Consider the following 57671-nt stretch of genomic DNA (forward strand, 5'->3'; position numbering starts at 1 on the left):
CATTTCGGATAGGATTTTTATGTCGATTTTGTCGAGCTTCATAGCAAAACCACTCATGCTGTATTCTGAAATCAGATTATTATCTTTTTCGCTTCAAGCTGCAATCGCGCCAGATGCGGTTTTCCATATTCAGTGATCGAGCGAAGCAGACGGGCTTTCTGCGCAATAATCGCCTGTCGCAGCCGCAGCAAACCATATGAAATTCTGTGTAAAGGCAAACTCCGATGCACGTCTTGGCGCGGCGGGCAGTAGGATGTGCAAAACACTGGAGTTCCACACATGTCTGCACCGCTCTTGCACATTGAAACCAGCCCAACCTTGCCAGAGGCAGCGGGCGTGGTTGTGATTGGCGGCGGCGTTGTTGGCGTGTTTACAGCCTATTACCTCGCCCGCAGTGGCGTGAAGGTTGCGCTTGTTGAAAAGGGCCGCATTGCAGCCGAACAATCGAGCCGAAACTGGGGTTGGTGCCGCCAACAAAACCGCGATGCGCGCGAGCTTCCGATGGCGACCAGAAGCTTGGAGCTCTGGGATAAAATCGCCGAGGAAACGGGGGAAGATCCCGGTTTTCGCCGTTGCGGGCTTCTTTATCTGTCGCAGGATGAAGCGGAGATTGCAGGCTGGGCGCGTTGGCGTGATTTTGCACAGACTGTTGGTGTAACCACGCATATGTTGAGCGCAGCGGAAGCGGCAGAGCGTGGTAAAGCGACGGGGCGCAGCTGGAAAGGCGGCGTTTTCTCGCCGACCGATGGTATCGCCGATCCGTCACGTGCGGTGCCGGTTGTGGCACGCGGGATTATGGCGGCAGGTGGGAGCGTTCATCAAAACTGCGCTGCGCGCGGTCTTGAGCTGAGCGGCGGACGCGTCAGCGGTGTGGTGACCGAAGCAGGCACAATTGCGACGAAAACCGTGGTGATGGCGGGCGGTGCATGGGCATCTTCCTTCTGCAACCAGTTGGGCATTCGCTTTCCGCAGGCAGCCGTTCGCGCTTCGATCCTGTCGGTCGCGCCCGGTGCTGTCGGTTTGCCTGATGCATTGCATACATCTCAGGTATCGCTCACACGACGCTATGATGGCGGCTATACGCTGGCAATAAGCGGTCGCGCGCGGGTTGATACGACCCCGCAGCAATTGCGTTTTGGCCGTGAATTCATACCGATGTTCATGCGTCGCTGGCGCAGTCTTGCTCCGGGCGGTATTCAGGGCTGGTGTTCAGGCCACGAAACGTTGAGGAAATGGTCGCTCGACAAGATTACACCCATGGAAAGAAACCGTATCCTCGATCCGAAACCGGATGAGGGGCAGATCCGACTGACCTATCAAAGAGCGTGTGACCTCCTGCCGGAACTGGCAAAGACACCGATTGCGAACCGCTGGGCGGGCTATATTGACAGCACACCGGACGGCGTTCCGGCGATTGGTGAGATTGAAACTGTTCCGGGTTTCATTCTGGCGGCAGGGTTCAGCGGACATGGATTTGGCATCGGTCCCGGTGCGGGGCATATGATTGCGGATGTGGTTTTGGGACGTAAGCCGATTGTGGACCCTAAACCTTACAGGCCGGAACGCCTGAACCGCAGCGCATGGGGCAAGGTTGCTGACTTTTAAGCCAATTCAAGCCTAAGCGCGCATCTATCAACGATTTAATTTTTCGAACCGCTTAAGCAGCCGTTCACGCCGCAGACGTGAAAGCCGCTGCACCCAGAAAATGCCATTGAGCTGATCGATTTCATGCTGATGGCAAACGGCAAGCAATCCTTCGGATTCTTCCGTTTTTTCAGTGCCATCAAGGTTTTGATAACGAATTTTGATGCGTGCATGCCGTTCGACGTCTTCGACAATGCCGGGCATTGAGACGCTGCCTTCCTGATGCTTGATCGTCTCGTCGGAAGCCCAGATTATTTCCGGGTTTACATAAATATGTGTGCCGGTTTCTTTTGAAAGCTCAAGAACAACAACCCGTTTGGCGACACCAATATGCGGTGCCGTGATACCGATGCCGGGTGCTGCACGCATTGTATCGAGTAGGTCGTTTGCGAGATCGCGCAAGGCTTGATCAAATGCGGTGACAGGTTCTGCCACTTCGCGCAGGCGTTGATCGGGATATTGGACGATAGGGCGAACGGGCATAGAGCTACTCTGTTTTGTTGATCATAACGCTGTAGCCAAGCCTGTCAGATTCCGCAAAGTGTTTTGGAGCGATCAAGCGGGAATGACGAGCTTGAGAGCAATCAGCCACATGACGGCTGCAATGAGTAATTCCAGAATGCGCCATGAGGATGGTCTGGCGAAGACCGGACGAAGCCAGGACGCGCCATAGCCAAGTGTGAAGAAAAACAGGAAAGAGGCTGTCACAGCACCGGCCGCAAAAGAGAATTCCTCTCCGGGAAAGCGCGTCGAAATTGTTCCAAGCAGCATGACTGTATCGAGATAGACATGCGGATTGAGCCATGTGAGGGCAAGGCACGTGATCAATGTTTGCGTGTGGCTGGAAGCACGCATTTCCGCCGATATCAGCGCGCTGGACGATCTTAGCGCCGCGTAGAGGCTTTTTGCACCATACCAAAACAGGAAGGTCGCTCCGCCATAGCGCATCACTGGATCGAGCCATGGCATGAGCAAGGCAATTTTCTGAAAGCTGGTCACGCCCAGAACAATGAGAAAAGCATCAGAAATCGCGCAGGCAAGCACGACCGTGAGAACATGCTGATTGCGGAGTCCTTGCCGCAGAATGAAAGCATTTTGCGCTCCAATTGCAACAATCAGGCTCAGGCCCATCATCAGGCCGGTCACATAAACTGAACTATTCACCACTTTAAGAAGTCCCGAATTATCATTCAGGCTGTTGCTATCGTATCGGGAATGATTAGGCTAATTAATGTGACTTGTTCAGATTAAGAAAAACTAATCCATGCTTGATTATCCGGCACTGCGCGCGGTAACCACTGTTGTCCAGACTGGCAGCTTTGAAAAAGCAGCCATTGCACTCAACATCACGCCATCCGCTGTTTCACAACGCGTCAAGCATCTTGAAGAGCGGCTTGGTGTGGTCCTTATTGTGCGCGGCAATCCGTGCCTCGCGACTGAAAAAGGTGAATGGCTATGCCGCCATATGGAAAATGTGGGCATGCTGGAGAGCGAGTTGTTCAGACATTTGCCCTCACTGGTCCGCGAAGACGACACGCAGCAACGCGTGACGCTGCATATCGCAACCAATGCGGATAGTCTGGGCACATGGTTTGTTGAAGCCATGTCCAGCTTTTCCAAACAAACCCGCTATTTGCTCAACATAGCTGTCGATGATCAGGATCATACGGCGGAATGGCTGCAACGGGGACGGGTGCTTGCGGCCGTTACAAGTCTGGAAAAGCCGATACAGGGATGTCGACGCCTTTCACTGGGCGCGCTTCGCTATCGCGCGACTGCCAGCCCGGCGTTTGTTGCGCGTTATTTTTCGAAGGGCGTAACGCAGGTCACATTGGCCGATGCGCCTGCGTTGACCTTTAATCAGAAGGACAGATTGCAGTCGCAATGGATCGCTCAGGTGATGGGCCGCGATCTTGCGCATCCCACGCATTGGCTGCCATCCACGCAGGGCTTCATCGAGGCCAGCCTGTCTGACATGGGCTGGGGTATGAATCCTGAGCACCTGGTGAAAGAGCATTTACAGGCCGGGCGGCTTGTCGAGCTGATCCCAAACACGCCGCTGGATATCGCACTTTACTGGCAGATGAACCGGCTGGCTGCGGATCATTTAAGTGAGCTTACGCGCGAGGTTGTGCGTACAGCAAAGGCTGCTCTCGTCACAGCATAAGCATCATCAGGCCTTCTTTCGGAATGAAGACGCGTCGATATTGAGCTTTTGCAGGCGTGCATAGAGGCTGCGACGCGGAAGTTGCAGCATCTCTGCTGCTTCGCCCACATCGCCATTAAGACGCGTGAGCGTGTCCTGCAAAACTTTGGTTTCGAACTGATCGAGTTGCTGGGTAAGCGGCAGGGCGCTCGGCTCACGCGCCTGATCGACGTCCAGTCCCAGCACGACTTGTTTTGCAAAATTGCGCAGCTCGCGCACATTGCCCGGCCATTCATCGGCGTTGAGCCGCGTTTCTATTGCCCCATCTATGGTCGGTCGCGGCTGACCGAATTGTTTTGCGGCCTCATCAAGGAAATAAGCGAACAAAAGGCCGATATCCTTGCGACGTTCACGCAAGGGCGGAATACGCAGCCTTACGGTTTCGAGCCGGTAAAGCAGATCGGACCTGAAACGCCCTTCCTGTACCGCATCTTCAAGCTCGCCTTTTGCGGCAGCAATGATCCGCAGATTAACGGCTCGGGGCTCGCCTGAAACGCTTGGCAATTCGCGCTCTTCGACAACGCGCAAAAGTTTGCCTTGCAGGACGGGCGACATGCTGTCGACCTCATCAAGAAAAAGTGTGCCGCGCTCAGCGTCAACGATGCGGCCACGCTGGATGCGATTGCCAAACAGCACCTCATCAGCAATGGCATCGGGTAGCGCTGCGCAATCGATTGCAACAAAGCCACGGGCATGGCGCGCGCTCCAGCGGTGCAAAAGACGTGCGACCAGTTCTTTGCCGGTGCCGGTTTCGCCTTCAATCAGCACATCCACATCGACACTTGCAAGCTGGCGGATGGTTTCGCGCAGTCGCACCATGACGGGCGTCTCGCCCAGCAACGGGAAGCCCTGTTCAGCCTCTGCGGCCGCTTTGCGCAGGCGACGGTTTTCGAGAACCAGACGGCGCATTTCCAGCGCGCGCCGCACGCTTGAAATCATATGGTCCGCCGCAAAGGGTTTGGCTATAAAGTCGAAAGCCCCTTTTTTAAGCGCTGCCACTGCCATGCCAATATCACCATGTCCGGTCATCAGGATGACCGGCAGTTCGGGATCGCGCGTAAGCAGCGCTTCCATGACCGCATGTCCATCGATGCGCGGCATACGAATATCGGTGACGACAATTCCGGGAAAGTCTGCACTCAGATTGGCGAGTGCCGAATGGCCATCGCCGAAGGTCTCGATGTCCAGTCCGGCAATTTCGAAAGAATCCGCAAGAGCTGTGCGAAAGGCCACATCGTCATCGATGAGCATGACGCGCAGTGATTGTGTGTCCGTCATGATTGTTTTGCCTGTTTTAACATGGCTGAGAAGGCAGCGCCGCCTAAGGGGGAAGGCACGATGCGCAAACTGCCTTCGAGTTCTGACATGATGTCGCGTGCAATGCCCAGCCCCAGACCCAGCCCATCCGGTTTGCCGGTGACAAAAGGGCTGAACACATCATCGCCAACCGCAGGATCGATGCCCGGTCCGTTGTCGGCAACGATCAGCGATATATGTTCATTTGCTTGCAAGACATGCAAAGCAACGCGCGGTTTAGATTGGCCTGCCACGGCATCAAGTGCGTTCTGTAAAAGGTTGACCAGAACCTGTTCCAGTCGCACGCGGTTTGCCCGAACTGTGAAGTCGCAGCCATTTGGCATTTCAAGCTCAATACCGGCAGTACGAAAGCGATCGCCCATGATGAGAAGCGTGCCCTCCAGCAATTCATCAAGTCGGATCGGGCCGAGTTGGCCATGCCCACGGCGTGCAAAACGGCGCATTTCCTGTGTGATTGATCCGATGCGGGCGGTGAGTTCGATGGATGTGCTCAGGTTGGTTGCAACCTTGTCCAGTTTGCCTTTTGCCAGATGATGCTGTGCATTCTCTGAAAGCGTCTGAATGGTCGCGACAGGCTGGTTTATCTCATGCACGAGGCCTGCGGTAATGGATCCAAGCGATGCAAGCCTGTTTGCCTGCGCCAGTTCCTCGCGGGCTTTGCGAAAACGCTGATCGGCACGCTCGCGTTCTGTTATTTCAGAACGAAGCTCTGCTGTGCGCTCCATGACCGCTGTTTCAAGTGCCGCCCTGTCGGCTGCCAGACGAGCGGCCCGCGTCATGCGCCAGTAAACAGCGCCTGAGAGCATTGCAATAATGAGCAGTGCTGCCACTGTAATCAGCCGTGCCAGATCCTTTGCTGCGCGCATTGCGGGAGCGATGGCCTCAATATGCAGAAGCCTTAATTCCGTTCCGGCGATCTGTTCGCCAACCGTGCGAAATTCTGTGCCTGAGGCACCCCGCATCATGCTTTCAGGTTCGAATGCATAATGGCTGGGTTGCAGATCGGCGATGTTGAACTGCCCGCTTTGGGCTATTTTTTCGCGCTCGGCTGCGGAGATTGGTTGAAAGGACCGAAGGTCTTCCGCTTTGTCTGTGGATGCGAGAATGATGCCGCGCGGATCAACCACGAATGTCTGGCCGGGATCGTTCGCCCAGGTCTGAACAAGTCGGTGAAATTCGAATTTAACGACGACAACACCAGCGGGATTGGGCTTATCGCCTATTCGCTGCGCGAGAAACAGGCCGAAGCGCCCACTGACGTCCCCGATAGCGTAATATTCCGCTGCACCTGAATTCATGGCACCCTGAAAATAAGGGCGGAAGCTATAGTTGCGACCGACGAAACTTTCCGGCGTGTTGGCATTGGACGACGCAATCACGGTGCCATCGCGTGCGATCACATAAATGATAGGCGAGCCGATTTCGTCAGCAAGAAATTCGAGTTTTTTGTTTAATCGTGATGTTGCATTTTGCGGCCCGCCGGCAAGCACATCGTGAAGGTCGCCATATTCTTTCAACACGACGGGCAGAAGGCGAAACTTGGCAAGCTCACTGTCGATAAGCCGGGTCTGCTGCCGTGCAATAAGCGTCGCATCCTGACTGAGCCGTTCAAGCGCGCTTGCCTCTGTCCAGGAGCGCGCAGCCGTCCAGACGCCCGCAACAAGCAGGAAAGCCAGCAGGATCAGCAGGACTCTGCTGAGTTTTGACAGTGTCTTCATTTGTGCAGGATTATGCAATTATCTTTGAAAAGTCACGCAGAATTTTGCACAAAATACAAGTAAGAACTGTGGCGAAATTGTGAATAATTCAACCAATTCAAATGATTAAACTTTTTAATCTGTTGCACTGGCGATCAAAAACGATGTCACGCATTTTAGCGCCACTTCGAAATGGGAGTTTCGTAGGGAGGAGCTTATCCGCGTAACCACGAGAATATGATTATTTCTTGTTCGGCATTTACACCGGCAGCCAGGTTTTGTGTGCAACGCACCTGACCGAGGGCAATCAAAAATACCCGGAAGCCTGCGTACTTTGTGGCGTGCTTACAACGGGTGGAACCTCAAAGACTGAGAGATTTGAAGGAGTGACCGCATGGTCTCAATGACATCTGAACGGAGCGATGCGACAAGCACCAATAGTCGTCTTAAATCCATTATCGGTGGATCAACCGGCAATCTGGTCGAGTGGTTTGACTGGTATGTCTATGCCGCCTTCACGCTCTATTTCGCACCGCATTTTTTTCCATCGGAAAGCCAGACTGCGCAACTTCTCAGCGCTGCAGCGGTTTTTGCCGTGGGCTTCATCATGCGTCCGATCGGTGCCTGGATCATGGGGATTTATGCGGATCGCAAGGGCCGCAAGGCTGGTCTTGCCTTGTCCGTGACATTGATGTGTGCAGGCTCCCTGATCATTGCGCTCACACCCGGTTATGAAACGATTGGTATTGTTGCGCCCGCGCTGCTGGTTCTTGCGCGTTTGATGCAGGGTCTGTCTGTTGGTGGCGAATATGGTGCGAGTGCGACCTATCTTTCTGAAATGGCAGGAAAAAGCCGCCGTGGATTCTTTTCATCGTTCCAGTATGTGACGCTGATTTCCGGCCAGCTTCTGGCTATTCTTCTGCTGATTGTGCTGCAAAGAACGATGGAAACCTCAGCGCTTGAATCATGGGGCTGGCGTATTCCGTTCTTCGTTGGAGCATTGCTTGCAGTGGTTGTTTTCTGGCTGCGTCGTGGTCTTGCTGAAACCGAAAGTTTCAAGAATGCGAAGACGAAAGATGCACCAAAGTCCGGCTTCTGGACACTTATCAAGTATCATCCGAAAGAAACGGCTCTGGTCATGCTTCTGACCGCCGGTGGTACGCTCGCATTCTACGCATATTCGATTTATATGCAGAAATTCCTTGTCAACACATCCGGCTTCAGCCGTGAAGTTGCAAGCCAGATCAATGCGATTACGCTGTTTATCTTCATGTGTCTTCAGCCGCTGGCTGGTGCGCTGTCGGATAAGATTGGCCGTAAGCCGCTGATGATCGCCTTTGGTACTGCGGGCGTGCTGTTCACCTATCCAATCTTCTCGACACTTGAGCAGACGCGGGATCCATGGATCGCCGGTCTTCTGGTCATGGGTGCACTGGTCATCGTCACTGGTTATACATCGATCAACGCGGTCGTTAAGGCCGAGCTTTTCCCGGCACACATCCGCGCGCTTGGTGTGGCCTTGCCTTATGCTCTTGCAAATACATTGTTTGGCGGAACGGCCGAATATGTTGCGCTCAGCTTCAAGAACGGCGGTTGGGAGCGTGGTTTCTACTGGTATGTAACGTTTATGATCGGCATATCGCTGATTGTGTATTTGCGGATGCGTGACACCAGCAAGGACAGCTTGATTTCGGAAGATTAAAACAAGTATGCCGGGCCAAAAGCCCGGCATTTTTATAGAGCGTTACAACAAAGGATTAGAGTGCTGATCCGATCCAATCAGATCGAAACGCGCTCTTAAGATGTCGCTTTACGTTGCCGTGTGAGCATCGGCCCATATTCCAGAACATAGAGGCCAAAAGCCAGCATCCATAACAGCGCCGAACCTGCGAGCAATGAATGAAAGAAATTCGGCATCATTTCTGCAAAGGGCCGCAACAGAGCAGCAAGAATAATACATAGATAGGCAATCTGTGTGCTGGGTGTAGCGGTTAATGGCCGACCGGTATGCCCGCGAGTTGCACGTGTCATAACTGCAAGCATCATGGTGCCGATGACGCCAACTGTCATGACATGGAGCGCTGAATAAGGGTTGAGATGGCCAAGGGCTGCACATGCAATGGCAATGTAACCTAGCGGCACGAAAGCATAGGCCACGTGCAGAACCAGCAGTATCTTTTCACGTGCCACGCTCCAGCCGCGCCAGCGATAGAGCCTTATCGTGTGCAGGACTGCCGTAATGATTGCAAGAATGGCCGTAAGAGTTGATTCAGGTGCCACAACCCATGAGATGCACGCCAAAGCCGCAACCATAATGCACAGGACATCGTACCTGTTAAATGGAACCGGAGCCCGAGTTGATCCGGTTTTGTTAAGCCAGTTGCGGGTGAAGCTTGGAATGATACGTCCACCAATCAACATGACCAGCAGGACATAGGCGCTGACCCCGATGCGGTTTGCCATCGCAACATCGCCGTCCGTTATTGCCAGATAGTGAAATGTGAAATTGGCAATTGTAACCACGCTGACGGCAATCAGAACTTTTAGATTTTTCCACTGACGGCCCGCAATGATCTCGCGTGCGCTAATAAAAAGCAGCATTGGCAGAAACAGGCTTTCTATCGCAACTGCCAGATAAAGATTGGTGATGTCTGGATTGAGAAAGAGGACGCGTCCGATAAGCCATGTGCCGAAAAGTATCGCAAGCGGAGCGCCGGAAACCGGCAGCCTGCCTGTCCAGTTGGGTATGGCGGTCATTAGAAAACCAGCAAGAACTGCAGAAGAAAAGCCAAAGACCATTTCATGTGCATGCCAGTTCAGCGCGCCATAAGCGCCTCCGACTGAAACGCCGAAAGTCAGCGACAACATCCAAAGCAGCATGGCCAGAACGGCCCAGATGGCTCCGCCCAGAAAAAATGGGCGGAAGCCATAGCTGAAAATTGCCGGCCCGGTCTTTTTGAGGCCGCGCGCTATTGCGCCTCGGCGTTCGGAGGGCATCGCTGCGGAGGTGGCCAGCAGGCCTTCCTGTACTTTCATAGTATCCTCTCACTGACCGGCTTTAATGCAATCATCGGCAGTCTTTTATTGGGCGTCTGCAATCGCCTTTTCCAGCCGCTTCTGGACTGGCTTTGGCTTCTTGGCCGCGACAATAGCATCAAGATTTGCCGGGTTCTCGCCGACAACCAGCAGCGCAACCATACCCATTGCGTAATGTGGCGTGCATTTTACGAAATAGGCGCCGGGTTCGGTGACCGTGAGTGTGTAGTTTTCGTTGACCTTGCTCTTAAACGCTTCCACGCCTTCCGGGATCATGCCCTTGACCGACTCCACATTGTGGCCCTTGTCGGTAGGAATGAAGGTAATCGTGTCGCCGGGGTTGGCCTTGATATAGGCAGGCTCAAAAACCATCGCACCTTCTGCGCCTTTGTTGAGCATATGAACTTCGATGTTTTCCGCGAGAACGGGTGCTGCCATCATCAGGCTCAGCCCAGCAGCGGCAAGGGAAATAGCAAATTTGCGCATCTTTTTTGATCTCCATAGCTGGCTCAGGCGACATCACAGCGGTGCCTGATAATGACCAGTCTGATGCAGACTTAGAACGGCTTGGCGCTCACATCTTTGATTGGGATCAAATATATTCACATAGTTGAGAATAAAACTCAGATATCGCCTTCTGCCGTGTGCTTTGAGACGGTAGCCTTCTTATTTCTGTGAGGCCCTTGCTGGCTATCTCGCCATGAAGTGCGATCATTGGGTTAAGCTGCTCGGTCTCAGTTGTGATCGCGTCTACTATTGTGCGCGCCAACATTCATCCCTTGAACGACAAACTGCGGGTCAGGCTTACTTCACACGCTACGCCGATGACGAACGCCTGAAGCTGTCCAGACCAACCGAGCCAACTCTTTACGCATTCTCTGCGCGGTTTCCATTGCTATCGAAGAGATGAAGCTTGTGTGACGGGAAGCTCACCTGAATGGTGCCCTGCGCGTGAAGCGCATCGCGATCCAATGTAAAAACCTTGAAGGGTAAACCGTGAATGCTCAAATGCAGAATGATGCCGAAGCCGGTTGGCTCGACAAGATCGATGGCGGCGGCAATGCCGGCCTCTTTTTCGACCTGCACATGCTCTGGACGAATACCGAGCGTGGCGTTGGCTCCATCCTTGAGCATTAGGGGGTGCGGCAATGCAATGAGCGTGCCGTCTTTGAGTTTAAGACGCGGTCCACCATCCTGTTCGAGATAGGTCACATCAAGAAAGTTCATGGCGGGTGATCCGATGAACCCCGCCACAAAGAGATTGGCCGGGCGGTCATAAAGCTCCAACGGAGGGCCAACCTGCTGCACAACGCCACCATGCATGGCGACGATACGGTCGGCCAGAGTCATGGCTTCGATCTGGTCATGTGTCACATAGATGGATGTGGCCTTGAGTTCACCATGCAGTTTTTTGATTTCAGCACGCATCTGCTCGCGCAGGCGTGCATCAAGGTTGGACAGTGGTTCGTCAAAAAGGAAGGCCTTGGGCTGACGCACAATCGCACGCCCCATGGCAACACGCTGGCGCTGGCCACCGGAAAGCGCTTTTGGGCGTCGTTCCAGCAATGGTTCAAGGCCGAGCTTTGTGGCAGTCGATTTGATGGCGTTTGCGATCTTTTCTTTTGGCGTTTTGCGCAATCGCATACTGTAGCTCATATTGTCGGCAACGCTCATATGCGGATAGAGCGCATAGGACTGAAACACCATCGCAATATCGCGGTCTTTGGGGGCTAGCTCATTGACGCGCTTGCCAGCGATCTGAACCTGACCGGATGTGATGTCCTCAAGGCCTGCAATCATACGCAGCAACGTAGATTTACCACAGCCGGATGGGCCGACCAGCACGATGAATTCGCCATCTTTGATCTCTAGATCAACGCCGTGCAGAACCGCATGTTCGCCATAGCTTTTGCGGACTGACTGAATATCGATAGAAGCCATAGGGAAAAAACCTTTCAGCCTTTGACCGCGCCAGCCGTGAGGCCCTGCACGAGGTATCGTTGAATGAGGAAAAAGAAGAGACAGGCCGGGATCAGCGCGAGCACGCCCGCTGCCATCATCTGTCCGAAATCGACCGAGAATTTTGAGACAAAGCTCAAAAGACCGACCGGGAACGTGGCTGAATCATTACCGGAGATCAGCATCAGCGCGAATAAAAGCTCGCTCCATGCTGCGGTGAAAACAAAGCCGAGCGTTGCGGCAATGCCGGGAAGCGTCAGTGGCAGAATGATCTGCCGAAAAGCCATGAACTGCGTCGCACCGTCGATCTTGGCCGCTTCTTCGAGGTCTTTCGGAATGCCGTCGAAAAACGATTGCATCAGGAAAGTGGCAAAAGGCACATTGAACGCCGAATAAACGATGATGAGGCCGATCAGGCTGTTGGTGAGGCCGAGCGGTGCCATGATCTTGTAGATCGGCGCAATCAGCATCACGAGCGGAAACATCTGAGTCAGCAGCATCAACGCCACAATCCAGTATTTGGCCCGGAAGTTGAAACGTGACAACGCATAGCCGGAGAGTGATGCCAGCAGCGTCACGATGATGGCAGTCAACCCGGATACGATCAGGCTATTACGGAAGAACAGCGGAAACGAGCTGTGATTCAACACATGGCTGAAGTGATCAAGCGTCATACGCGACGGCCAGAGTCTCACGCCTTCGCTGTAAAGCAGATCGTTGGGTGTGACGGAAACTTTCACCAGCCAGAAGATCGGAAACAGTGCAAACAGGACGAATAGCAGAATGGCAATGCGATGTGTGCCAACAAGGAAGAGTTTACGGTTGGTCATGGCCTCAATCCTTGTTCAGAAGCGTCTGGCGCAACAGCACGATAAGCATTGAATAGACCATCAGCAGGACGAGCAGGACCATCGCAATCGCCGAGGCATAGCCGAAATCGAGCCGTTTGAAGGCCTGTGTGAAGATGTAGCTGGCGACAATCTGCGTTCGATCAGCGGGACCGCCGCCGGTCATCACGACAATCAGATCGGCACTGTTGGCAATCCAGACAGTGCGTAGCAAAATGGTGATAGCCATCGTTGGCGCAAGGTAGGGAAGTGTGATCGATAGAAAACGCTGCGCGGGGCCAGCCCCATCAATGGCTGCTGCTTCATAAAGATCGCGCGGGATCGCTTGCAAAGCGGCCAGCATGGTGATTGCAAAAAATGGGATCCCCCACCACACACCAGCGGTAATGATACCCCACATGGCAAGATTGGGATCGGACAGGATGTTGTCTGGCGCGCTCAGAATACCGATCGCATGCAGCCAGTGCGGCAGTGGGCCGATCACCGGATTAAAAAGCCACGCAAAGTTAAGACCTGTGAGGAAAGTCGGCACAGCCCATGGCAGGAAGATCAGCGCCTGTGCCAGCCCACGTCCGGCAAATGGTTTGTCCAGCAGCAGGGCAAGAATAAGTCCGAACACGAATTGCAGCAGTACCGAGCATCCGGTCCACCAGAGTGTGTTCTTCAAAGAACGGTAGAAAGCCTGATCGGTCGCAAGTTCGCGGAAATGATCAAGCCCGACATAGCCACCGGAAAACGGGTTTAGTAACTGGATGTCGCGAAAGGCATAGGAGACGCCGAGGATCAGCGGAACCAGCATGATTGCGCCAACCAAGATGAGGGCAGGGGCGCTGTAAAGATAGGGTTCGGAGGCGTGTGCAAGTCGCTGCAGAAAGCTGCGGCGGTCCTGACTTGGTATTTCGCTTGGCACCGGGGCCTTTATGGAAGCGGTGTCGTTCATTATTTTTCCCTTCGCGGGGCTGCATCATTCGCTTTGCAGGCGTGGCTGTTCCACGCCTGCAAACTGTTTATGTTGCTATTGCTTTGAAAGGTGCTTCTGCTGTGCTTTGGTCAGATATTCTGCCCATTGGTCGGCTAGCTGATCCGGCGTAATGTCTCCGAGAAGCGCTTCCTGCGAGGTTTTGATGACGAGAGAATCCTTGAAGAAGGCAAATTCTTCCAGATAGGTCGGCATGACGGTTGGAACGACGTCCTTGTCAGCCAGTTCATCGAACCAGCCCTTGAACTGTTCGCCGCTATAGAACGGATCGTTCTGAGCGGATTTGAGAACCGGCAATGCGCCGGTGCGCTTGTTCCATTCGATGTTGCCTTCCGGGCCTTCTAGCATCGAAATCAGCTTCCAGGAGAGGTCCTTGTTCTGGCTGCCGCTCATCATAGACCAGCCGGCAAAGCCGATGGTTGGGAATGTCTTGCCATCCGGGCCCTTTGGCATGATGGCAACGCCGAAATCTTCCGGCTTCATACGTTCGGCAATGGCGATCAGTGCATCCGGGTCTTGGTTGAGGAAGGCGCAGGTGCCGCTATAGAAACCGGCTACGGTTTCGTTGAAGCCCCAGTTAACGCTATCTTTTGGTGCAAGGCCGTTCTTGTAGAGATCGACCATCCAGGTGATGCCCTTTTTCCAGCCTTCGCTGTTCATGGTCGAGGTGCCGTCTTCATTGAAGAACTTGTTGTCACCGGCCATGGATGCGGCAAAAATCACCCAGCCATTAAGGCCACCCGGACCGCCGCGCATACAGTAACCCGATTTGCCGGGAAGGGTTGCGACCTTTTTGGATGCTTCAACAAACTCGTCCATTGTTTTTGGTGGTTCGGAAACACCTGCTTCGGCGAGCAGCTTTTTGTTGTAGAACATGGCATTCAGATAGAAGCCATAAGGCAGCGTATAGGCTGTATCATTGACACTGCGGCCAAGCTCAAGCGCACGCTCGGTCAAGTCTGGCGTGGTTTCCCACTTTTCAAGATAGGGTTCGAGGCTTTCCAGCATCCCGTTATTGGCATAGAGCGAAACCCAGGTGTCGGGCATTTCCATGACGTCGGGAATTTCACCGGCCGAAACCATCGTTGCGAATTTCTGGAAGGATTCGCCCCATGGCAGCGAGATGATTTCGACCTTGGTGCCCGGATTGGCTTCTTCAAACTTCGCAACGATTGCTTCAAGCGTCTTGGTGCGCTCTGGACTGGTAATGACTTCAACAAGCTTCAGGGTGGTATCGGCAAGCGCCGTACCGCTTAAAAGCATGGTTGCGAATGCGGCTGCTATTAGTTTTTTCATTGCAGTTCCCCTTATTGCTCCTCACTGAATTTTCGTTATTCGGTCGATGCTGCGAGCGCTTCTTCAATATCCCGCCACAGCGCTTCCGTCCCTTCCAGCCCGACATGCAGGCGTACGGAGCGCGGGTCGATGCCGAACGTATGTGCCGAATTTGGTTGCGCCTTTTGTTGCAGCACGACTTCGCCCGGCACGATCAGGCTTTCATGTCCGCCCCAGCTTACGCCGAGCTTGAACAGATCAAGATGATTGCAGAATTCGCGGATGTTCACGCCTTCCCGGAAGATGACTGAGAAGAGACCGGACGTGCCCTTGAGACCCGCAGGCAGGCGATTGGCAAGAGCTGGGTGGCAGATGGTCTCAACCATATCCAGTGCCTGAAGACGCTTTGCAATTTCCAGTGCCGATGCCTCGTGCACCTTCATACGGGTTGGCAAAGTGCGCATACCGCGAATAAGCAGCCACGCATCAAAGGGTGAAAGCTTTCCGCCGAGATATGGGTATGTTTCTGCGCGGATTGCATTGAGCAGCTCTTTTGAGCCTGTCACAACACCGGCCACGACATCGCTATGTCCGCCAAGATATTTCGATGCTGAATGTACGACAAGATCAACGCCAAGCGACAGCGGGCGCTGGAAGATCGGGCTGGCCCAACTGTTATCGATGATACTCAACACGCCATGCTGCTTGGCAATGGTTGCGAGCGCGCCGACATCATGAGCTTCCATGACCCAGCTTGTCGGGCTTTCCATATAGAAGATTTTCGCTCCGGGTAGGGCTTTGGCGACTGCTTCCTCGTCACGTCCGTCGACATAATCGACCTGCACCTGCATGCGTTTCAGGATGGTCCCGAAAAGCCGGAACGCATCGGGATAGACATGGCGTACCGCCACAATGCGATCGCCCGGCTTAACAAATGCCAGCACGCTTGAAGAAATTGCAGCCATACCGCTGGCAAAGCCCAGTGCGTCTTCTCCGCCTTCAAGTTTTGCCAGCATTTCTTCGAATGCCCGCACGGTCGGGTTAAGCCCACGTGTATAGATCGGACGAACCTTTTCGCCGCGATACGAGGCGACCATGTCGTCATAGCTTGGAAAGGTGAAAAGCGAAGTCTGCACGATGGGCGGAACCACGGCATCGTAAGCGTTGCCTTCATCATGCGCAACCGTAAGTGCTGCAAAATCCAGTGGATCCATTCCATCGGTCATTTGGACATTTCCTTGATGTCTTCCTCGACAATGTCGAGGATTTTGAGTGTTTCAAGCCGAGCGGCTTCAGGGTCCTGAGCCACGATGGCGTTGAAGAGCGTGCGGTGGAACGGAAAGGTTCGCCGCGCGAAGTCCATGCGCTCGAATGGATGGTCCCAGAAGTGCAAAAAGGCTTCGCGCATCTGTTCGAGCAATTGTCTGAAAAGCGGATTGTGGGTGGCGTCATAAATGGCTAGATGGAAGGCGAGGTCTTCCGGACCTGATGTTCCTTCCGCGATGTGAACACGCTCCATCTCGTTGAGATTGCGTTCGATGATGACGAGGTCTTCAGACGTGCGTTTGCGGGCGGCAACCATGCTTGCCTCGGCTTCAATGCCACGGCGCACTTCAAGCGATTGCAGCAAAGCATCGCGCAATTGTGCGGGATCGAAAGAAAGCGGCATGTGAATGGTGGCAGATGAAACAGGCTTGAGCAAATAGGTGCCGCTGCCTTTGCGTGCTTCAATCACTCCTAAGGCCTGAAAGTATCGGATTGCTTCGCGAATAGTGGAGCGACCAACAGCCAGCGCGGCCATCAATTCACGTTCGGCGGGAAGGCGATCTCCGGCCTGAAGCTGAGCGGTCTGGATGTAGGTTGCGAGTGCATCGGTTACCTGCCGTGCGCGATCCATCGGCGGGAGTGGTGCAATCTGCAGCAGCCTGCGATCTTTCATTCCGCCATCTCCCTCTGGCTTCATGCATCTGTATCTGCCGCATTGTTCTGGGTTTTATTTTCAGCCATGCAGCAGTTTGAGCGCTGTCAGGCCGCATCCCCTTATTGGTTTTAAAATTGGTCTGACATCCTACAGATATTTAAAAGCATCGGGTGCTGTCAAGCATTTCATTTGTCAAAAAACCAAGGCTTTTGTCTGACTGCGTGTCTATTGCCATTGAGGACTCTGACTGAGTGGATGCTTTTGGTGAACGTTTAGCGCACAAGATGACTTCTGATTGTAATTGCTGGCCTTTTGATGGCAGAGCCGCAGGTCTTTAAATCAAGTGCTTGGCTTGGACTATGTCCGAGGTGATAAGTAAGATTAAAGTTGCTGTGTTTTGCGCATGCCAATTTTAAGAGGTAGAAAAAATAAGAAGGATTGATGAAAAATTTCTACCAGTGAGATTTATATTGAGTATTTGATTGGATAATTAGTTTTGCACATATGGAAAATCAAATTTTCCATATGTGCAAAAGTTATATTTATTTGCTGGTGGCAGGTGTGGATTTACATTGATTACATTGTGGGGCGAACGTAATTCTACGCTCAATCGTGCCTATAGGAATTGAGCGGCTCAAAAGGCAATCATCCAATAGCGGCTATAATCGTCCGCAAATACCTAAAGAAAGCGCACTCAGGCAAATCCTTATCCATTTTCTTTGATCATTTCGCTCTGATGTAAAACACCAGCGCGCACTATAAGCCTACTTCCTTTCGCATAGTCTCTAGGCGTTCCATAGCAACAACCCCATCAGCGATGTTTGGGGCTGGTGTTTCCGCTCCCATAAGCGCGGGCACGACATCTGCCAACAATGAATGATAGCCCTTGGGGTCTTCATTGGCCGCTGCGGTAAAGTTAGGCTTCCAAGTGAGTGTATCGCAGTCGCCTGACAATGTCGCATTCGGATCGGCAATTTTGAATGCGGGATTACGATGCCAGCGCACGTCGATAACATCGTCCACCTCAATACGCTGGTGATCTCCCATCAGTTCAATGCGTTCGACGGGGGTTCCGCGCGACTGAATCGTCCCCATCGCAATGGTGCCGATAGCGCCACATTCAAAATCGAATGCTGCGTGGATCAACAGCTTACCCGGTTCTTTTTCGACTTTCTTGGCTGTCAGCTTTCGAACAGGGGAAACCAAGTGGGAGACGAGGTCCATATAATGGACGCAGTGGTGCAGGAAAAAGCCAGTGTAATCGACGTTGCCCACGAAATAACCGGGGGCTGTCATGTAATAGCCGGTTAGGCCCAGAACATCGCCGAATTGGCCCGATTTTATGATATTGGCTGCGATTTTGTTGCCGATCGAATAGCGTTTCATGAAGCCGAGCAGCAGTGGCTTTTTTGCTTTTTCGGAGGCTTTGAGAAGTTCACGTGCGCCTTCGGCAGACCCCGAAGGTGGCTTTTCCATGAATACAGGCAAGCCGCGTTCCAACGCTGCCTTGCCAAATGCAAGGTGTTGATCAGGGCCAACAGCCATGCCAATGGCATCAAGACCGCGTGTGTTGAGGAGGGCTTCAACATCATTTGTCAGTGTTCGCACCCCGAACTGCCGTCCGGCATTCGCAAGTCGTGTCGGGTCTATGTCGCAAAGCGCGGCAATTTCCACATCGTAACGAACAAGCTGCGGGAGCAACATCTGGGTTGCGTGGATACCGCAACCAATCCAACCAATTTTGAGGGTCATCGACGATACTCCGTAAGCAGGAGGTGGCTTTTCATGAAGGCGGTACTGGCTGCCAGACGATCACTTTCGTCCTCGTGTGGCGCTCTCCATTGCGCAAAAGGAACGCCAAAGCGATCATCCTGACGGCGGAATGGTTCAAGCGATATTGGACCGGTATAACCGATCTCGTGCAGGGCGCGACAAACCGCAACCCAGTCTGTTGCGCCTGTGCCGGGAAAGCCGCGGTGATTTTCATTGGCCTGAAAATGCACAACCAGATCGCCTGCAAGCCTGATCGCTTCTGGAATTGAGCTTTCTTCCATATGCATGTGGAAAGTATCGAGCATCAGTTTTATCGCTGGCTGGTCAACTGCATCCAGCAATTCGATTGCTTGCTCGGTTGTGCAAAGGACATCGCTTTCAAAGCGGTTAAGTGGCTCGACTGCGAGCAGAACATCGCTTCCCTGCGCATATTCACCGGCAATTTTCAGCGCTTTTACGCAGCTATCTTTGCGGCGCAAACGCTCATCTTCTGAAACTGGCTGTGGCGGGCGGCCAGCAAAGACGAGAGGGTTTCCGGTCAGAGGTCCACCAACAACCTGCGCTCCAAGCGCATGGGCGCAATCAACCGTGTATTTGAGATAATCAATGCCGCCCTGATAGGCATTGTTGTCGGCGGAAGAGATATTGCGTTCAAGATTAACGCGTGCTGCAAGCACGACGAAAAGTCCTGCATCATCGAGGGCTTTGCGTGTTTCTTTGAGGTCCAGTTCACCGGGTTCTGGCACCAGCAACTCAACAAATTCAAATCCGTGTTCACGCATTTTATGGAAAAGGGAAAAATGCTGGGCTGTGAAAGGCCGCGCATATTGCATTGAAATCAACCCGATGGGGTTCATGATATTTCCTCGATTGCTTGAAGAACTATTGGGGAATGTAGGGGTGTCAGCCTTTGACTGCCCCTTGTGTAAGGCCGCCGATAAGGCGTTTTTGAACGAGAAGGAAAAGAATGGTTGCGGGCATGGCGCCAACAACGGCACCCGCTGCGAGCAGTCCCCATTCGATTTGGTATTCACCAATCAGGGTCTGAATTGCGACGGTAACAGGGCGCACATTTCTGCCGCCAAGTGTCAGCGCATAAAGATATTCGTTCCATGCGGTGATGAAGATATAGATGCCAGTGGAAATAATACCGGGCATCATCAAGGGTATAATCACGCGCCGTAAAGCGGCGAGACGTGAGCAGCCATCCATCATCGCGGCTTCATCAAGGCTTTTGGGGATTGCCGCGACGTAGCTCGTCAGCATCCAGACTGAAAACGGAATGGCAACCGTGGAATTCGCAAGAATAAGGCCGAAATAGGTGTCCAGAATGCCATATTTTCGCATGATGATGAAAAGCGGCAGGATGAGCAGCACAATGGGGAACATGTTGATGAGCAGAAATTGCATCATGAACAATTTGCGCCCGAGAAAGCGAAAACGCGAGAGTGCATAGGCCGCGGTTACAGAAACGGCGAGGCCCAGCACCACTGTGCCAACCGCAATAACCAGGCTGTCGAGCATATTTTTGTAGAACTGCGTTTTGTTAAACAGCCGTTCGTAATTATCGAGGCTCCAGCCCGATGGTGAGAGCGAAACACCATTGGCTGAAAGCGCCTCGGTGGGCGTCAGCGACGTGAGCACCATCCACGCAAATGGTGCCAAAGCAAACAGCACGATGCAAGCGACGGGTAAGTCGGTGGTCAATATGCGTTTAAGCGTGCTTTGACGTTTCATTTTTCGACCTCTCGCATTGTACGAGCCAGATAAAGAACGACCAGAACGCCGAGCAGCAGCGTGAAGGTGACAGCGATAGCGGTGCCATAGCCGAAATCGAGATTTTGCCGCGCTTTTACGAATGCATAGAGAGGCAGCGTATAGGTTGAGTAGCCCGGGCCGCCGCCTGTCATGACGAAGATGACGTCCATGGAGTTTGCAACCCAGATCACGCGGAGCAAGCCTGCTGTTGCAAGCACAGGCGCTATGCCGGGCAGAGTTACGTTTACAAACTGACGCCATGGCGAAGCACCATCAATGGATGCTGCCTCATACTGGCTTTTGGGAATGCCCTGTAAGCCCGCCAGGATCATGATCGCAAAGAACGGAAAGCCCTGCCATGTCAGTGTGGCGATGATTGCGTAAAGGGCGATATTTGGATCGGCCAGCCAAGGAACTGCCTGGCTTACAACTGAGAGATTGAGCAGAATGTCATTGAGAACGCCGGTGTTGGGATCGTAAATCCAGCGCCACATGAGCGCAATCACGACACTTGGCAACGCCCACGGAATGATGACCAGCGCACGCGCCAGACCACGCCATGGAAACTCTCTGTTGAGTAGCAGCGCCGTAATCAGACCAAGACCCATTTGAAGCGGGACGGTCAGTCCGATCCAGATGCATGTATTCCAGAATGCAGCCCAGAATACCGGATCTTGCAACAGCTTGATGTAGTTACCAAGGCCAACAAATGCCGTCGCTTTGGGTTTGAACAGAACCAAATCGTAAAAACTTGTCCAAACTGCCTGCACCATCGGCAAGAAGACAATCACCAGCGTCACGATAACGGCAGGGCTCAGCAACCAGTAAGGCAACCATGTTTTGCTTCGGCGGCGAAGTCGCGTCGGTGCAATGGATGTGGAGGGCAATGCGGACATAGGTTATCTATCCATGCTAATGAAAGAACGGGATCTCGAAGGGGCAAGGGGAGGCATGACAGCACAATTGTTTGCTGCCATATTGCTCCCGCGCTTCAATCGATTAGTTTTGGAAAAGCTTTTCCAGTTCCTGCATCATCTGTTCGGAGGTGATTTGCCCAGCGAGTGCGCGTTGCATTTCAATTTGCCAAGCCGTGTTCACGAATTCCGATGTGCCCTCATTTTGTGGAAGCACATGTGCGAAGGGCAGTGAATCAACCGTGGCATCAACGAAACGGCGTTCGTGCAGCTTCCAGTCTTTGGCACCGCTTTTTGTCACGGTCATCTGACCGGTTGCACTGTTGAAGGAGACGTTATTTTCGCCTTCTGCAAGGAAGGAAATCCATTTCCAGGCAGCGTCTTTCACTTCTGAGGATGAGAATATCGCAAGCGATTCATCACCATAGGAGGTCCAGCGATTGCCTCCGCATTCAGGCACAGGCACTGCCGACACCTTGTCGCCTAAAGCGGCAACGAGGTCTTTGGACGATCCGATATGGTGGATTGTCATCGCCGTTTTTCCGCCTTTAAAGGCCGAGATAATCTCCTGAAAGCCGTCATTGGGTGCTGATGGTGGAATGACTTTGTCCTTCTGGAAAAGATCAATTACCCATTGATTGGCTGCCACCGCAGAGGGCGTCGTCAAGCCACCCGGCTTCAGCTCACCACCCTGTGAAAGAACAAAAGCGCCCCATTGATCCCATCCGCCTTTGCCTCCGCGAAGGCCAAAGCCGTAGCGATTTGGGGCCTCTGTGAGCTTGATGGCTGCGTTGCGGAAGTCTTCACAGGTTTTAGGAGGCTCAAGGCCTGCTTCTTTGAAGAGGTCAGCGCGATAATAGAGATAAAGGACGACATATTGAATAGGCAGATAATATTGGCTGCCGTCTGCTGCTTTGTTCAACTCAAGGAGATTGTCGAGCAGGTCGTCTTTTCCGGCCCAGCCATTGATCCGCTCGCCAAGCGGCTCAAGTGCTTCCATTTCGGTCAAACGTGGCTGTGCAAACAGCTTGACCATGGCAGCATCAGGCGCGCTGCCACCAATAATCGACGTATAGAGATTATCGTAGTAGCTATTCCACGGAATATTTTCCGCCTCGATTTTGATGTCTGGATTGGCCTTTTCAAACTTGGCAACCAGTTCGGACATCGGATTTTCCGGGTTGTCGAAATGATACCAGAAGCGGACGGTTTCAGCAGATTGCGCGGAAAATGTCAGTGCAGCGGTAAATGCCGCACTGAGCATAAGAGATTTCAACATTTCAACTCCTCCCAGTTGTTTAAAAGGCCTCTCTTGTTCAGGCCATTCGGCTTAATGCCTGCGCCGCGTCCTCCAACGCTGCTTCAGCTGCCGTCAGTTCATTTGTGTATTGTAGAAAGCCATGCACCACGCCTTTTGTGATGGCTATTTCGTCCTTGCGGCCAATTTTTAACAGTCGCTCATGCAGCAAAATCGTATCGGAAAAGAGGGGGTCGATGCCTGCGGCTGTAAGATAAAGCGCGGGCATTTTTTCAAGAGCTGCATCTTCAGCGTGAAGTGGACAGGCCAGCGGATGTGAAGCAATGTCTTGCCCGCTCGCATACCAGTTCCAATAACGCTTCATTCTGTCGGTGGTAAGCCCCGGACCATTGATGAAGGCTTGATAAGATGGAGTTTCAAAATCCATGGCATAGTTGCCATAAAAGAGCAGGGCGCCCTTGGGCAGCGCATAATTGTTCTGCGCCGCGTGCAGCATCGCTGAGAGGGAAAGATTTGCGCCAGCGGAATCACCTGCGATATAAACGGGGCCATCCAGCCCTTCTAATTGTTCATCAATTAATGCCCGCATGGTGCCGATGACATCGTGGAGGCCGGCGGGAAAAGGGTTTTCCGGTGCTAGCCGGTAATCAGGCAAAACAACGGTTAAACGGGTCTTTTCTGCGAGCACCCGTGCGCAGCGCTCATGCGTTTTGGGGCTGCAAAAGGCAAATCCGCCACCGTGAATGAAAAGAAGGGTTCCGGGCCTTTTGTTGATTGGTTCCAGAACGAGCAATGGGGTTTGTTGTGAGCCGATGGACGGGTTCGCAGCTATTTGCGTTAAACGCACGGCCTGCATTTCTGGAAGATTGATATTCCAGCGCTGGTTGTTTTTTTCTGCAAGCGTGCGCCCCTCCGCAGCCGGAAGTGTCGTCGGATCAGGGGCGTCAGATAACTCAACAGCGATTTTTTCGAGAAGAGCCCGCATTTCTGGCAACGGTTCATGATCGAGGATATGTGTCATTGCGACTGACCTTCTTCCGGGAATACAGCTGGCCCAAAATCGACAATGGTTGCAATATGATGGCGCATGGCGATCTGTGCAGCTTCAATGTCCGCTGCTTCAAGTGCATCAATAATTGCGCAATGACGTAGCGCGGTTCCACGCAGGTCGCGTGCACTGCCGCTTTGTGAGATTTTGAAGCGATGATTATGCACGAGGCAACGATGTAAAATGGGGTTCAGAGCGGGCAAGTCTGCTTCGTCAAAAATGCGTCTGTGAAAATCACGGTCAATTGCAGCCAAGCGATATTCATCTTTTTCATCAGCTGCCTGCAGCATGCCCTCCAGCATTTCTTTAAGATCATCCGTCAGCTTTTTGGATCGCCGCATCATCACGCGTGGAATACCATTGCATTCAATGGAATTGCGCAGGCGAAACATTTCAACAGCTTCATCCGGCGTACAAAGAGAAACTTGAGTTCCCCTATGTCCTTGTCTCAGAACAAGGCCTTCTTCCTGCAATTGGAGCAACGCTTCACGCACCGGTCCTTGGCTGCACTGAAAATGCGCGGCGATTTCCAATTCTGTCAAGTTGGCCCCAGCGGGCAATGTGCCAAGCATAATATCCCGCTTGAGCGCTTCAAATACGACTGCTGCTTTTGGAGGCCTGCTCTGAACGAGTTTGGGTGAAAAATATGCCACGCCGATGTCTGAGCCTCCTTGCCTAATGTCTCAATTATCATTATTGATAATAATATCGATAAAAGACGTCAAGCGAAAACTCTGGGAGGAGAAGGCATGATCGCCATCGCGTTGGAACGTGTCCAGAAGACTTATGGCACCCATAAAGTCATCCACGATCTCGACTTTCGGATCGAGAGTGGAGAGTTTGTTGTTCTGGTCGGTCCCTCCGGTTGCGGCAAATCCACTTTGCTCAGAATGATCGCGGGTCTGGAGGATATATCGGGCGGTGAATTGAAATTTGGCGATGCCATCGTCAACGAGCTTTCGCCCTCGGAGCGTAACATTGCGATGGTCTTTCAGGATTACGCGCTCTATCCGCACATGAGTGTGGAAGAGAATATGGCGTTTGGACTTAAAATGCGCGGCTCGAATGATAATGACGTATCATCTCGCATTGGAACGGTGGCCGAAACGCTTAAAATTGGCGAGTTTCTTGCGCGTCGCCCTGCACAACTTTCAGGAGGGCAACGCCAGCGTGTCGCTATGGGGCGCGCGATTGTGCGAGAGCCCAATGCATTTTTGTTCGATGAACCGCTCTCGAATCTTGATGCCGCTTTGCGTGTTGAAATGCGGCTGGAAATTGCGAAACTACACAGAAAGATTAAAGCGACCACCGTTTATGTGACGCATGATCAGGTCGAGGCGATGACACTTGCTGATCGAATTGTGGTTATGAACAAGGGCAATGTCGAACAGCTTGGCAAGCCGCTCGATATATATCGGAAACCTGCCAGTCTTTTTGTTGCGCAATTCATTGGCAGCCCGACCATGAACGCTCTTCCTGCTGAGGTTCGACAGAACAGTGGAGAAACTCTCGTGCTGTCCTGCACAGGGAGGGACATTTCTCTGCGTTCCCACTTCGCGCCGCTCAATGTTCAGGATCATGTTACGCTGGGCATTCGGCCAGAAGACCTGGCGACTTGTTCAGCACAAGACGCTTGGTTCAGCGGTGAGCTTGCGGTGGTTGAACGCTTGGGAAGTCAGATGTTTGGCTATATCGAAATTGGCCAGCCTAAAATGCTGACCGTTGAGTTCCCGCGTGATAGCGAGTTGGAGCTAGGGCAACAGGTGCACGTCAAAGGAGACGAAAGCCGCGTTCATCTCTTCGACAGCGAAACAGGTAAGAGGATTTAGGTTTTGTTGTGGTTGCATCACCTGTTAAAAGCGCAGTGATGGCCATATATGAGAAACGCTGATTTTGCTATATGTGGCAGATATGGCGGCTGGAAATGCGCCATAAACAGACTGCCCACCGCAAGACATACGTCTCCAAAACTGAACATCTGGGCGGCAGGCCCCAAGGCAACTATGGCGCCTTTCAACATTGAATTCATGTTGAAGTTAAATTCTAATTATGACGCTTTAAAAGGAGCGCTTGCATGCCATCATATTGCTTGGCGTTTAGCGTATAATGTTTGGTGGCGGTATTTTGCGTAAAGATTCAATTATATCGGGGCGTTGCTCTGCAATGGTCGCTATAATCGCTTCGGAGAGCGCGAAAATTGCCGAAGGAGAATTAGGCAGGAAGTCGCTCGTCGCCGTCGCATAAAGCACGACATCTGCCAGAGATGCGAGTGGCGATGTCGGGCTGTCCGTTAAAACCAGGATCTTTGCATGTTTTGAGTGCGCAGATTTTGTGAGTTCCAGTGTGCTCTGAGAATATCTAGGAACGGATATAGCAATCACCACATCATTCTTACTGATGGAGTTGATGATATTGCTTGAGTAGGAGCTTGCACCGCGCAACAGTGCATTGGTGACGCTTTTTTCAGTATAAAGCGCCAAGCCTTCTTCCAAATATGCTGCTGCGTAGTGACTTGCGCCAGTTCCAAGAATAATAATTCGATGAGCCTGTAATAATGACTGGATGAATTCGTCAGATGCAGCCTGATCAATATTGGATATTGTAGCCTGAAGCTTTTCAACACTATCAATAAGCTGGCGGTGCAACGTCGATCTTTTACCAAGAGATCCGAGATCATCTCCTTGAGAGTTGCGCATATTAACCGGAACTGCCTGGAAATCAGAAACGATCTTTTCTCGGAATTCACTGAAGCCTCCATACCCGGCGGTTCTGACAAAACGGGTTATCGTGGCTGTTGAGCTACCGCTAGCCTCGGCGACGCCTTCAATTGACATGGCTACGACGTCCAACGGTCGCGCCAGAACAAAATCCGCGATCTTCTGATGCGATCTGCTCAGAGACGGGTAAACCTCTGTCATTCGCTGAGCAAATTCAGACTTGGGACTCAAAGTTGTGGCCATTGATCATTTCCGTCGTTGACGTCTAGAAATTTTCATATAATCTAAAAATGAAAATAATCACATCAAAAAAGATGTTTACTCCAAGGGAACGCATATAATTATGTACAAAACGCTCTTAATAGCCAGCCTTTTTGCGACCACAGTTTTGGGTGGCGTTGCAAATGCCCAGACCCTTAAAGTCGCGCTCTCATCAGAAGCGACTGCTGTTGACCCCCATTACCATGACCTCACCCCGAATAATGCGCTGGCCGCACATATTTTTGATAGCCTTACGCGGCAGGATGAGAAGCAGAAATTGCACCCGGCTCTGGCGGAATCGTGGGAGAATGACGGCAAGAACAAGTGGACCTTCAAGCTTCGTGAGGGCGTTAAGTTTTCGGATGGAGCGCCTTTCACTGCCGATGATGTTGTTTTTACCTTCTGTCGTACGCTGAAGAACGAAACGGCGGTTTCTGGTTCATTTGCCGACATCACAGCGAATTTCGAATCGGTCGAAGCGCCGGATGCAAAAACCCTGATCATCACGACAAAAGTTCCTGAACCGCTGCTTGCGACCTTCATGGGTACAGTGGGTATTTTAAGTTCCTCGATTGTTGACCATGGCAAGATCACGTTTGATCCGGCCAATAATTGCGGTGTCACCGGCGCGTGGCCTGTTGTTGGCGACTTCAATGACGGCAAGAAAGCGATTGGAACGGGTCCTTACAAGCTCAAGAACTATGTAAAGGGTTCATCGATCGAGCTTGAGCGCAATGATCATTACTGGGGTGAAAAAGAGCAGTGGGAAAGCGTTCGCTTTGTTCCTGTTCCCAATGCAGGAACGCGACTGGCCGGCCTGCTTGCCGGCGATTATGATCTTGTTGAAAACCCTGCGGCGCGTGATTTGGCGCGCATCAAGGACGACAAGCGTTTTGTTGCTGAAGTCACCCCAACCACTCGCGTTATCTATTACCAGCTTGATGTCGGTCGTGAGCAAAGCCCGTTCGTCAAATCTGCCGATGGTAAAAATCCTCTGCAGGACGTTCGTGTGCGGGAAGCCATGTCGCTTGCCATTGACCGCAAAGCAATTATGGCCCGCCTGATGGACGGCGCTGCGGAACAGGCAAATGAATTTTTGCCAAAGGGCATGTTCGGCACATTGCCAGATGCGCCAGAACTTCGTTACGATCCGGCTGCTGCCAAAAAGCTGCTTGCCGAAGCGGGTTATCCGGACGGGTTCCAACTTACGATTTCAACGACCAATGATCGTTACATCAATGACAGCCAGATTACGCAAGCGGTTGCACAATATCTGACGCAGATCGGCATTAAAACCGATGTGGACGCAATGACACGCGCTCTCTATTTCCCACGCCGTTCAAAGAAAGAGCTGAGCGTTGCGATCGGTGGATGGGCGTCGACCAGCGGCGAAGCATCGTCTTTCCTGCGCCAGTCGCCTGCATCTCCAAATGAAGCAGGCACGATGGGAGGCTCCAATTATGGCGGGTATAAAAACCCTGCTTTCGATAAGTTGATTTATGAAGCAGTGGAAACAATGGATGATGATAAGCGCTCTGCATTGTTGCAGGAAGCGACGACCGAAGTGCTTAAAGATTATGCTTTCATTCCGTTGCACTTTGAAAGCGGCATCTGGGCTCACAAGGCTGATATCGATTTCACAGGTCGTTCCGATCAGTTCACTCTTGCTATGTCAGCGAAGCCGAAGAAGTAGTTTCTTTGTCACTGCAGTGCGCGCCTTATGTTGCGCGCACGCGCCGCTTTCGATGTAATTCGGGTAAAATGCGATGACTGCATATGCTTTGCAGCGCTTGATCCAGAGCGCGCTGGTGTTGCTCGCCGTTTCGGTTGCCGTTTTCTTTGCCATCTATGGCATCGGTGATCCGATCGAGCTGCTTGTTCCACCGCAGGTCAGTGCGGCCGAAAGGCTGGTGCTGATCAAAAGACTTGGACTGGATCTGCCAGTCTGGCAGCAATATTTCACTTTTCTCGGCAATGCTCTGAAAGGCGATCTCGGGACATCCTTTGTGCATGGTGTACCGGTTGTATCGTTGATCTTAGGGCGACTTCCAGCCACTTTGGAACTGGTGCTCCTGTCTATGACGCTTGCTACAATGGTCAGTGTACCTTTGGGCTTGTATGCGGGTCTGAATACCGAAAGTCGCTTTTCGCGCATTGTTATGGCCGGAACGGTTATCGGTTTTTCTCTTCCCAGTTTCTGGAAGGGAATGATGCTCATCCTGCTGTTCAGCGTGGTTCTTGGCTGGCTTCCCACTGCTGGAAGGGGCGAGACTGTTGAAATTCTGGGCTTTCAGACGAGCTTGTTTACACTTGATGGTCTCCGCCACCTCATTCTGCCAACGCTTAATCTCGCTATTCCGACCTCGGCCTTGCTGGTACGGCTCGTTGCAGCCGGTACAGCGGAAGCCACAACGCAGGATTATGTCAAATTCGCCCGTGCAAAGGGCGTTCGCCGCAAGCGTATCGTGTTTCGGCACATCATGCGCAATATTCTGATACCGGTTGTAACTGTGGCAGGCATTGAGTTTGGTAGTCTGGTGGCATTTTCCACGATAACTGAAACCGTATTCTCGTGGCCGGGGATGGGCAAGCTCCTAATCGATAGTATCTATCAGCTCGACCGTCCGGTTGTGGTTGCCTATGTCATGCTCGCAACTTTGCTCTTTGTCGGCGTCAACTTCCTCGTGGACGTTCTTTATGCGGCACTCGATCCAAGGGTCAAACTCTCGGGAGAGATGGTATGACAAAGCTGGTTATCCCCCAATCCGCCAACACATCTTTGCGCAAACGGGTGCTTAAAAGTATCCGCAATAAGCCTACGATGCGCGGTGCGGCTATCCTGCTTGGAACGATGGTTTTCCTTGCCATCCTTGCACCCTTTATTGCCGTCCAGAACCCCTATGATCTGGCCTCGTTGAGCGTGATGGACAATCGTCTTCCACCGGGCTCATCCAGTATGACCGGAATGACCTATTGGCTCGGCACGGATGCGCAGGGACGCGATATGGTCAGTGCGATCCTTTATGGTCTTCGCACAAGTTTACTGGTTGGACTGCTGTCGACGCTTGGCGCGATGATTATTGGTGTCACTGCTGGATTATTTGCTGCACAGATCGGAGGCATTGTTGATACGCTCATCATGCGTTTTGTCGATTTCATGCTGGGTTTCCCTTCTATCCTTGTCGCTCTCGTGCTTCTGGCTTCCGTGGGGCGGGGAATAGATAAGGTGATCTTCGCGATCATTGTGGTGCAATGGGCACAATATGCCCGCTTGATGCGCGCTTCGGCTATGGTTGAACGGCGAAAAGAATATATCGAGGCTGCAGTCAATTTCGGTCTGCCTACGCGCCATATCATGCTGGCACATCTCCTGCCAAACTCGGTCGGTTCTGTTCTTGTCATGTCCACAATCAGCATCGCTGGCGCTATAACGCTTGAGGCCACTCTGTCGTTTCTGGGCGTTGGTGTGCCTGTGACACAGCCATCTCTTGGACTGTTGATAGCGAATGGCTTCGAATATCTGCTCTCTGGCGAATACTGGATTGCCGTGTTCCCCGGTATAGCACTTGTCCTCCTGATCATTTCCTTGAATTTTGTGGGCGATCGCGTTCGCCGCAGCTTCAATGTGAGGGCAACGGCATGACAGCGCTTCTTGATATACACGGTCTGCGGACTGTCTTTCATTTGCTCGGCGGTGCATGGTCTGCTGTTGATGGCATTGATCTCAAGGTCGAGCGTGGTGAGATCCTTTGCCTTGTGGGCGAGTCCGGTTCGGGAAAATCCGTCACAGGCTTCTCCATCGTTCAACTGATTGATGCGCCGGGAGAGGTTGTTGAAGGCAAGATCTTCTTCAATGGGGCTGATCTCCGCACCGCCTCAGATGAACAATTACGCTCGCTGCGTGGTGATCGTATTGCGATGATCTTTCAGGATCCGCTTTCCACGCTCAACCCTGTCCTTACTGTTGGAGAGCAGATGCTTGAAGCAATTTTCGAGCATCGAAACTGTAGCCGTGAAAATGCCCGCAAGGAAGCGATGGACGCTCTGACCAGAGTTGGCATTTCTTCCCCGGAAGCACGGCTCAAGCAATATCCGCATGAGTTTTCAGGTGGTATGCGTCAGCGCGTAGCGATTGCAATTGCTTTGCTTAATGGCCCCGATCTTATTATCGCCGATGAGCCGACAACTGCTTTGGACGTCACCATACAGAGCCAGATTCTTTATGAGGTTCAGAAGCTTGCGCGTGAAACGGGGACCGCGGTTCTTTGGATCACACATGATCTGGCAGTTGTGGCCGAGTTGGCTGACCGCGTGGCGGTGATGTATGCAGGGCAGATTGTCGAGAGTGGTTTGGTGGATGATGTGCTGGATCAGCCCATGCATCCCTATACGCTCGGTCTTCTCAGTTCCTCAACTGGCATGGTTAACCCCGGCGAGCGTCTTCACCAAATCAATGGAAATGCGCCGCGCATTGATGCGCGGCCGTCGGGCTGTCCGTTCCGAACGCGCTGTGATCGCGCGATTGACCTTTGTACGACGATTTATCCGGAAAAACAGAATTATGGCGATCATAGCTTTCGCTGCCACAATCCCGTTGCGACCCTGGAGGTAATCTCGTGAGCGACATCTTATTCGAGATGAAGGGTGTACGTAAATATTTCGAGTCCCGAACCACCACCGCTGAAAAACTGCTTAGTCTGGCGGGTAAAAAGCAACCCAGCCGAACCCTGCGCGCGGTTGATGGCGTTGATCTCAGTGTCAGACAAGGTGAGGTTCTTGGGCTGGTCGGGGAATCGGGTTGCGGGAAGTCCACTCTGGCGCGTATGGCGACTGGCATTCATAAGCCGACATCCGGAGACGTTATTTACAAGGACAAAAACGTCTCCGAATTACGTAACCGGGAAAAGCTCGATTTCCTGCTTAAAGTGCAGATGATTTTTCAGGACCCGTTTGCTTCACTTGATCCGAGAATGAAGGTTCACGAGATCGTGGCGGAGGCGCTCAAGGTTCACAAATTAGCGCCAAAAAATCAGATATCCGGAATGGTGGATCGTGCGCTGGAAGAGGTCGGTCTTGATATCGCGTATCGCGAACGCTATCCGCATCAGTTCTCCGGTGGCCAGCGACAACGTATCGGCATTGCACGCGCGCTTGCGGTCAAGCCGGATTTTCTGGTGTGTGATGAGCCTGTTTCTGCGCTCGATGTTTCCATTCAGGCCCAGGTCATCAACTTATTTATGGATTTGCGCGACCGATACGGTCTGACATACCTGTTCGTCAGCCATGATCTGGGTGTGGTGCGCCATATCAGTGATCGTATTGCGATCATGTATCTTGGCCGTATTGTCGAGATCGGATCAGCTGCGGATATTTTTGCCAATCCAGCACACCCCTATAGTGCTGCATTGTTGAATGCTAGCCCGTCAGTGAAACGACGCAAGCGCAATTTCGAGCCGCTGAAGGGGGATTTGCCCTCTCCGCTTGCGCCACCAAGCGGCTGCCCTTTCCATCCGCGCTGCGCACAGGCCATGGCCGTGTGCCGTGATCATCGTCCCGCGCTTAAAGAAATTGCCTCTCGTCAGAGTGTGGCGTGCCATTTGCATAATCTGGAGTTTCAATGATTACCTCTTCTCTTAATCCAGAGGTCGGGAAAAGCGTTTTGCCTTTCCTTGACAGGTTTCACCCTGATCGTCCGCTGGAGGTAAACTTCTATCGACCATCTCACTATAAGCCGGATGGCCCTGTTGTTATTGTTCAGCATGGCATGTTGCGCAATGGTGACGAGTATCGAGATTTCTGGATACCCGCTGCAGAAAAACATGGATTGCTGATTGCGGCGCCAACCTTCTCGGATGCATCGTTCCCGATGGCGGAAAGCTATAATAACGGACTCATCCTCCGCAAAGATGGAACAGTCCGTGACCAGTCAGAATGGCTTTATGGTGTTCCTGCGCGGGTATTTACAGCATTGCAGGCGTCTGGTGCGACCAACCGCGAAACCGCTTTCCTTTATGGTCACTCTGCAGGCGGACAATTTGCGCATCGTTTGCTCGCAACGCAGCCGTCACACCCTTTCGGTGCGGTCATTGCTGCAAATCCTGGCTGGTATACCTTGCCGGATATGGATCGAAAATTTCCCGAAGGCATGGGCGGAATTTGCTTGTCTGATGATCAGCTCGCACGCTGGTTTGCATATCCGATGCATATATTTGCCGGTGATCAGGATATTGCTGAAGATGATCCCAACCTGCCTTCTCAACCGGAAGCACTTGCGCAAGGTGCATCACGCTTTAAGCGCGCACATTTTATTTACAGTTTCGCAAAGATGCACGCCCAAAAGCTTGGACTGCCATTTAACTGGAAGTTGATCGATATTGAAGGTGTTGGCCATGATGGCGCTGCTATGTCTCGCGCTGCTGCTTCTTTCTGGTTTGAGGGCAGGATTCCGTCAGCCGATGAACTTGTTCTTGATGATGCAGCACAGCTCTAAAAACAGAAGTTGGAACGTGTGATGAATGCAAATAATCGAAAAGACCTCTGGCAAAAAGTCGATGATGAAAAACAACGTCTTATAGAACTGAGTGACCGCGTTTGGGGTATGCCCGAGGTGTGCTACACAGAGTTTCGATCCGTGGCCGAGCACAAGGCGGAGCTTTTGTATCACGGCTTCCGAGTCACCGAAGGCATAGCGGAAATTCCAACTTCGATTATTGGAGAGGCGGGGGAGGGCGGACCTGTCATTGCCTTTCTGGGCGAGTTTGATGCGCTTCCTGGCCTAAGTCAGCAAGCCGGCGTGGCCGAGTACAGGCCTTTGGAAGCTGGTGGTCATGGTCACGGCTGCGGGCATAACCTGCTTGGTTCAGGCGCGATGCTTGCCGCAATCGCGCTCAAAAATTACCTTGCCGAGAACGGCATTCCCGGCCGTGTGCGTTATTATGGCTGCCCTGCGGAAGAGGGCGGCGCAGCCAAAACCTTCATGGTTCGCTCAGGCGCATTCGACGACGTTGATGTCGCGATCTCATGGCACCCATACAGTTTCTGGGAAGTTGCTCCAGCGCTTTCTCTTGCAAATACGCGTGCTGATTTTATCTTTAAAGGTCGTGCAGCTCATGCTGCCGCAGCTCCGCACCTCGGGCGCAGCGCACTTGATGCTCTTGAGCTTATGAGCGTTGGTGTCAATTATATGCGCGAACATATGCCATCTGATGCGCGCGTTCACTCTGCAATTCTTGATACTGGCGGTATTGCGCCGAATGTCGTGCAGGCGCATGCACGGGTTCGATATTCGATCCGGGCGATGGAATTGCAGGATATGAATGATCTTGTTCACCGCGTGCATAAGATTGCACTGGGCGCAGCAATGATGACGGAAACAACGGTTGAAATGAAGATAGTGAGTGCTGTGTCCAACACATTGGATAACAAACCGCTGGAACGGGCGCTTTACACAGCTATGGATGAATTGGGTGCGCCGGATTTTGACGATCAGGATCGTGCTTTTGCACGTGAAATTCGTAAGACATTTTCTGAAAAAGACATAGCGTCTGTCTATAAAGCTATCGGTATGCCGATAACTGATGAACCACTCGCAAATTTTCTGACACCAGAAAATACCAATCGTAAGCCGTTTATCGGATCAACGGATGTGGGCGATGTGAGCTGGGTCGTACCGACGGTACAGGTTCATGCGCCGACAGTCGCCATTGGAACACCGTTTCATACCTGGCAGATTGTTGCGCAAGGAAAATCGCCCGCAGCACATAAAGCGATGGTACATGCTGCAAAGGCAATGGCTTCCACGGGATTAAATGTAATAACTGACCCGCTTTTGTTGAAGAGTGCAAAAGCAGCGTTGGCTGAACATACATCCAGAACACCCTACATTTGCCCATTGGGTGCAGACGTGTCGCCGCCCCTGGATATGTCACGCGGATGACGTTTTGTCGATTGTAGAAACCAAAAGGTGAAATCACCTCAACTTATGAGGCTTTCCAATGATCCAATCACAGCAGGAAATTCTCTAGGCATCGTGGTCGGACTGAAAAACCTGGTATGAGTGATGAGAATTTAAACATATGGTAAAAGCCTGATTTTTCATATGTGGCCCTGTCCATCGTCGAATAATATGAGGTTTTTGTCTTTTGAAATTTCTCGTTTCGATTAAACGTTGATTGCAGTCGCTCTGGCGCGGTGATTCAAGTGGCACCGCCCCCCTCAATATTGAGGGGGGCGGGGAGGTCACAGTTGCGATTGGGATGTCGGTCTGAAAGAACACAGGCAGCAACGCTACTTTACCGGGTTCCGTCTGAGGAATTTATCTCCGTTGGGCTTACTGGAGACGGAACAGCTCTTGTTACGGCTACTGGCTCGAAACTGATTGCTGATGATACAGTTTTTCTGGGCTATAGCGGCAACCGGATCTGGCCCGGCAATAGTAATTGTGTTGTTGTCCAGGGGACGGGTTTGGCGAACCCTGACCTTTCTTGGTGCCGTGCACCGCGACCGGCGGATAGCACCTTGCGCCTTCGATGGGCCGATCAATCGCCAGTGTTTTTGTGCGCTTGCTCAGGCCAGAGGCATCGTTGACATGGGAAGTCTCGGTAGCGACAAGTCAGCAGTGATCCGCAAGGCGGTCAGGCTGACGGGCGCAAGGCTCTGTTTCTTGCACCCTATTTACCCGACCTTAAACCAGATCGATCGGGCAGAGTGCATCAACTATCTCGAACATACTGGATACGTTTCCGTTAAAAAACTGAAGCTTGCTAGGGACCTTCTGGTTTCAGAACAACCGCTGCTGTTGGTAAGAGTGGCCAAACAAAAGCGTAAATGCTAAGTTTTTTGCTTCACCGTGCTGCCCAATTTGCACCCCGCCGAAAAATCGTCTGCATTTGTGGTACCGAGAATTCTTTGGCTTGATGCCCCAGTGCGGAATAAAATACCCGGCCATTGCCATATTTTCTTTTCCAGACGACGGGCATTACCACCCCATCGATCCACCAGGCATGATCACCAGTGAAGGTCGTCGTTGCCAGCACTTCATTGGAAGGGTCCACGTGCATATAATATTGTTCTGAGCGGTATGGGAAGCTTGAGATGCCTTCCATGATAGAGTCGTCCGGGCGGGTCACATCGACCTGATAGTCGATAATATCGCCAGGATGAGCAACCCACTGACCTCCGATCATGAACTGATATTCAACACATTCACGAAAGCTGTCGCCCGCTCCGCCGTGAAAACCAGCAATGCCAACTCCATTTTCAACAGCTTTGGCAAGGTTTTTTATTTCTTCTTTTTCTATTTTCGACATCGTTACAATGGGAACGATGAGGCTAAGGTCATGCACGGACGGATCAGCAAAAGCCTCTGTGCTGTGCTCGACATAGACTTTGAAACCTTCTTCTTCGAGGATGTCTTTGACGATTACCGAACATTCCTGTGGTTCATGTCCGCTCCAGCCGCCCCAGACGATCAGCGCTTCTTTCATTGTTTCCTCCTCAGGATTAATTTGCAATCTGGTTATTAACCAGAGACGTTTCGAGTGGGGCAGGTCGCTCCACGTCTGTCATGATAGATATTGTTTTGCCCATATCAGACGCAGTCTGGAATGCTTCCATGACTTCGAGTACATGGAGTGCAAGTGAGCCATTCGCGCGATGCGGCCGGTTATTTCGAATGGCATATGCCATATCGGCAATTCCAAGTGAGCGATAATTCCCGTCGGCATAAGGTTGAGAAACTGCTTTTTCTTCAAACTCTCCGCCTTTTTTGAGCAACAAGACATCGCCGCCAAAATAATTCGGGTCCGGAACGATCAGCGTGCCTTCAGTGCCATAAATTTCGATTGGCACATGTTTGTGCCCGGCGACATCAAAGCTCATGGCCACTTGCACGACCGCGCCATTTTTAAATGCCAGAACGCCTGCAACATGGGTAGGAACATGAACAGGAATATGCTCACCGTTCCTTTCGGCGCTCGTAATGATGCGTTCTTTCCGGGGTGTCGTCGCGAAGCTTGCGACTTTGTCAACCGGCCCGAGGAGGTTGACGAGTTCTGTAATATAATAAGGTCCCATGTCGAGCATCGGCCCCCCGCCCACTTCGTAATAGAAGGCCGGGTTGGGATGCCAGCGCTCATGACCTGCGCACATAAATGTTGCCGTTCCACCGACAGGAATTCCCAAGACACCTTCATCTATAAGCGAACGCACGGCCTGATGGCTTCCGCCAAGAAAAGTGTCCGGAGCCGAGCCCAAACGGAGGTTCTTTGCCTTTGCAGCTTCAAAAAGCCGCTTACCTTCGGCAAAATTGATACCCAACGGCTTTTCGGAATAAACGTGTTTGCCGGCCTCAAGGGCTTTTAATCCCACCTCAACATGTGCTTTTGGAATCGTGAGATTGACAATGATTTCGACACTGGGATCGGCAAGCAATGCCTCCACTGTTCGAGCCTGAAGGTTAAACTCTTCGGCGCGTTTTTGAGCCACTTCCATATTCATATCTGCAACACCGCAGATATTAAGTATCGGAAACGAAGCCATCGCTTTAAGATAGGCGCTGGAGATATTTCCGCAGCCAATGATGCCAATGCCGACCTTATCCATCTTGTTTCCTCCCAGAAATCCGTAACTTTAAGCTGAGTTAAATTGCAGGCCCCGTCGTGCTCCATGGAGACTCGTAGAGTTCATGCAGTGCAACGGCAGCGGCGCCCTGTGCCCATAATTCGTCACTGGCAATATCGAAAACCAGTTCAGCAACGCCCTTCAGGGCTTGTGGAACGGCAATATTGTAACTTTCACGAATGCTGTTGATGAATGGTTCTCCAAGTTCAAGACTGGTGCCCGTAATGATGACGCGCGGTGGCGCAAACAAAGTTACGATATTTGCCAGTGTGAGACCTATTGCAGCGCCGGCGCGTTTGGCAGCATTTAAGAGTTCCTCATCGGAAGCGCTAATGAGTGAATGCGCGTATTTCATGCCCCTTCCGAGGCGCATGGCTTCTGCAAAACGGGCATCATCCGGGCGAGTGCCAAGAATTGCGCTTTCACCGGCATGGCTTGCAAGCCTGACGGTCGTGTCATTGGTATAACCGAGTACGAGATCGCCTAGATTATGGCTGAGCCCATCAGCACCGCGAAACAGCTGATTTTTGTGCAGGACCCCAAGCCCAAGCGTTTGCTCAAGCGAAATCAAAACCATGTCTTCGAATTCACGTGCATGGCCAAACCAATGGTGCGCAAGTGTTATTGCATGTGCATCACTTTCAACGATCGTGGGCACATTCAGGCGAGTTGTCATTTCTGAGGCAAAATTAAAATTATGCTCTCTTAGGATTGGTGTGCTTCGAATGATACCAGTACGATGCTCTATGACGCCTGGTATGCCGAGGCAGATCATGTCGATATCTTCCAGCGACACACCGGCATCCAGGACACATCGGCGTACCCCGTCTTCAATAAGATCCGCAATGACGCTGATTGGTTGACGATCAACTCTTATTGGAAGCGACAGGTTGGAAAGGATCTCGCCACGAAAGTCCGTGACCACGAAAATCATGCGATTGGACGCGATTTTTGCACCGACGACACGCGCTGCTTCAGGATTAAGCTCAAGCATGACCCGCGGCCTCCCGCGCGTCGTCTCGTTGCGGATATCCCCTTCATGCCGTGTCAGTATCAGCCCATCATCCAACAGTGATGCGGTTATCGCCGATACAGTCGTGGTGGAAATCTCAGTTCGCTCGCTGATCTGAATGCGCGAAATGGGACCATGACGACGGATCGTATCTAATATGTTCAGCCTGTTGATAGCGCGCATCAGTTCGGGGTCAGCGGTCTTCATGAGGTCCTGTTGAGATCAAAGCTGATCAGATATTATTTAAATCGGATTGCGGATTAAATAGCGTCACTTCTATCGTTCATGTCAAGCCTACTTGCGAAAAATTATGAAATAGCCTTGACATCGACAGATATGTCGGATGAATTAATCCGCATTGGGGAATAAATTGTGAGGATGACCCCAAGGGAGGATCTCGAACATGACGTATTGGTACGCAGGCGCAAGCCTGAGCGGCAAGTTGATGTCTTATGCCGCAAAAGCAAGCATAGCATTGATGCTAGGCACCGCAAGTGCTTCGGCGACCACGACCGTTAAATGGATGCACGTGGAATTGGACCCCAAAGCGGTCGCTGTCTGGGAAGAAATAGCAAGAGACTATGAAAACCAGCATCCTGATGTTCGGATCCAATTGCAATTTCTGGAAAACGAGGCTTTCAAAGCCAAGCTCCCGACGCTGCTACAGTCAAATGACGTCCCTGATTTTTTCTATAGTTGGGGTGGTGGTGTTCTTGAGGAGCAGTCAAAAACCGGTGTTCTCAAGGATCTGACAGAGGATTTCAACGCCTCTGACGGTAAACTGCGTCAAGCTTACACGAGTTCGTCTATTGAAGGTCTTTCCTTTGATGGCAAGCTCTGGGCAGTTCCTTATAAAGTCAGTCTTGTCAGTTTCTTCTACAATAAAGAACTTTTCGCGAAAGCAGGTTTAGATTCCAACAATATCAAGACATGGGATGATCTGAGTGCCGCTGTAACCAAGCTTAAAGACGCTGGCATTGTTCCTATTGCCGGAGGGGGTGGTGATAAGTGGCCCCTTCACTTCTACTGGAGCTATCTTGTGATGCGTAACGGCGGCAAAGCGGTCTTCGATGCTGCCAGCAAGGGTGAAGGTGAAGGCTTTTTGGATCCGGCCATTCTCAAGGCAGGTGAGCAGCTTGCGGACTTTGGCAAGTTGGAACCATTTCAGCCGGGCTATCTAGGGGCAACCTGGCCGCAGGCGCTTGGTGTTTTTGGTGATGGCAAGGCTGCAATGATCCTCGGTTTTGATAATACCGAGGCCAATCAACGCAAGAATGCGGGCGATGGAAAAGGGCTCGCTTTGGAAAACATAGGGCGGTTTGCATTTCCTGTGGTCGAAGGTGGTGCAGGAAAAGCGAGTGATACTTTAGGCGGGATCAATGGTTGGGCAGTGACCAAAAATGCTTCCAAAGAAGCCATTGATTTTGCTCTTTTCCTAACCAACAAGGAAAATGAGCAGAAAATGGCGGAGGCAGGCATGATCTTGCCGGTTGCAGCCGGTGCAGACAGTGCGGTTAAAAACCCTCTTTTGGCCGAATCTGCCCGTCAGTTGGCGGATTCAACATGGCACCAGAACTATTTTGATCAAACATTGGGTGCTGCTGTCGGACGCGTCGTGAACGATGTATCGGTCGATATTCTCGCAGGGCAGATGAGTTCCGAAGAAGCAGCGCAGCAAATTCAGGATGCTTTCGAGCTCCGTTAAGCGCGTTCTGAGCGCACGTTAGAACATGACGTGCGCTCCGCATCCTAATTATTGGCATCATGAAAGCGGAAAAGATGACGGATATGTCTGTGACTTCGGCATCCTCGCCTCCACGTAAAACACATCTGGTCAAAAAGAAAAAAAGCTCTGTCGCCCACGACCGCACAATGACCTTGCTGGTCTTTTTGCCTCCGGCTTTATTGCTGTTTACACTCTTTGTTATTTTGCCGATGGGTGAGGCGGCGTGGTACAGTCTTTACCGCTGGAATGGGTATGGAACGCCGACGGAATTTGTGGGCTTGAAAAATTTTCAGGTCCTCTTTGGCAATGCAGCCTTCTCTCAGGCGCTGTTCAATAACGGTCTGATCATTTTCGTCTCCGTCCTTGTGCAAATCCCGTTAGCGATCTGGCTCGCAATGATGCTGGCGCATCGCATTCCCGGTGTTGTCGCCTTCAGGCTGATCTTCTTTTTGCCTTACGTTCTTGCAGATGTTGCGGCGGGCCTGATCTGGCGCTTTGTCTATGACGGCGACTACGGTCTGTTTGCCGCGGCTTCCAACTTCTTTGGTTTCGCAAATCCATATGTTCTGGCAGACCGAGATGTCGCAATTTACGCTGTGCTTGCTGTCATTGTCTGGAAGTATTTTGGCTTTCACATGATGCTTTTCATAGCCGGCCTTCAGTCTGTCGATAAAGCTGTTCTGGAAGCTGCTGAAATCGACGGCGCGAATGGCTGGCAGAAGTTTCGCTATGTAACGCTGCCCATGCTTGGTTCCACCGTGCGCTTGTCCATTTTCTTTGCCGTCATCGGTTCGCTGCAGCTCTTCGACATGATCATGCCGCTGACAGGCGGGGGGCCATCCAATTCAACACAGACGATGGTGACCTTCCTCTACACATACGGTGTCATGCGTATGCAGGTTGGGCTTGGCAGTGCGGTTGGTGTCGTTTTGTTCGTGATCTGTGTGACACTTGCCTTCGGTTATAAAAGGATTTTCATGCGCCATGACTGATACATCAAACGCTGTCCGCATGACGATACAGACCCGACTTTATCTCTATCTTTCGCTTGGCTTCATTGCCGCTATTGTTTTGGTTCCGCTTCTGACAACAGCGCTGGGTGGCTTCAAAACGCTGGGTGATCTGCGGGTCAATCCATTCGGCCTTCCGGCGGAATGGCAATGGGCGAATTACGGAGATATTCTCTTTGGGCACCGTTATTGGCTGCAAATATTCAACTCATTGATCATCGCCGTTTTGACGGTTTTCCTGACACTGGTTGTGTCGGCGATGGCGGCCTTCACCTTTGCGCATGTGAAGTTTTTTGGCTCGTCTTTCCTGCTGAATTATTTTCTGCTGGGGCTGATGTTTCCTGCGGCAACAGCAATCCTGCCATTGTTTATCCGCATTCGTGATCTGGGGTTGCTGGATACCTATTGGGGTGTTGTGCTGCCGCAGGTCGCATTCGGTCTCGGTATGAGCATATTGCTGTTTCGCAATTATTTCCGAAACTTGCCGGAAGAGTTGTTTCACGCGGCATTCGTCGATGGTTGCGGTTATCTGCGCTTCTTCTGGCACATTTCTTTGCCGCTCTCCCGTCCAATTCTCGCAACAGTGGGCATCGTCTCGTTTGTCGGCAGTTGGAACAGCTATCTCTTACCGTTGATCATGCTCAATTCGGAATCAAAATATCCGTGGCCGCTTGGCATCATGGTTTATCGCGGCGAGTTCGGCACCGAATGGCAACTCGTCCTTGCTTTCATAACGCTGACGATTTTGCCAACCGTCATCGTGTTTTTCCTTGCACAAAAACATATCATCGCCGGCTTGACGGCAGGTGCGGTAAAATCCTGATCGGGAGACGCAATCATGGCTTCAGTAGAACTTATTAACGTTTGTAAATCCTATGGCTCCGTCGAAGTCATCCGCGACATTTCTCTGTCGATCAATGACGGTGAGTTTGTTGCGCTTGTCGGGCCGTCCGGCTGCGGGAAATCGACTCTTTTACGTATGGTCGCCGGACTTGAGGAAATAACCGATGGTGAAATTGCCATTGGTGGTCAGATCGTCAACGGTATGACGCCGCGGGAGCGCAATATCGCTATGGTGTTTCAGTCTTATGCACTCTACCCGCATATGACTGTTGCGCAGAATATGGGTTTTAATCTTAAGCTGGCCGGCAAGCCCAAAAATGTCATTGATGAGCGGGTTGCGGAAGCAGCACGCATGCTTGATCTTGGCAAGTTGCTGGATCGAAAGCCCTCACAGCTTTCTGGTGGTCAGCGTCAGCGGGTTGCCATGGGACGAGCGGTTGTTCGCGATCCTTCTGTTTTCCTTTTTGATGAACCATTATCAAATCTTGATGCAAAACTCCGTGTTCAAATGCGCAGCGAAATTAAAAGCCTGCATCAGAAAGTCGGAACGACTTCCATCTATGTGACGCATGATCAGATAGAAGCGATGACCTTGGCGGATCGGGTTGTTGTTCTGAACCAGGGCCGGATTGAGCAACAGGGAACGCCACTCGAACTCTATAAAACCCCTGCAAACATCTTCGTGGCGGCCTTTATTGGTTCGCCAGCCATGAATCTTATCGCTGCAGTGATTGATGCAGATGCAAATGCACCGATAGCGCGTCTGAAAGACGGTACGGCAATAGGCATTTCATCTCAAAGGAGTGTAAAGCGGGGCCAGGAGGTTACGATTGGCCTTAGGCCGGAACATATTGGTTCTGCCACCGGCGGAGATATTCGCCTTGAGGGAAGAACAATTTTGGTGGAGCCGACCGGCGCACAGACACATGTGGTTTTTGAACTTGGTGAAGACCAGATAACTGCTGTTGTCGATGGTGAACAGCATGTGCGCGTTCACACAGCTTTTTCGGCGGCGATCAACAATGAGCGCGTTCATGTTTTCGATCGCGCCAGTGGCTTGGCACTGTAAGTGCATTGGGATTGCGCCATCTACAACGCACAGAACCGCAAGTTTAAGCCTGTTGTTCTATGAGATTTTAGATCATTATATCAGGCCAATACTCCATGGAACCGGGCGTTGGCTATGCGGCGACGGCGGCGCGCAGTGCAGTTGCGAGCCTTTTGACGGCGACCTCGATTTCGTGTGGAGTATAGGCAGCAAAGCCCATCAGGAAGCCGGGTTTTCCGTCGCCGGATGCATGAAGTCCTGAAAGGCCAAGAAGTTCTATCCCCATGCGCCGCGCTACATCAATTGCCGTGCGTTCGGAAAGTCCGCCGATCAATATGCAGGGCATTTGCAGGCCACCGATCGGTACTTGCGGTTCGACGAATTCTGAAAGATGTTTGCGAACCAGCGTTGTCAGAACGTCCAGGCGCTGCGCGTAGATGTTGCGCATGGTGCGAACATGGGCACCGAAATGCCCACCTTCCATGAACCGCGCCAAGGTCAGTTGTGCGATGGAGGCTGTATGCCCGTCGAGCAGGGTTCGTGCCACAGTCATAGGTTTGACCAGCTGCGGCGGTAACACAACATAGCCGATCCGAAGGCCCGGAAAGAGGGCTTTTGTGAAGGTGCCGATATAGATGGTCCGGTCATGCGGGTCGAGCCCCTGAACGCAGGCGGTAGGCTTTCCAGCATAGTGGAACTCACTGTCGTAATCGTCTTCGATGATCCAGCTCTGATGCCGTGCGGCCCATTCGATCAAAGCGAGGCGACGATCCAGCGCAAGGGTTGCGCCTGTCGGGAACTGGTGCGAAGGTGTCAAAAAAGCAGCTTTTGCACCGCGCGGATCATCCATAATTTGGTCAACCATTACCCCTTGTCCATCGACGCGCACAGGCAAGCATTCAAGCCCAGCAGCTTCAAATGCCTTGCGCGCACCATAATAGGCCGGATCTTCAATGAAGATCGGGTCGCCGGGATCGAACAGCATGTTGGCGCACAAGGTCAGCGCCTGCTGTGAGCTTGTCAGGACCACCACCCGTTCGGCGGTGGCGCGTGCGCCGCGTTCAAGATTGACATAGTCGGCAATAGCACGGCGCAATGGTTCCGTTCCTTGCGGGTCGCCGTGATGTAAAGCCTGCGTGCCAACTTCTTTGAGCACCTGCCGCTCAAGACGCTCCCATAATAGAAGTGGAAAACTGCGTGTTTCCGGTATGCCGTGTGCGAACGGGCGTGGAGAGAGCATTTCGCGCACACCGCCACTGCCGAACATGGCAGCACCGCGCCTGCTGAGGTTCGGCGCTTGATTGCGCAAAAGTGCGTCACGCTGCGTCAGTCGGCGGCCGGGCGTGAACTCTGTCATTTCCGCGACAAAGCTGCCGCTTCCGACGCGCCGTTCAATAAAGCCTTCTGCGTGAAGCTGGGCGTAAGCGGACTCGATGGTGTCGCGTGAAACGCCGAGCGATTTTGCCAGCGCGCGCGAGGCCGGAAGCGGTTTACCCGGACCCAGCGCGCCGTCGACGATCAGTTGCCGGATGGCGCGTTGTATCCGTGCATGCAGTGGCATCGCCGCATGCGCGGGATGGGCAAGCCAAGCCTTCACAGACTCCAGTTGCGAATGCTTGAACAAATGGTCTGTACCTCTCTTCGTAAGTGGATGGGAACAACAGGCCATTTGTCCTCTAGAAGTCAAGGCAAAAAAACGGGCCGCAAGCCACAATTCAGGAGCTTTAACAGAGCCATGTCGCATCGTTTGCCTTCACGATCATCCATTCGTCTGAATGATCTTACCCACCCAATTATAGCAGGACTGATTTCGGTCATCGTCAATTATGGCGGTACCTTCATTCTGGTCTTTCAGGCCGCGCGTGTTGCCGGTCTGAGCCCTGAACTCACGGCATCCTGGGTATGGTCTGTCTCTATTGGTGTTGGACTTACCGGCCTTTTTCTGAGCTGGCGTTATCGAGAACCGATCATCACCGCCTGGTCGACGCCGGCAGCGGCCTTCCTTGTAACAGCGCTTGCCACAACGCCCTATGCCGAGGCGATCGGCGCTTATATGGTCTCGGCTCTGGCCTTTGTTCTGCTTGGTCTTTCCGGCTGCTTTGAGAAAGTCATTCGGTTGATCCCCTCTGGCATCGCCTCGGGTCTTCTTGCCGGTATCCTGCTGCAATTTGGTATCGGAGCTTTTGGCGGCGCGAGTGTCGATCCTGCTCTGGTTGGGCTGCTGATCGTTGCCTATGTCGTGCTGAAGCGTTTTTCTGCGCGCTATGCTGTGGTTGGCATTCTGGTGATTGGTCTTGTTTTTCTGGTCACGCAGGATCGTGTCGATATGTCTGGCCTGCAGCTCAAATTCGCGACGCCGATTTTCACCATGCCGGAATTCTCGCTCAATGCTCTTCTGAGCGTTGCGCTGCCACTGTTTTTGATCACCCTGACCGGCCAATACATGCCGGGAATGCTGGTGTTGCGCAATGATGGCTTCAAGACAAGCGCCAATCCCATTGTTACCGTAACCGGCCTTGGTTCGCTCATCATGGCCCCCTTTGGCTCGCACGCTTTTAACCTAGCGGCAATTACTGCGGCAATCGCCACGGGTCGGGAGGCGCATGAAGATCCGTCCAAGCGCTGGATCGCTGGTATTGCGGCAGGCGTTTTCTATGTGTTGGTTGGCGTTTTTGGCGTGACGCTGGCAGCGGTTTTCATGGCGTTTCCTGCAACGTTTATCACCACGCTGGCCGGTCTGGCGCTGCTCGGTACCATCGGCGGCAGCCTTGCCAATGCGATGGCAGACCCTGCATCCCGCGCGGCGGCGCTCATAACCTTCCTCGCATCGGCCGCAAACATCAACCTGCTCGGTATTGGTGGCGCCTTCTGGGGGCTGGTGATCGGGCTGGCCGCTTATCTGGCGCTCAATGGCCGGTTGCCTCGCCGTGAAAGTGCCAAATTGGCAATCAGCGAAGATGCAGCGGAGTGAGGCTGATGAATATTATATCCATTCAAAGCCAGGTCGTGCATGGCCATGTCGGAAACAGCGCTGCCGTTTTGCCGATGCAGGTGCGGGGGCTGACCGTTGCGGCGGTTCCCACCACATTGTTATCGAACAATCCTCATTTTGAGACCATGCGCGGACGTGTGCTCGAATCGGAGCTCGTCGGTGATCTGCTTCGTGGTGTCGAGGAACGCGGATTGATCGAAACGAGCCGCTATATTATCTCGGGCTACCTGGGCTCGCGCGCCAATGGTGATGTGGTTGCCGCTTTCGTTGAGCGGGCGCGCAGGATCAACCCGGATATCGTTTATATCTGCGATCCGGTGATGGGCGATTCCAATCTCGGTGTCTTTGTCGCTGACCAGGTGGTCGAGTGTCTGCTTGGTCGCCTTGTTCCGATGGCGGATGTCTTGACCCCCAATCAGTTTGAGGTTGGCCTGATTGCGGGCGGCGGGATATCGTCATGGCGTGCGCTTGAGGCGGACGTTTTGAAAATACAGGCGCAACGCCAGGCGCGGTTGGTCGTTACCGGCTGCACTCTTGCCGACACGCCGGATGGTTTGCTGGAAAACATCGTTTTCGAGGACAAGACGAGCACAAGACTGACATTTCCACGCCTGCCTATCGCGCCGGTTGGCACAGGCGATCTCTTTACCGGTCTTTTGACGGCCAATCTGGCTCATGGTGGCACGCTGGTCGATGCGGCGCGCGGCGCGGGTGCCGTCGTGTTTGATGTGCTTGAGCGGACGATCGCCAGTGGCCAACAGGAAATGCGGCTCGCCAGTGTCATTGACGCGCTGCTGCCAGGCCGACGGGAGGCTCTCCACTGACCCTTTTTAGAGTGCTGATCTGACTGGATCAAATCGGCACTCTAGTCCTTTATTTTTACGCATTATCCGACGCAAAGCCGCGTCGCACTTTTTGGAAATGCTTTATCGAAACTTCTTTATGCGCTGGATAGATTTGGCAACCATTCCGTGTTCAAATCCCGTACCGATGGCAACGGACCAATGAAAATTTGCGCGACACGACTGCCCGCAATAGCCCAAGGAAAGAACAATATTCTGCATCCCAGAATGAGATGCGTTTCACTTAGGGCCTTCTGAACTATTCGGCTGCGACCAACGGAATCTGCGGCTCGGATGCAGCATCAACCGGCTTGAGCGACATATAGCCGTTCTGAATGTCGAGCACATGCGAATAGACGTTTTGGCCGTCTTCCAGCGTTGGCAGTTTTTCCTCATGCATGATGGAGAGGACAATTGCATCCGGGCAATGTGTTTTGAGTGCTGTGTGGAAACGTAGCTTCGACACAGGATCAAGCGCACCGGTTGCTTCATCAAGGAAGATCACTGATGGCTTATGCAGCAGAAGCCGGGCAAGCATGATCTTCTGTTTTTGCCCGCCAGAGAGCACCATGTCCCATGCCGATCCATCTGCATTGTCATCATTCATCCGCAGGATAAATTCGCCAAGTCCTGCTTCGTGTAATATGGCTGCAACCGTGAGATCATTGAACTGGCTTTCGTCTTCGGGAAGACAAACAAGTTGCTTGAGCGACACGCTTGGAAACTTTGCTTCCTGTGGTGTGTAGATGGCTTTTGCCTTCTGAGGATAGATGATGTCGCCGGTTCCATATGGCCAAAGACCATTGAGCGCCTTGATAAACGAGGTTTTGCCCGAGCCGGATTCGCCACGCATATAAACCCAGTCACCGGAGCGGATATTAATAACACCGGAGCGCAGAAACGGCGCTTCCGTGTCGGGTCCGAGCATGAGCGCAAGATTGCGGACCGAAAGACCAAAATGTGGGTGCTGCGCGGAAAATGTGAAACGGTTTATACCTGAACGGGCATAGAATTCGGCAGGCTCCTGCACGGCTTCAATGGCTTGTGCGAGACCAGTGACACGACCGGCATTTGCGCGCAGATTGGCAATTGCCGGCATGACCTGAATGAACCATGAGCAATCATTGATCATGGCGGCCACCAGTTCGGCACCGGTCACATAGTTGCGGAAGCTGACCGCCCCGCTCATATAGGGGATCAGGCCCGGAATATAAGCGATGATGCGATTGGACAGAAAGCCATAAGCCTGTGAAAAGGCGAGATAGGCAGCATCAAAGCGGTTGAGTTGGTTCCAGGTTCCATCAACGTCTTGATAAAGACGCTTGTTGACCGTGCTTTGTACGGCTTCACCTTCGGAAGCCGAAATCTGGAAGCTGCGGCGTAGAAGCGTGGTCCATTCACCACGATAGGAGCCTTCCGCTTTTTGCATGCGCAGGTTGAGCTTTTCCAGTTTGCGGCCGATCTTGATCGCAATCAGTGTGCCAATCGGCACGTAGACTATGATAGCGGCAAAAGCCACGACCGCACCACCATAAGAGCCAAGAAACTCCAGTCCGTTTACTTCTGTCGAGATTTCCAGAAGTTTCTGGCCAACGAAGAACGCTGAGAGCAGGACACCAACAATGCCCATAACAAGACCAATGGCGCCGCCGGTCATGCCCTTGATGGATTCCTGCAAACGCTGATCGACATTATCGGGCAGGCTTGGACCTTTTCCCTGTTGCAGATGGTAATGCGTGTGATTGCGATCAAGCAGTGCATCGGAGAAGCTGTCATTCAGCCATTTGCGCCATTTCCGGTGCAAGGTGGTGGACAGAAGATGCCGGAAGCCGACCAGCAGCACATCCTTGCCAAGCATCAGTATGACCAGCATACCGGCATTAATGGCAATGGCCATCAGCGGGTCCTGCACCGGTGCACTTTTGACATTGACGATGGAATTCATCAGAAGGCCGGATGCTTCCGCAACCCAGACCGTCGTCTTGCTGATGAATGCTGTGAAGATGAAGATCGCGATCGTAAGGGCCCATGCCTCTTTCCAGCGCTCCGAGACCCAATAGGCGCGCATCACACCCCAGAAAGTGGTCATTTGCGACACGGCAGTGCGGTTCCCTGCGCTCAGGGACTGCTGGTTTATCTGCCGTATCTTTTTCAATTCGTGCCTGCTCCAAAATAACGCTTTGTAACAAATTGCAACAAACTGTGGTTAACGAAATGTTAATAGTCAACGTAAAACGCGATCACATTTCTGCGCGAAAAATGAAACATTTATCAATGCGTTGAATTTTATGATCTAATTCGAATTCAACAGTTGTGACGGTTGTGCGTTCGCCATGCCCTTGTGTTCGAAAAAACACGGTTAATGATCGCTTAAATCGGGCAGTAATGAAATCTGGCAACGGATTCGCTTTGGGCATAGGTCTTGCCGTAGTGAAGCGAAGGTCGGCAAAAATTGCGCTTTAGAGCGTATTTCGATCTGATTGAAACAGACCGGCGCGCTAAACCGCCCACTCAACATCCGTTGTGAAGGCAATCGTCAGCCAGCGGTCAGGGCCTTCGCCGCCGAGCGCATCGCCGATTTCATCGCGCAATGCATCCCATTCTTCGAGTTTCTTTGCAGGTTGTGCCTTTGGTACAATAAAATAGAGTTCGATTTGTTTACCGCGTCCGACCTTGGCGACATAGGCGCGGTAAGATTTGAAGCCATAGCGGTCCACAACCTGCTTTGCCACGTCATCGACGTGCTTTTTAAAGTCGACAGGCGTAACCAGAAGCATGTCCGATAATGCCTGTTTGATCGTTGCGGCAGGCATTGGAATGATAATGACGCAAACAAGCGCAAGCACGGCAGGATCGATGTAAGGCGTGATCCAGTCGAATTGGGTTTCCTGAATGAAATAGCCAATGGTGAAGGCGATCAGAAGTGCCGCCGTTATGCCGCCAGACATGATCCAAGATTTTGCATCAAGGGCGATAAAATCTGATTTGAGCTTGCGGTTGGCGCGCATTTCAAGAAATGCCATGCCAAGACATGCAATGAGGGCTAGCACGGCATAGAAGATAGCATAGCTGAATTCCAGATCGCGGCCACCATCCATCAGGCTACCGATCGCGTTGATCAGCGCGTAGATGGCCACACCCGTGAGCATGATGCCATTGAGCCCCAGAACCATCGGCTCAAGATGCCAGAAACCCATGGTGAAACGGTCGCGCAATTTTCCGCGCGGCGGCTCTGGCAGCGCAGAAAGCGCAATCAGGCGTGAAACGACAAGTGCAAGACCACTCATCGCGGCATCGGCCAGCATATAGACGCCATCAAACACAATCGAAAATGACCCAGATAAAAGGCCGAAGACAACACCAAACCCTGCAATAAAAATAGTAACTGCTATGGATATTTGAAGAACAGACTGTTCACTACGCAATTTTTACTCCGAACTATCACGCAATGCGCGACAATAGACGCAGCGGTGAAAAATGCGGTTGCCGGATTGCGGCGGAAATCTATATGAAACTGCCTAAAGAGGCAAATTTAGCTATATTGTGTGTATAAAAAGCAGAAGCCCCCCAATAAGTATTCGGGAGGCTTCGTGGTCAGATCACTGCGATTTCTGGTCTTTGACGAAAGTGCTGTCAGTTTCGCCTTTGAAGAAATCACGACCATAGACGAGCAGACAAAGGATGACGCCGGTAGCAAATGCCCAGGCTGCCCCGCGTGTAGCCAGAACGGCGCCAACGATGCCGGCAATGCCAAGATCGCGCTGCGAACGTGCTTCCAGAATGCCAACACGCACCGATACATATCCCTGAATAAGCAGAGTCAGCGCCAATGCTACACCCAGGATCGGCTGAACAAGCGTCACAATCGGCATGAGGAGCAAACCTGTATTGGTTCCCCAGCGGAAAGAGCCTGCGCCACCAAAAAGCGAGTGCATGGCTTTTTTCCCTTGCGAGAAACGCTCTACAATCACCACATGCATTGCCGACCAAAGTGGCCCGCACATGCAGACATCTGGCCCGAGCACACTCATTGCGGCATTGCGTCCACCGAAGATCAGGTGCGCGCGGTCAGGACTATAGTCGATCTTTTCGTCAGGGCGCGCTTCGTCAGCTTCCTTCAATATAGCTCGGCTCTGCAATACATCGCCAAAGAGCACGATATAGGCTGCCAGCATCGTGGGAACAGCGGTGAGGAACATGGACAGCGGAGGCATGCCAAGGCCAAATATTGTATATTCTCGCCAGAGAGTGCCAAAATCCGGGCTTGTGAAGGACCATTCGATTGTTGGCCATGGTGCTTCGCCAAAAAGCGGCGCGATGATGACTGCAAGCAAAATGATCGGAAAGATACCGAGCTTGCCGATGGTTGCCAAAAGAGGATTGCTGTTTTTGATACGCGCAAATTGGCGCGAAAAAATCACATAGAAACCCATGCCAACAGCGATGCTGATCGTAAACGGGAATGTATCAAAGCGACCGCCGACTTTGAAAACAGTAATAACTGCAGCAAAACCAGCTCCCACGATGACACCTGCTTTGATGGCAGATGGTATCAGCTGAACGACACGATGCGCCAACCCTGTCGCCCCGATGAAGATCGAAAACAACCCGAGCATCATCTGGAACGCGACAAGGGCATGCACGCGTTCCGGTCCTTCTGGGAAAGTGGCGCAATAAGCCATGAGAAGGGGAATAGCGGGGGTGATCCAGCCTGGCACAACCGGATCGCCTAGCAGATGGTGCGCGAGATAGAAAAGACCGTTCAGGATGACGACGGCGAGCGCCACTTCAAAGGGCATGCCAAGAAGTTCTGTCATCAATGGAATTGCTGAAAGATCCACCGCGCACATCAATAGACCTTGGAAATAGTCAGGCCATTCGAATTTATAATGAACGAAGGGCAAGCGGATTTTAAACGGTCCGGCAGGCCAATATGGCTGCTCCTGACCGTCGATGCGTTCAGTGCTCAAGGTTTTAACTCCGAAAGGATGAAGCAGGCCGTAGAAGAGCGCTTATTGGGAGCACTCTTCCGCGTCTGGATTTAAATGATATTTGCTAACTCAGAAGGCTTCGCGATAAAGCGCAAGCGCGTCAGCTTCCGTCACGTCAACAGCGTTGTTACCCAGAAGACGCGTCTGAAGCATTGCATCGCCTGCAAGCATTTCGAGGCTTTCTTCTGTGACGCCGACATCGCGCAGGCGACGTGGAGCACCGGAACGGTTCATCAGGTCTTCCATATATGCAACGAAAGCTGCTGAACGTTCTTCGGTTGTACCCTCTGATTTGCCAATCAGAAGGTCAGCGAGTTCTGCATAAAGCTCGGCAGCACCCGCCATGTTAAAGCGCAGCACTGGCCCCAGCATCAGGGCATTGGAGAGGCCATGCGGTACATGATAATGACCGCCAAGTGGATAAGCCAGTGCATGAACGGCGCCTACCGGGGAGTTCGAGAAAGCTTGCCCTGCGAAATTTGCACCAAGCAGCATGGCTTCACGGGCGTGACGATCTTTGCCGTTTTCACAGGCTGCAACAAGATTGGCCGACAAAAGTTTCAACGCTTCGCGCGCAAAAGCATCGGAAAGAGGATTTTTCTTGATGCGGCTGGTATAGGCTTCGATTGCGTGAACCATGGCGTCGATGCCGGTGGCTGCTGTGTGAAGCGCTGGCAGACCGCAGGTCAGCTCTGCATCCAGAATGACGAAATCCGCGTAAAGCTGGCGGGAAACGACACCCATCTTGGTGGTTTCGCCGGTGGTCAGAATCGTGATGTTTGTCACTTCCGATCCGGTGCCAGCGGTGGTCGGAATCTGGATCAGCGGCAGACGCGTGCCCTGCACTTTGCCAATGCCATAAAGTTCAGACAGTTCCTGCTCAGAAACGATAAGCACGGCAGCAAGCTTGGCAATATCCATTGAAGAGCCGCCGCCCAGCCCCAATACGATATCGCAGCCTGCCGACTTGGCCTGATTGACACATTCAAACAAAACCGATTCCGGCGGATCAGCAACAACAGCATCGAAAATACTGGTGACGAAGCCCGCCTTTTCAAGTGAAGCCAGTGCTTCGTTGAGTACGCCAGCCTTGTGCAGACCCTTGTCGGTTACGATGAGGATTTTGCGTTCGGAAAACCGTTCGCCCAGAATTTCGCCAAGACGCTTCGCGGCACTCCACTCAACGAGCATTGAGCCAACGGTATCGAACGAAAATGGCTTGATCCCTACAGTCATACTTTCCACCCTTATCCAAATTTCCCCAGTGCCGAGGTCTCTCATTCCTCGCCGGTGCCGAGACTCTGGGTTTTAAATGGTCTGGCTTTCACATATAGCAAAGCCAGACCAGCAGTTTCCCGATGCCGCCGGTGCATCGGTCGTCTGAAGAGATGCTTGGGAGGATCCCTTCTTAATTGTTCAGCATGCTGAACAATGTTCAGAATTTGATGGATCGATACAGGATATGAAGCCCGGCTGTCAAATTATCCCTTCGAGGAAGAGCGAGGATCATAAGCCATTCAATGGCGCGCTCTATTGAGCAGTCGCGCAAACCATTGATCCCGTGTTGAGATTTTTTGCATGATTTGTAAGGCGAAACATAATTTCTGAGAGCTGCTGTGGCTGGGCTCGGATTATGTGCCGGGTGCTGGACGGCTTCGCTATATATTGTGTGTGAGCGTCTCTGTCAGATTGTCGAATGCCGCGAATCTATCTATCGGATTACCTGTTCACTGGTTTGGCCCGTCTGTGGTCGGGCACCATAAAATATCCCTGTTATTCACAGCCGCAGCGCAACAAAATTAGATTTAATTTTTTTTGAAGCATCTATCCATTGACGAAGTTTTAACTTCAGGTACTACATATTGTGTTCAAGGTTCTTACGATTCGTGAGAATTGAAAGCGAAGATGGGAATACGGTGCGCTGCATTCATCGTGGATGTTGTTAAGCCGTAGCTGCCCCCGCAACTGTAAGCGGCAAGCTCAAATCCAGATGTCACTGGCACAGGCCGGGAAGACGGATGAGGGCGGTGAGCCGTGAGCCAGGAGACCTGCCTTGAACGTAACGTCCACGGGCGGGGTGTCCGGTTGGCGCGCGATAAAGTGTGGCACTGTGCTGCCATGTTTTTTGGTGCCCCGTATATCCCTCTCAATAGCTTCGGGGTGAAAAGCATGTCGAGTGATTTGAAACAGAATAGTTCCGGTCCGCCCTTTACGGGCTAGTGTGCATGGCTTGCCAGTGGGGTGAGCCGCATTTCTTCAGTTTCCGAGTTTTTCCGCGCGCATTTTACCATGTGCGAGCGTCTTTGTGCGTCGTTACTCCAGTAGCCGCAACCCATACCAATCTATCCCCAGTGAGGAAAAAATGAACGTCACCGTCTATAGCAAGCCCGCCTGCGTCCAGTGCACAGCAACCACCCGCGCGCTCGATCGTCAGGGCATTGAATATGATGTTATCGACATTTCCGCGGATAGCGATGCGTATGATCTCGTTCAGGGACTGGGCTACCGTCAGGTGCCGGTTGTTGTTGCCGGTGAATCCCATTGGGCTGGTTTTCGTCCGGATATGATCAGCGCGCTGGCATAATCCCTTCCGCTGCCGGGGTTTGTTATGGGCCAGATCGTCTATTTTTCCAGCCGTTCGGAAAACACGCATCGCTTTGTGATGCGTCTGGGGATGCGCTCAAAGCGCATTCCGCTGGAAAGCTATGAAGACAATGTGGGCCTGTTGCGGGTCAACGAGCCTTTTGTGCTCGTAACACCAACCTATGGCGGCGGAGGCGCGAAAGGTGCTGTTCCCAAGCCGGTCATCCGCTTTCTTAATGATGCGGATAACCGATCCTTCATTCGCGGCGTCATTGCCGCTGGAAACAGCAATTTCGGGGAGGCCTTTGGCCTCGCAGGCAACATCATTTCTGCCAAATGTCAGGTTCCCTACCTCTATCGTTTTGAGCTTCTGGGAACCGACGAAGACATTGGCAATGTTAAAGACGGGATGGAACGATTTTGGACACGGCAGACACAACCCTGACCCGTGAGCACGAGACAGTCGCTGCTTCGCAAAAGCAGGAGTCATCTGCGGCGACGGTTGCTGCATCAGGCAGCAAGCCGCAGAAACCTGCTGAGACCTCGCTCGATTATCACGCGCTCAATGCAATGCTGAACCTCTATGATGATGAGGGGAAGATTCAGCTGCATCGCGACCGCCAGGCGGCACAGCAATATTTCCTGCAGCACGTCAACCAGAACACGGTGTTCTTCCATAATCTGCGTGAAAAGCTCGATTATCTGGTCGCTGAAGGCTATTATGAGCGGGAAGTGCTGGACCAGTATTCCTTTAATTTCGTGCGCGATCTTTTCGATCATGCCTATGACAAGAAGTTCCGCTTCCCGACCTTCCTTGGCGCATTCAAATATTACACCAGCTATACGTTGAAGACCTTCGACGGTAAGCGCTATCTCGAGCGCTACGAAGATCGTGTCTGCATGGTGGCGCTGACGCTTGCACGTGGCAACGAACAGCACGCACGCGAAATGGTCGATGAAATTATTGCGGGCCGTTATCAGCCAGCAACGCCGACCTTCCTCAATGCAGGCAAAAAGCAGCGCGGCGAGCTGGTCTCGTGCTTCTTGCTACGCGTTGAAGACAACATGGAATCGATTGGTCGCTCCATCAATTCGGCGCTTCAGCTTTCAAAGCGTGGCGGCGGTGTGGCTCTGAGCCTGACCAATATTCGTGAATCCGGCGCACCGATCAAACAGATTCAGAACCAGTCTTCCGGCATTATTCCGGTGATGAAGCTTTTGGAGGATTCATTCTCCTACGCTAACCAGCTTGGTGCGCGTCAAGGTGCGGGTGCGGTTTATCTGCACGCTCATCACCCTGATATTATGCGCTTCCTCGATACCAAGCGTGAAAATGCGGACGAAAAAATCCGCATCAAGACATTGTCGCTTGGTGTTGTGATTCCCGACATCACGTTCGAACTCGCTAAAAACGACGAAGATATGTATCTCTTCTCGCCTTATGACGTTGAACGCGTCTATGGCGTGCCGATGACCGAGATTTCGATCACCGAAAAATATCGGGAAATGGTTGATGACGGCCGTATCCGCAAGAAGAAGATCAATGCGCGTGATTTCTTTCAGGTTCTGGCGGAAATCCAGTTTGAGTCCGGCTATCCATACATCATGTTTGAAGACACGGTGAACCGCGCCAATCCAATCGATGGCCGCATCACCATGAGCAATCTCTGCTCGGAAATTCTTCAGGTGAGTGAAGCCAGCATCTTCAATGAAGATTTGTCTTATGAGCATTTGGGCAAGGATATTTCCTGCAACCTCGGCTCGCTCAATATTGCAGCAGCCATGGACAGCCCGGATTTTGGCAAGACCATCGAAACCTCAATCCGTGCTCTGACGGCTGTTTCAGACATGAGCCATATTGGCTCGGTGCCATCCGTTGCACGCGGCAATGATGAGAGTCACGCCATCGGCCTTGGCCAGATGAACCTACACGGCTATCTCGCCCGCGAGCGCATTTTCTATGGATCGGAAGAAGGCGTCGATTTCACCAATATCTATTTCTACACGGTGGCCTATCACGCTGTTCGCGCGTCCAATCTGATCGCCATTGAACAGAAAAGCTCGTTCAAGGGCTTTGAAAAGTCGAAATATGCGACGGGCGAATATTTCGACAAATATACCGATCAGGTCTGGGAGCCTGCGACGGATAAGGTCCGCGAGATTTTCGAGAATGCCGGTATTGCGATCCCGACACAGGAAGACTGGCAGGAACTGAAAAAATCCGTCATGGAAGGCGGGCTTTATAATCAGAACCTGCAGGCCGTGCCGCCGACTGGTTCGATCTCCTATATCAACCATTCGACCTCTTCGATCCATCCGATTGTTTCCAAGATCGAAATCCGTAAAGAGGGCAAGATTGGCCGTGTTTATTACCCGGCTGCCTTCATGACGAATGATAATCTTGAATATTATCAGGATGCTTACGAGATTGGCCCGGAAAAGATCATCGACACCTATGCGGCGGCAACGCAGCATGTCGATCAGGGTCTGTCGCTGACGCTGTTCTTCCGTGATACCGCCACCACGCGCGATATCAACAAGGCTCAAATCTACGCGTGGAAGAAGGGCATCAAGACGATCTACTACATCCGCCTGCGCCAGATGGCGCTCGAAGGTACGCAGGTTGAAGGCTGCGTCTCTTGCGCTCTCTGATCAGGATCGAGACAAATGAATATGCAGTTTAAAAACAACAATGCGAAAAAGCCGGCGGTCGTGCGGGCCATCAACTGGAACCGGATTGAAGACGACAAAGACCTCGAAGTCTGGAACCGTCTGACCGGCAATTTCTGGCTGCCGGAAAAGGTGCCGCTCTCCAACGATATCCAGTCGTGGGAAACGCTCAAAGCCGAAGAAAAGCAGCTCACCATCCGCGTGTTCACAGGTCTGACGCTTCTGGATACGATCCAGAATGCCGTTGGTGCTGTGACACTTATGGAGGATGCCTCAACGCCGCATGAAGAAGCTGTTTTGTCGAACATTTCCTTCATGGAAGCGGTTCATGCACGGTCTTACTCGTCGATCTTTTCGACACTGTGCCTGACGCCCGATGTGGACGATGCCTATCGCTGGTCGGAAGAAAACGAATTCCTGCAAAGGAAGTCGCAGCTGATCCTCGAAAATTATAACGCTGAAGATCCGCTCAAGAAGAAGATTGCCAGCGTGTTTCTGGAAAGCTTCCTGTTCTATTCGGGCTTCTATCTGCCGATGTACTGGTCGAGCCGCGCCAAGCTCACCAACACGGCTGACCTCATCCGCCTGATCATCCGCGATGAAGCCGTTCATGGCTATTATATCGGCTATAAGTATCAGCGCGCGCTTGAGAAGCTTGATGAAGCCAAAAAGCAGGAGATCAAGGATTTTGCCTTCGATCTGTTGTTGGAGCTTTATGACAAT

Annotated in this window: 51 protein-coding genes and 1 riboswitch (2 of these 52 cut by a window edge); of the genes, 22 read left to right on the top strand and 29 right to left on the bottom strand. The window is 52.3% G+C overall.

The genetic code is table 11. From position 1 onward, the window contains the following. A protein-coding gene (locus ABE527_RS11885; protein ID WP_094508510.1) for an Lrp/AsnC family transcriptional regulator crosses the window boundary here: on the bottom strand, window positions 1-42 show its 5' end (the start). The gene continues 435 nt to the left of window position 1, outside the view; 42 of the gene's 477 nt are visible here — the first part of the coding sequence; the start codon lies at window positions 40-42; its stop codon lies beyond the left edge, outside the window. Between the two features lie 237 nt (window positions 43-279). On the opposite strand from ABE527_RS11885, the gene ABE527_RS11890 reads away from it, so the two are divergent. Continuing rightward, a complete protein-coding gene (locus ABE527_RS11890) occupies window positions 280-1605 on the top strand; it encodes an NAD(P)/FAD-dependent oxidoreductase (RefSeq protein WP_499697039.1) in 1326 nt (441 codons plus the stop codon). A gap of 27 nt (window positions 1606-1632) precedes the next feature. Here ABE527_RS11890 and ABE527_RS11895 read toward each other — a convergent pair whose 3' ends face one another. After that, window positions 1633-2127 carry a peptide deformylase gene (locus ABE527_RS11895; protein ID WP_499697040.1) on the bottom strand — a complete coding sequence of 165 codons (495 nt, stop codon included), beginning with the start codon at window positions 2125-2127 and terminating at the stop codon, window positions 1633-1635. A gap of 72 nt (window positions 2128-2199) precedes the next feature. Beyond that, the gene (locus ABE527_RS11900; protein ID WP_265985851.1) at window positions 2200-2778 is read right to left on the bottom strand and encodes a LysE/ArgO family amino acid transporter; all 579 of its coding nucleotides are present in this window, start codon (window positions 2776-2778) and stop codon (window positions 2200-2202) included. A gap of 130 nt (window positions 2779-2908) precedes the next feature. On the opposite strand from ABE527_RS11900, the gene ABE527_RS11905 reads away from it, so the two are divergent. Beyond that, window positions 2909-3811: a LysR family transcriptional regulator ArgP gene (locus ABE527_RS11905; protein ID WP_265985754.1), complete on the top strand. Its 903-nt coding sequence runs from the start codon at window positions 2909-2911 to the stop codon at window positions 3809-3811. A 6-nt stretch (window positions 3812-3817) separates the two neighbouring features. Here ABE527_RS11905 and ABE527_RS11910 read toward each other — a convergent pair whose 3' ends face one another. Together ABE527_RS11910 and ABE527_RS11915 are read right to left on the bottom strand one after the other, a co-directional pair. Next, window positions 3818-5128 (bottom strand): sigma-54-dependent transcriptional regulator, encoded by a 1311-nt coding sequence (locus ABE527_RS11910; RefSeq protein WP_499697041.1) that lies wholly within the window; start codon window positions 5126-5128, stop codon window positions 3818-3820. Then, window positions 5125-6885, bottom strand: a complete 1761-nt coding sequence (locus ABE527_RS11915) for a sensor histidine kinase (RefSeq protein ID WP_499697042.1) — start codon at window positions 6883-6885, stop codon at window positions 5125-5127. Before ABE527_RS11915 ends, ABE527_RS11910 begins: the two co-directional genes overlap by 4 nt. A 373-nt stretch (window positions 6886-7258) precedes the next feature. On the opposite strand from ABE527_RS11915, the gene ABE527_RS11920 reads away from it, so the two are divergent. Next, window positions 7259-8566: an MFS transporter gene (locus ABE527_RS11920; protein WP_396998443.1), complete on the top strand. Its 1308-nt coding sequence runs from the start codon at window positions 7259-7261 to the stop codon at window positions 8564-8566. A 95-nt stretch (window positions 8567-8661) separates the two neighbouring features. Here ABE527_RS11920 and ABE527_RS11925 read toward each other — a convergent pair whose 3' ends face one another. From ABE527_RS11925 to ABE527_RS11995, 15 genes are all read right to left on the bottom strand, one after another. Next, the gene (locus tag ABE527_RS11925; RefSeq protein ID WP_499697043.1) at window positions 8662-9900 is read right to left on the bottom strand and encodes an NnrS family protein; all 1239 of its coding nucleotides are present in this window, start codon (window positions 9898-9900) and stop codon (window positions 8662-8664) included. Between the two features lie 45 nt (window positions 9901-9945). Continuing rightward, complete coding sequence (locus ABE527_RS11930; RefSeq protein ID WP_265985749.1) at window positions 9946-10386, bottom strand: pseudoazurin; 441 nt, start codon at window positions 10384-10386, stop codon at window positions 9946-9948. A gap of 381 nt (window positions 10387-10767) precedes the next feature. After that, on the bottom strand, window positions 10768-11841 hold the full coding sequence (locus tag ABE527_RS11935) for an ABC transporter ATP-binding protein (protein ID WP_499697044.1): 1074 nt from the start codon (window positions 11839-11841) through the stop codon (window positions 10768-10770). Window positions 11842-11855: 14 nt separating this feature from the next. After that, window positions 11856-12689 carry a carbohydrate ABC transporter permease gene (locus tag ABE527_RS11940; protein WP_499697045.1) on the bottom strand — a complete coding sequence of 278 codons (834 nt, stop codon included), beginning with the start codon at window positions 12687-12689 and terminating at the stop codon, window positions 11856-11858. A gap of 4 nt (window positions 12690-12693) precedes the next feature. Continuing rightward, window positions 12694-13647 carry a carbohydrate ABC transporter permease gene (locus tag ABE527_RS11945; RefSeq protein WP_499697046.1) on the bottom strand — a complete coding sequence of 318 codons (954 nt, stop codon included), beginning with the start codon at window positions 13645-13647 and terminating at the stop codon, window positions 12694-12696. Between the two features lie 75 nt (window positions 13648-13722). After that, window positions 13723-14982, bottom strand: coding sequence for an ABC transporter substrate-binding protein (locus ABE527_RS11950; RefSeq protein ID WP_499697047.1), 1260 nt, complete (start codon window positions 14980-14982; stop codon window positions 13723-13725). 35 nt (window positions 14983-15017) lie between these two features. Beyond that, the gene (locus ABE527_RS11955) at window positions 15018-16187 is read right to left on the bottom strand and encodes a PLP-dependent transferase (protein ID WP_499697048.1); all 1170 of its coding nucleotides are present in this window, start codon (window positions 16185-16187) and stop codon (window positions 15018-15020) included. After that, window positions 16184-16900, bottom strand: coding sequence for a FadR/GntR family transcriptional regulator (locus ABE527_RS11960; RefSeq protein ID WP_499697049.1), 717 nt, complete (start codon window positions 16898-16900; stop codon window positions 16184-16186). The genes ABE527_RS11955 and ABE527_RS11960 overlap by 4 nt, the downstream gene beginning before the upstream one ends. 738 nt (window positions 16901-17638) lie before the next feature. Next, window positions 17639-18634 (bottom strand): Gfo/Idh/MocA family protein, encoded by a 996-nt coding sequence (locus ABE527_RS11965; RefSeq protein ID WP_499697050.1) that lies wholly within the window; start codon window positions 18632-18634, stop codon window positions 17639-17641. Then, window positions 18631-19512 (bottom strand): sugar phosphate isomerase/epimerase family protein, encoded by an 882-nt coding sequence (locus ABE527_RS11970; RefSeq protein ID WP_499697051.1) that lies wholly within the window; start codon window positions 19510-19512, stop codon window positions 18631-18633. Before ABE527_RS11970 ends, ABE527_RS11965 begins: the two co-directional genes overlap by 4 nt. Before the next feature lie 46 nt (window positions 19513-19558). Further along, window positions 19559-20392, bottom strand: a complete 834-nt coding sequence (locus tag ABE527_RS11975; protein WP_499697052.1) for a carbohydrate ABC transporter permease — start codon at window positions 20390-20392, stop codon at window positions 19559-19561. After that, window positions 20389-21309 (bottom strand): carbohydrate ABC transporter permease, encoded by a 921-nt coding sequence (locus tag ABE527_RS11980; RefSeq protein WP_265985738.1) that lies wholly within the window; start codon window positions 21307-21309, stop codon window positions 20389-20391. The genes ABE527_RS11975 and ABE527_RS11980 overlap by 4 nt, the downstream gene beginning before the upstream one ends. Before the next feature lie 103 nt (window positions 21310-21412). Further along, the gene (locus tag ABE527_RS11985) at window positions 21413-22606 is read right to left on the bottom strand and encodes an ABC transporter substrate-binding protein (protein WP_265985737.1); all 1194 of its coding nucleotides are present in this window, start codon (window positions 22604-22606) and stop codon (window positions 21413-21415) included. A gap of 37 nt (window positions 22607-22643) precedes the next feature. Then, window positions 22644-23606, bottom strand: a complete 963-nt coding sequence (locus tag ABE527_RS11990; protein ID WP_499697053.1) for an alpha/beta hydrolase — start codon at window positions 23604-23606, stop codon at window positions 22644-22646. Next, entirely contained in the window at window positions 23603-24286 is a 684-nt protein-coding gene (locus ABE527_RS11995) for a GntR family transcriptional regulator (protein ID WP_265985734.1), read from the bottom strand. The genes ABE527_RS11990 and ABE527_RS11995 overlap by 4 nt, the downstream gene beginning before the upstream one ends. A 96-nt stretch (window positions 24287-24382) precedes the next feature. On the opposite strand from ABE527_RS11995, the gene ABE527_RS12000 reads away from it, so the two are divergent. Continuing rightward, window positions 24383-25462: an ABC transporter ATP-binding protein gene (locus ABE527_RS12000; protein WP_499697054.1), complete on the top strand. Its 1080-nt coding sequence runs from the start codon at window positions 24383-24385 to the stop codon at window positions 25460-25462. Between the two features lie 267 nt (window positions 25463-25729). Here ABE527_RS12000 and ABE527_RS12005 read toward each other — a convergent pair whose 3' ends face one another. Beyond that, window positions 25730-26593, bottom strand: coding sequence for a MurR/RpiR family transcriptional regulator (locus ABE527_RS12005; protein WP_499697055.1), 864 nt, complete (start codon window positions 26591-26593; stop codon window positions 25730-25732). Between the two features lie 100 nt (window positions 26594-26693). On the opposite strand from ABE527_RS12005, the gene ABE527_RS12010 reads away from it, so the two are divergent. From ABE527_RS12010 to ABE527_RS12045, 8 genes are all read left to right on the top strand, one after another. Continuing rightward, window positions 26694-28304: an ABC transporter substrate-binding protein gene (locus tag ABE527_RS12010; RefSeq protein WP_499697056.1), complete on the top strand. Its 1611-nt coding sequence runs from the start codon at window positions 26694-26696 to the stop codon at window positions 28302-28304. A gap of 73 nt (window positions 28305-28377) precedes the next feature. Further along, window positions 28378-29355, top strand: a complete 978-nt coding sequence (locus ABE527_RS12015; RefSeq protein WP_499697057.1) for an ABC transporter permease — start codon at window positions 28378-28380, stop codon at window positions 29353-29355. Further along, window positions 29352-30254, top strand: a complete 903-nt coding sequence (locus ABE527_RS12020; RefSeq protein WP_499697058.1) for an ABC transporter permease — start codon at window positions 29352-29354, stop codon at window positions 30252-30254. The genes ABE527_RS12015 and ABE527_RS12020 overlap by 4 nt, the downstream gene beginning before the upstream one ends. Then, window positions 30251-31231 (top strand): ABC transporter ATP-binding protein, encoded by a 981-nt coding sequence (locus tag ABE527_RS12025; RefSeq protein ID WP_499693738.1) that lies wholly within the window; start codon window positions 30251-30253, stop codon window positions 31229-31231. Before ABE527_RS12020 ends, ABE527_RS12025 begins: the two co-directional genes overlap by 4 nt. After that, the gene (locus ABE527_RS12030; protein WP_499697059.1) at window positions 31228-32232 is read left to right on the top strand and encodes an ABC transporter ATP-binding protein; all 1005 of its coding nucleotides are present in this window, start codon (window positions 31228-31230) and stop codon (window positions 32230-32232) included. The genes ABE527_RS12025 and ABE527_RS12030 overlap by 4 nt, the downstream gene beginning before the upstream one ends. Further along, window positions 32229-33101, top strand: coding sequence for an alpha/beta hydrolase family protein (locus ABE527_RS12035; RefSeq protein ID WP_499693740.1), 873 nt, complete (start codon window positions 32229-32231; stop codon window positions 33099-33101). Before ABE527_RS12030 ends, ABE527_RS12035 begins: the two co-directional genes overlap by 4 nt. A 21-nt stretch (window positions 33102-33122) precedes the next feature. After that, window positions 33123-34547, top strand: coding sequence for a M20 family metallopeptidase (locus tag ABE527_RS12040; RefSeq protein ID WP_499697060.1), 1425 nt, complete (start codon window positions 33123-33125; stop codon window positions 34545-34547). Window positions 34548-34994: 447 nt separating this feature from the next. Continuing rightward, a complete protein-coding gene (locus ABE527_RS12045; protein WP_499697061.1) occupies window positions 34995-35444 on the top strand; it encodes a hypothetical protein in 450 nt (149 codons plus the stop codon). A 10-nt stretch (window positions 35445-35454) separates the two neighbouring features. Here the strand turns inward: ABE527_RS12045 and ABE527_RS12050 are convergent, their stop codons facing one another. From ABE527_RS12050 to ABE527_RS12060, 3 genes are read right to left on the bottom strand one after another with little or no spacing between them, the layout of a single operon-like run. Then, window positions 35455-36096: a ThuA domain-containing protein gene (locus ABE527_RS12050; protein ID WP_499697062.1), complete on the bottom strand. Its 642-nt coding sequence runs from the start codon at window positions 36094-36096 to the stop codon at window positions 35455-35457. A 16-nt stretch (window positions 36097-36112) separates the two neighbouring features. Beyond that, entirely contained in the window at window positions 36113-37213 is a 1101-nt protein-coding gene (locus tag ABE527_RS12055; protein ID WP_499697063.1) for a Gfo/Idh/MocA family protein, read from the bottom strand. Window positions 37214-37250: 37 nt separating this feature from the next. Then, a complete protein-coding gene (locus ABE527_RS12060; protein ID WP_499697064.1) occupies window positions 37251-38450 on the bottom strand; it encodes an ROK family protein in 1200 nt (399 codons plus the stop codon). A gap of 238 nt (window positions 38451-38688) precedes the next feature. On the opposite strand from ABE527_RS12060, the gene ABE527_RS12065 reads away from it, so the two are divergent. From ABE527_RS12065 to ABE527_RS12080, 4 genes are all read left to right on the top strand, one after another. Continuing rightward, the gene (locus ABE527_RS12065) at window positions 38689-39948 is read left to right on the top strand and encodes an extracellular solute-binding protein (RefSeq protein ID WP_407673288.1); all 1260 of its coding nucleotides are present in this window, start codon (window positions 38689-38691) and stop codon (window positions 39946-39948) included. A 74-nt stretch (window positions 39949-40022) separates the two neighbouring features. Continuing rightward, a complete protein-coding gene (locus ABE527_RS12070) occupies window positions 40023-40961 on the top strand; it encodes a carbohydrate ABC transporter permease (protein WP_265986803.1) in 939 nt (312 codons plus the stop codon). Beyond that, on the top strand, window positions 40954-41802 hold the full coding sequence (locus ABE527_RS12075) for a carbohydrate ABC transporter permease (RefSeq protein WP_265986805.1): 849 nt from the start codon (window positions 40954-40956) through the stop codon (window positions 41800-41802). The genes ABE527_RS12070 and ABE527_RS12075 overlap by 8 nt, the downstream gene beginning before the upstream one ends. Window positions 41803-41817: 15 nt before the next feature. Continuing rightward, window positions 41818-42891, top strand: a complete 1074-nt coding sequence (locus ABE527_RS12080) for an ABC transporter ATP-binding protein (protein ID WP_265986806.1) — start codon at window positions 41818-41820, stop codon at window positions 42889-42891. 112 nt (window positions 42892-43003) lie between these two features. Here the strand turns inward: ABE527_RS12080 and pdxR are convergent, their stop codons facing one another. Beyond that, a complete protein-coding gene (pdxR, locus tag ABE527_RS12085; RefSeq protein ID WP_499697065.1) occupies window positions 43004-44494 on the bottom strand; it encodes a MocR-like pyridoxine biosynthesis transcription factor PdxR in 1491 nt (496 codons plus the stop codon). 111 nt (window positions 44495-44605) lie between these two features. Between pdxR and ABE527_RS12090 the strand changes: the two genes are divergently transcribed. Together ABE527_RS12090 and pdxY are read left to right on the top strand one after the other, a co-directional pair. Next, window positions 44606-45841, top strand: coding sequence for a benzoate/H(+) symporter BenE family transporter (locus ABE527_RS12090; protein ID WP_499697066.1), 1236 nt, complete (start codon window positions 44606-44608; stop codon window positions 45839-45841). A gap of 5 nt (window positions 45842-45846) precedes the next feature. After that, a complete protein-coding gene (pdxY, locus tag ABE527_RS12095) occupies window positions 45847-46686 on the top strand; it encodes a pyridoxal kinase (RefSeq protein ID WP_499697067.1) in 840 nt (279 codons plus the stop codon). A 277-nt stretch (window positions 46687-46963) separates the two neighbouring features. Here the strand turns inward: pdxY and ABE527_RS12100 are convergent, their stop codons facing one another. From ABE527_RS12100 to ABE527_RS12115, 4 genes are all read right to left on the bottom strand, one after another. Then, on the bottom strand, window positions 46964-48802 hold the full coding sequence (locus ABE527_RS12100) for an ABC transporter ATP-binding protein/permease (RefSeq protein ID WP_499697068.1): 1839 nt from the start codon (window positions 48800-48802) through the stop codon (window positions 46964-46966). Window positions 48803-49202: 400 nt separating this feature from the next. After that, window positions 49203-50129 carry a cation diffusion facilitator family transporter gene (locus tag ABE527_RS12105; protein WP_265986814.1) on the bottom strand — a complete coding sequence of 309 codons (927 nt, stop codon included), beginning with the start codon at window positions 50127-50129 and terminating at the stop codon, window positions 49203-49205. 174 nt (window positions 50130-50303) lie between these two features. Next, entirely contained in the window at window positions 50304-51674 is a 1371-nt protein-coding gene (locus ABE527_RS12110; protein WP_396997354.1) for a hypothetical protein, read from the bottom strand. Between the two features lie 90 nt (window positions 51675-51764). Beyond that, window positions 51765-52931, bottom strand: a complete 1167-nt coding sequence (locus tag ABE527_RS12115; RefSeq protein ID WP_499697069.1) for an iron-containing alcohol dehydrogenase — start codon at window positions 52929-52931, stop codon at window positions 51765-51767. 618 nt (window positions 52932-53549) lie between these two features. Continuing rightward, window positions 53550-53765: riboswitch (cobalamin riboswitch) on the top strand. Between the two features lie 292 nt (window positions 53766-54057). Between ABE527_RS12115 and nrdH the strand changes: the two genes are divergently transcribed. The 4 genes in view from nrdH to nrdF are tightly spaced (at most 24 nt apart) and all read left to right on the top strand, a layout consistent with a single transcriptional unit that may run on beyond the window. After that, entirely contained in the window at window positions 54058-54279 is a 222-nt protein-coding gene (gene nrdH / locus ABE527_RS12120) for a glutaredoxin-like protein NrdH (protein ID WP_265986818.1), read from the top strand. A gap of 24 nt (window positions 54280-54303) precedes the next feature. Continuing rightward, a complete protein-coding gene (nrdI, locus tag ABE527_RS12125; RefSeq protein ID WP_499697070.1) occupies window positions 54304-54723 on the top strand; it encodes a class Ib ribonucleoside-diphosphate reductase assembly flavoprotein NrdI in 420 nt (139 codons plus the stop codon). Continuing rightward, window positions 54699-56930, top strand: coding sequence for a class 1b ribonucleoside-diphosphate reductase subunit alpha (gene nrdE / locus ABE527_RS12130; RefSeq protein ID WP_499697071.1), 2232 nt, complete (start codon window positions 54699-54701; stop codon window positions 56928-56930). Before nrdI ends, nrdE begins: the two co-directional genes overlap by 25 nt. A 15-nt stretch (window positions 56931-56945) precedes the next feature. Next, window positions 56946-57671, top strand: partial view of a class 1b ribonucleoside-diphosphate reductase subunit beta gene (gene nrdF, locus ABE527_RS12135; RefSeq protein ID WP_499697072.1) — the 5' portion only. 264 nt of this gene lie beyond the right edge of the window; the window shows 726 of its 990 coding nt (coding positions 1-726); it begins with the start codon at window positions 56946-56948; the stop codon falls past the right edge of the window.

This window comes from Brucella sp. TWI432 (genome assembly GCF_039674445.1).
GTDB lineage: Bacteria > Pseudomonadota > Alphaproteobacteria > Rhizobiales > Rhizobiaceae > Brucella > Brucella chromiisoli.

Excerpts from the sequence above, each read along its gene's own strand:
- ABE527_RS11890 (WP_499697039.1), top strand. The coding sequence starts at position 280 with ATGTCTGCACCGCTCTTGCACATTGAAACCAGCCCAACCTTGCCAGAG.
- ABE527_RS11895 (WP_499697040.1), bottom strand. The coding sequence starts at position 2,127 with ATGCCCGTTCGCCCTATCGTCCAATATCCCGATCAACGCCTGCGCGAA.
- ABE527_RS11900 (WP_265985851.1), bottom strand. The coding sequence starts at position 2,778 with ATGATGGGCCTGAGCCTGATTGTTGCAATTGGAGCGCAAAATGCTTTC.
- ABE527_RS11905 (WP_265985754.1), top strand. The coding sequence starts at position 2,909 with ATGCTTGATTATCCGGCACTGCGCGCGGTAACCACTGTTGTCCAGACT.
- ABE527_RS11910 (WP_499697041.1), bottom strand. The coding sequence starts at position 5,128 with ATGACGGACACACAATCACTGCGCGTCATGCTCATCGATGACGATGTG.
- ABE527_RS11915 (WP_499697042.1), bottom strand. The coding sequence starts at position 6,885 with ATGAAGACACTGTCAAAACTCAGCAGAGTCCTGCTGATCCTGCTGGCT.
- ABE527_RS11920 (WP_396998443.1), top strand. The coding sequence starts at position 7,259 with ATGGTCTCAATGACATCTGAACGGAGCGATGCGACAAGCACCAATAGT.
- ABE527_RS11925 (WP_499697043.1), bottom strand. The coding sequence starts at position 9,900 with ATGAAAGTACAGGAAGGCCTGCTGGCCACCTCCGCAGCGATGCCCTCC.
- ABE527_RS11930 (WP_265985749.1), bottom strand. The coding sequence starts at position 10,386 with ATGCGCAAATTTGCTATTTCCCTTGCCGCTGCTGGGCTGAGCCTGATG.
- ABE527_RS11935 (WP_499697044.1), bottom strand. The coding sequence starts at position 11,841 with ATGGCTTCTATCGATATTCAGTCAGTCCGCAAAAGCTATGGCGAACAT.
- ABE527_RS11940 (WP_499697045.1), bottom strand. The coding sequence starts at position 12,689 with ATGACCAACCGTAAACTCTTCCTTGTTGGCACACATCGCATTGCCATT.
- ABE527_RS11945 (WP_499697046.1), bottom strand. The coding sequence starts at position 13,647 with ATGAACGACACCGCTTCCATAAAGGCCCCGGTGCCAAGCGAAATACCA.
- ABE527_RS11950 (WP_499697047.1), bottom strand. The coding sequence starts at position 14,982 with ATGAAAAAACTAATAGCAGCCGCATTCGCAACCATGCTTTTAAGCGGT.
- ABE527_RS11955 (WP_499697048.1), bottom strand. The coding sequence starts at position 16,187 with ATGACCGATGGAATGGATCCACTGGATTTTGCAGCACTTACGGTTGCG.
- ABE527_RS11960 (WP_499697049.1), bottom strand. The coding sequence starts at position 16,900 with ATGAAAGATCGCAGGCTGCTGCAGATTGCACCACTCCCGCCGATGGAT.
- ABE527_RS11965 (WP_499697050.1), bottom strand. The coding sequence starts at position 18,634 with ATGACCCTCAAAATTGGTTGGATTGGTTGCGGTATCCACGCAACCCAG.
- ABE527_RS11970 (WP_499697051.1), bottom strand. The coding sequence starts at position 19,512 with ATGAACCCCATCGGGTTGATTTCAATGCAATATGCGCGGCCTTTCACA.
- ABE527_RS11975 (WP_499697052.1), bottom strand. The coding sequence starts at position 20,392 with ATGAAACGTCAAAGCACGCTTAAACGCATATTGACCACCGACTTACCC.
- ABE527_RS11980 (WP_265985738.1), bottom strand. The coding sequence starts at position 21,309 with ATGTCCGCATTGCCCTCCACATCCATTGCACCGACGCGACTTCGCCGC.
- ABE527_RS11985 (WP_265985737.1), bottom strand. The coding sequence starts at position 22,606 with ATGTTGAAATCTCTTATGCTCAGTGCGGCATTTACCGCTGCACTGACA.
- ABE527_RS11990 (WP_499697053.1), bottom strand. The coding sequence starts at position 23,606 with ATGACACATATCCTCGATCATGAACCGTTGCCAGAAATGCGGGCTCTT.
- ABE527_RS12000 (WP_499697054.1), top strand. The coding sequence starts at position 24,383 with ATGATCGCCATCGCGTTGGAACGTGTCCAGAAGACTTATGGCACCCAT.
- ABE527_RS12005 (WP_499697055.1), bottom strand. The coding sequence starts at position 26,593 with ATGGCCACAACTTTGAGTCCCAAGTCTGAATTTGCTCAGCGAATGACA.
- ABE527_RS12010 (WP_499697056.1), top strand. The coding sequence starts at position 26,694 with ATGTACAAAACGCTCTTAATAGCCAGCCTTTTTGCGACCACAGTTTTG.
- ABE527_RS12015 (WP_499697057.1), top strand. The coding sequence starts at position 28,378 with ATGACTGCATATGCTTTGCAGCGCTTGATCCAGAGCGCGCTGGTGTTG.
- ABE527_RS12020 (WP_499697058.1), top strand. The coding sequence starts at position 29,352 with ATGACAAAGCTGGTTATCCCCCAATCCGCCAACACATCTTTGCGCAAA.
- ABE527_RS12025 (WP_499693738.1), top strand. The coding sequence starts at position 30,251 with ATGACAGCGCTTCTTGATATACACGGTCTGCGGACTGTCTTTCATTTG.
- ABE527_RS12035 (WP_499693740.1), top strand. The coding sequence starts at position 32,229 with ATGATTACCTCTTCTCTTAATCCAGAGGTCGGGAAAAGCGTTTTGCCT.
- ABE527_RS12040 (WP_499697060.1), top strand. The coding sequence starts at position 33,123 with ATGAATGCAAATAATCGAAAAGACCTCTGGCAAAAAGTCGATGATGAA.
- ABE527_RS12045 (WP_499697061.1), top strand. The coding sequence starts at position 34,995 with ATGATACAGTTTTTCTGGGCTATAGCGGCAACCGGATCTGGCCCGGCA.
- ABE527_RS12050 (WP_499697062.1), bottom strand. The coding sequence starts at position 36,096 with ATGAAAGAAGCGCTGATCGTCTGGGGCGGCTGGAGCGGACATGAACCA.
- ABE527_RS12055 (WP_499697063.1), bottom strand. The coding sequence starts at position 37,213 with ATGGATAAGGTCGGCATTGGCATCATTGGCTGCGGAAATATCTCCAGC.
- ABE527_RS12060 (WP_499697064.1), bottom strand. The coding sequence starts at position 38,450 with ATGAAGACCGCTGACCCCGAACTGATGCGCGCTATCAACAGGCTGAAC.
- ABE527_RS12065 (WP_407673288.1), top strand. The coding sequence starts at position 38,689 with ATGTCTTATGCCGCAAAAGCAAGCATAGCATTGATGCTAGGCACCGCA.
- ABE527_RS12070 (WP_265986803.1), top strand. The coding sequence starts at position 40,023 with ATGACGGATATGTCTGTGACTTCGGCATCCTCGCCTCCACGTAAAACA.
- ABE527_RS12075 (WP_265986805.1), top strand. The coding sequence starts at position 40,954 with ATGACTGATACATCAAACGCTGTCCGCATGACGATACAGACCCGACTT.
- ABE527_RS12080 (WP_265986806.1), top strand. The coding sequence starts at position 41,818 with ATGGCTTCAGTAGAACTTATTAACGTTTGTAAATCCTATGGCTCCGTC.
- ABE527_RS12090 (WP_499697066.1), top strand. The coding sequence starts at position 44,606 with ATGTCGCATCGTTTGCCTTCACGATCATCCATTCGTCTGAATGATCTT.
- pdxY (WP_499697067.1), top strand. The coding sequence starts at position 45,847 with ATGAATATTATATCCATTCAAAGCCAGGTCGTGCATGGCCATGTCGGA.
- ABE527_RS12115 (WP_499697069.1), bottom strand. The coding sequence starts at position 52,931 with ATGACTGTAGGGATCAAGCCATTTTCGTTCGATACCGTTGGCTCAATG.
- nrdH (WP_265986818.1), top strand. The coding sequence starts at position 54,058 with ATGAACGTCACCGTCTATAGCAAGCCCGCCTGCGTCCAGTGCACAGCA.
- nrdI (WP_499697070.1), top strand. The coding sequence starts at position 54,304 with ATGGGCCAGATCGTCTATTTTTCCAGCCGTTCGGAAAACACGCATCGC.